Source organism: Puniceibacterium antarcticum, assembly GCF_002760615.1.
Taxonomy (GTDB): domain Bacteria; phylum Pseudomonadota; class Alphaproteobacteria; order Rhodobacterales; family Rhodobacteraceae; genus Puniceibacterium; species Puniceibacterium antarcticum.
Genome location: NZ_AWWI01000181.1, coordinates 1 through 55742 on the forward strand (window position 1 = coordinate 1; position 55742 = coordinate 55742).

A 55742-nucleotide genomic window follows, 5' to 3' on the forward strand; every position below is an offset into this window, starting at 1 on the left:
GGTATTTTCATGGAGTACGCCATAGCCCGATTAGGCCAGCCAGACAATTTGGCAATGCCCCACCGCTTCATCAAGAAGCTGACCCGGTCGATGCAGGGCTTTTAATCTTTCGCTGCTGCGCAGGCGACCCCCGCCGGGATCGAGACCGCGCATATGATCCGAAAGGGTCAGCTTGCCGACAACGGTGGCACCGCCTTTCAACAGTTCGCGGCGCTGGCAGGATAACTGTGTCCAGCAAAACGCTTGCGTTTAGCCTGCGGATAGCCTTGCATCACCCGCTCTCGTTTTCACAAGGGCAAGTGGCTGTTCTCTGCACGGTTTTTGAGACCATTGCGGGACCAAGGATCAAGGCCAGGCGCGACCTCGCGCTTGGCGGCTGCGCAGGAGCGCAGTTTGTCCGTAATGATCCTCTTGGGCATGAAGCCCCAGCGGATCATCAGCTTGACCAAAAGCCGTTTTGCAGCGCGCTTGTCTCGTCTCGATTGAACGATTTTCTCAAGAACAACACCGTTTTGGTCGACAGCCCGCCACAGCCAGAAAGACCGGCCAGTAATCTTCACGAAGACTTCGCCGATATGCCAGACATCGCCGGGGCGCAGCTGCCATCGCCTTAGAATGTGGGCGATCAGGGGGCCGAACTTGACGATCCAGCGTCGGAGCGTCTCGTACTAACGTCCACGCCACGTTACAGCATCAACTCCTCAACCTCGCGCAGGCTCAAGTTGAATCGGACGTAGAGCCAGACAACGTGAGCGATGATCTGGGTGGAAAGCGGTGGCGTTTGCAGATGATTTTCAATGTCTGAGTCGACACCGCCTACGCCCAGATCAATGAACCGACAACCTCAGGCCAGTTAACGTGACAACGCCCTCAAAGTGCGTAACGCTTCTCAAGTTCGTCGAATAGGTCTTTGCGCACCATCCGTTGGCGCTCCATGAAGCTGGCCAGAGGACCGCTTTCATCCATCTTGCCCGTATCCTTGAGCTGACCCAATGCCATCTGCATGCCATAGACCGCCGACTGAAGCGCCACATTGGCATAGAGGATAAGGGAAAAGCCCATCTCGCCCAACTCATCCAAACCCAGGATTGGTGTCTTCCCGCCTACCACCAAATTAACCAGCTGAGGCGTGCCTTTCAGTGTCGCAGGGATGGCGCGCATCTCTTCTTCCGATTGCGGTGCCTCGACAAATGTGATGTCGGCTCCTTCCTCAATGAATGCAGAAGCCCGGTCCATTGCTTCGGTATATCCGTCCGTTGCTCGGGCATCTGTACGCGCGACAATCAGCGTGTTCTCATTCTGCCGCGCATCAACCGCCGCGCGGATGCGCATCCGCGCCTCCGCAATCGGCACAACTTCCTTTCCGGAAAAGTGCCCGCAGCGCTTGGGGATTTTCTGATCTTCGAGCTGAATGGCGCTGGCACCTGCGCGTTCGAGCGTGCGGATGGTGTGACGCACGTTCAGTGAGTTGCCAAAACCGTTATCGGCATCAACGACGATGGGCAATTCGGTAGCGTCGCGGATAGTGGAAGTGTGCTGCGCTATTTCGGACAGGCCGACAAAGCCTAGATCAGGCATGCCCAGATAGGTGTTGGTAAGTCCAGCACCCGAGAGATAGATGGACTCGAACCCTTGATCCTCTATGACACGTGCGGCCAGCGCGTTGGCGGCGCCGGGCATCAAGAGAGGCCCGCCGGTGAGGATGCGTTTTTTGAAGGCACTGTTTATTTCGTGGTTGAGCATGGGATTTTTTCTTTCTTGAAGTCTGATCGCCGGGATTTGAGAGTGCTTTGAAGCGGCGCATAGACATGCCCATCCATGAGGCGGCGCTGGGTGCGAAGGATACGCGCGGCGGATATGCCTCCACCTTCCGCATCGCGGGTCGCCCCGACGGTAATGATGCCGCTGGGTGTGCCGATGCGCAGATTGAGCGGATCAGCATCTGGTGCCAGAACAGTCGCTACCACCGAACCCTTGACTACCGCAGCACAGGCAAGCGCCAGTGCACCAGTGACCGGAACTGCACGATGTGCCTGCCCGGCAGAGATCATGCGGATCTGGAGATCCTGTGCCTGTGGCGCATGACTTTGGCCGGACAGATCTTCATAGTGTGCAGTGGTGCCGACCATGGCGACCTTGGGCGTAGCGATGCGGCGGGCGGCGCTGTCGGCATCCGCGGTAAGGCCTATGACGACTGAGGCCTGTCTACGGATCTCTTCCAGGCGCGTCATAAGCGCGATATCATTGTCGAGTTCTGATGGATGGGCACAGGTGTCCCCATCGACATCTGAGGCCGCAACAAAGACCGACGGCACGGCGGCGTCGATCATGGTGACGTTCACCTCGCGTCCGTCCTGCAGCGTGAAGCAGTCAATCTGCTGACCGCTTGGCAGTAGGCCACGTCCAAATGTGTCAGTAGGGTCGAGGAAATCCAGCACGACGGGTGCGCCGGTGCCGTGGACCCCCGGTATTGTCAGATCTCCCGCAACCAAAGCCCGTCCACTGGCAACCCTAAAGCGCGCCGCAATGATCTTGCCAGAATTCGTGTTGTGAATCCGGACGATGGCCTGTCCGTTCAGCGGTCCATCAACCAACCCCTCGTCATAGGCAAAGGGTCCCATCGCAGAGCTCATGTTTCCGCAATTGCTGCTGAAATCGACGGCGTCATTCACCACTCCGACCTGCGCAAAGGTATAATCTATATCCGCGTCGGGCCGCGTGGATGGTCCGATGACGCAGATCTTGCTAAGCGACGAAATCCCTCCGCCCATTCCATTGAGTTGGCGCATGTTGGGATCTGGGCTGCCAAGGATTGCGGCGAATAGCGTCGGCCACTCGGCCTCGTTACCCGGCAGGTCAGCGCGTTTCAGCACTACGGCCTTGGACGTGCCGCCACGGATAAAGGCTGCTGGCAGACGATGCTGGGTCATTCGGTAGCCTCCTCCGCTTCAGAAAGCTGCGCTTCGAGCGCGGTCCAACTGTTTTGGACATGACGGCGCATAAGCAGTCCCGCTACCTCTGGATCCCCGTCAGAAATTGCAGCGGCGATGCGTTCGTGCTCGCGTAGCGCCGCAGTTCCACGCCCCGTAACATTGCGATGCTTGACCCGAAGCAACGACAACTGCGGATACAATTCCCGGGTGAGGTAGCGTAGAATGATCGGGTTTGCCGCCATTTGCGCAGTCACCATATGGAAATCGCGATCGCCCGGCGCTTGCAGGTATGCACCATCGGGATGAGCCGCCACTTCGCCCGCATGCTGATCCAGCAACTGACTAAATTGGCGCGCCGTATCCGGGCCTGCCTTTGCCGCCGCCAACATTGCGGCCTCTCCCTCAAGGGCAGCACGCACCTCGTACAGGGCGCGCGCATCCTCTCGCCGCATCACCCGTACCCTGGCGCCGCTGTTGGGAACAATTGTCACGATACCGGATTCACTCAGCAAGTTCAGCGCCGCCCGCACTGGTCCGCGGCTCACGTCAAACCTTTCGGCCAACGCAATCTCCCCCAGTCGGGCGCCAGGCTCCAACAGTCCGGAAAGGATGTCCTCACGTAATTCTGTCAGGATCCGGTCCGGGACAGTTCCCCGCGTATCATCCATGTTTGTTGACAATCTGTGCATCCACATTCTGTGACTCCACAAGGAGCATTCTACAATTTCCGTAGAAAAGCCATATAAATAACTTGTTTGTCAATGGACCTTTAACACTTGACAGAAAAACTCCTGCCCCGTTAACACTTGTGACCACACATGATTGTAGTTCAATTATGTGAGATTTGTTTCCAAGGGAGGAACCTTTTCCATGAAGAGACGCCTGTTTACCGCCGCTGTGCTGAGCCTGTCGCTTGCCGCTAGTCTGCAGCCTATGAGGGCAGCAGCGCAGGACGCCTGGCCGCCGCAAAAGATCAACTTTGTCGTAGCGTTGGGGCCCGGAGGCTCGGCTGACCGGACCGCTCGCGCGCTCGCACAGCGCCTCCAGCAAGAGCTGGGCGTGCCGATCAGCGTCATCAATCAGGAAGGCGGCGGCGGACATGTGGGGCACACTTATTTTACGCAAATGCCCACCGATGGCAGCTATTTCCTGGCCACCTCGATCCACCCCTACATCTCGAACGCGATCCTGCGGTTTGATGCGGATTATACGCTCGCCGACTTTGCGTTCATCAACGGGCAATGGAACGATTATGACCTTTTCGCGGTAAACGCGGATACGTCATATCAGACACTGGCAGACTTCATGGAGGCGGCAAAGGCCAACCCCGGAGCGCTCAAGGTTTCGGTCGTGCCGGGTTCGACCGGGGCAATCAATCTTGAGCTGGCGCTCGAGGCATATGGCCTCGACAACAGCGCTGTCAGCATCGTGACCTACGAATCCGGCGGAGCAGCCCGAACTGCCGTCGCCGGGGGACAGGTGGACATGACCGTTCTGGCAGCCGATGGGACGCTGTCCATTCAGGAATATGTGCGCCCACTTGCGGTAGCGGCTGATGCAGCCGATGCCAATTGGGATGCACCGACACTCAACACGGCCCTGACGGAGGCGGGATTGGAGGCAGTTCCAGTTCTGCCGGGTTCTATGCGTGGGCTTGCCGCTCATGCGGCGTTCAAGAAAGAGAACCCTGAAGGATTTCAGAAGATGGTCGAAGCCTACAAGACCGTCCTAGAAGATGAAGAGTTCGTGGCCATGCTTGAAGCCCAAGAAATCGGCGCAGAGTGGCTCGGGCCGGAGCGTACGACCGAAATCATTGAGTCGAATTTCGAAGTCCTCAAACGCTACGAACCCGACCAGTGATGCGGGGCTGCAGGGGCCGCGGCCCCTGCATTTCATGAACACCTAACATCTTTTCGGGGGGACAGACGTGACAGGTAAAATATCCGCGACCCATGCCGCTTTGCTCGGCATCATCATGGCCATCTCTGGCTTCATCACCTGGAGCGCTCTCTCTGCCTCCACCAAGCTCAACAACCTCGTGGTTGTTGCCCCGGTCGCGGCAGCTCTGCTGCTGCTCACCGTGACGATTGTCGTCGGCGCGCTGCGCAAACCAATGTCGGCAGAAACCGAGACGCACAGCGCCGTCTGGGGTGATCTGCTCTTGCTTTCCGGGTTTGCAGCCTTCTGTTTTGCGCTGACCTATATCGGCTTTGATGTCGCTACTTTCCTCTTCGTCTGGGCTGGCGTCGTCATGAGCGGCGGTAAGGGCCTGTGGCAGCCGCCATTGTTCGCCGCGATTTTTACCCTGCTTCTGGTCAAGGGGTTCGGTTCGCTCTTCCCTTATCCGATGCTCACGCTGGTGCTTTGACATGATCGACCAATTTGCCCTGTCTCAGGCCATGGGCCTTCTGTTTACCAGCTTCGATCCGTGGATCTGGGTCATCCCGGGGTTGCTGATCGGGCTGATCTTCGGCTCGATCCCTGGGTTGCAGATTTCCATGGCCATGGCCGTCTTTCTACCGGTGACATTTGGCATGGAGTTTCTTCAGGCCATGCTGTTTCTCACCTCCATCTTCACCGGCGGCGCCTATGGCGGCGGTGTCACAGCTATTCTGATGAATATTCCCGGCTCTTCATCGTCCATCGCCACCGCCTTTGATGGCTATCCCATGGCGCGGCAGGGCAAGCACAACGAGGCACTTGGCCTCGGCCTTGCCGCGTCGGTGGTTGGTGCCTTCTTCGGATATCTGCTCCTGCTTCTCCTCATCGAGCCGCTTGCTGCCTTTGTGCTCAAGATCGGACCGATGGAGATGGTGGTGGTTGTGCTCTGGGGGCTGACGCTGATAGCCACGCTGAACGACAGCAGCTTGTCGAAAGGGCTGATGGCGGGGTTCTTTGGGCTGATCCTCAGCCAGATCGGTATGTCCACCACAGGCATCATGCGCACCACGGTTGGCAACCCGCATCTGCTTGACGGCATTCCGGTGGTACCGGCGATGATCGGCATTTTTGCGGCATCGGAACTGCTGCGCCTGCGCGGCAGCACGTATTTGGTGCAGGACAAGGCGCAGCGCGACATTTCAATTCCGAGGATCCTCAAAGGTGTCGTCGAAACCTTCCGCTATCCTGGCGTTCTGATCCGCGGGAGCCTCATCGGTGCGGTAATTGGGGCAATCCCCGGCGTGGGGTCATCTGTCGCGAACCTCGTTTCTTACGGAGAGGCAAAGCGTACCTCGAAGACTCCCCAAGCCTTTGGTAAAGGCGCGCCAGAGGGCGTGACCGCGGCGGAATCCGCCAATAGCAGCTCGGAAGGCGGGTCAATGACCGCGCTGCTTGCGCTTGGTATCCCCGGTGGCGCTGCCACTGCAGTGCTGCTCGCCGCGTTTTCCTTTCACAACATCATTGGTGGCCCATCCTTTATCCGCAATCAAACCGACATCGTCTACTCAATCATCTTGGGTAATCTGGGGCAGGTGGTGCTTCTGGCAGTGATAGGCCTGCTGATGCTACGCGTGCTTGGCATGGTGGTGCGGGTGCCGCTGTCTTATCTGGTGCCCAGCGTTCTGGCGATGTGTGCCTGGGGTGGCTACGGGATCACTGGCACGATTGCGGGGCCCCTGACGGTTGCGGCCTTCTCCGGGCTTGGCTGGCTGATGCGCCGGAGCGACTATCCGGTCGCGGCCACGGTGATCGGCCTACTGCTCGGGCGGATGATGGAAGGAGAACTCGTGCGCACGTTGCAGATCTCGGGCGGTCACCCGATGAATTATCTGCTGGAACGTCCGATTGCGCTGACGCTTTTTATCATCATGATCCTTGTACTTGTCGGCGCGCCGGTCCTTAAGGCAGTGCGCAAACGCAAACAGGCCTCGGCAGAACACACCTCATGACACTCTCACCTCTCTCCCGCGGCACTGTCACACTGATTGTCGGCGCGGCGGGTGGACTTGCATTTTTTCTGCTGAATCTGCCGCTCCCCTGGGTTTTGGGCAGTCTCGCGGCCTCTGCGCTCGTGACCCAGATTTCAGGCTTTCAGCCGACATTGCCGCCGAGTTGGCGCAGCTATGCGATGGTGGCGATCGGCACGATGCTTGGGACTGGCTTTACGCAGGATGTCGTCGCCCGTTCCGGCACCTGGGTGTTCAGTCTGTTCGCAATGTCCCTGCTGTCCTTGGGGTTCGGTGTCTTTGCCTATGTTATTTTCCGGCGCTGGGGCGGAATGGACCGCAACACGGCGCTCTTTGCGGCGATGCCCGGGGGGCTCTCCGTCGTGTCGATGCTGGCCGAAGAGTACAAGACCGAGGTCAACCGCGTGGTCCTTTGTCATACTGCGCGGCTGGTCGTCCTGCTGGTGTCCGCGCCCATCGTGATCCAGATGATCTCTGGCATAGACCTCGCCGATGCAAACCGTGCCGCCTATACCCATCCCGAGGCGATTGATCCGCTAAACCACAGCATTCTCGCGCTTGCCGCGGTCGCAAGCTGGTTCATTGCAAGCCGGATCAGGTTTCCGTCGGCAATGCTGCTTTTGCCATTGCTGACCTCGGCATTGCTGCACGCGACAGGGCTGCTGACTGTCCATGTGCCGCTCGTGTTGTCAACGCTGGCGCAGATTGTCATTGGGGCAAGCGTTGGCGCCCGTTTCGCCAGCTACACTATGATCCAGATCTTCCGCGACGGCTGGCTTGCGGCCCTCGTGGGCGTCTTTCTGGCCGTCGGCTCGCTGGCGGGCGCAGTTCTTGTGGCACCGCTTGTCGACGGCGAAATTGCCCCCCTGTTTCTGGCATATCTGCCCGGTGGCGCGCCCGAGCTCGGGGTCGTTGCACTGGCACTCATGATCGACCCGGCGATGGTCGCCGCACATCATGTGCTTCGGGTGTTTCTGATCGTTGCGATCCTTCCTGTTCTTGCCAGCTGGGCGGGGGAGCGCAAGACACGCCAATTTTAGGTTTCAGATGACCGGGCCACAGTGGGCCTAGGCAGGCTTTCACTCCGGCTCACTTGTATAGAGCCGCCATGCCTTTGCGGAGCATCCAGTCGTTCACATTTTGCCTCCGTCCTGGCTGTCATACACACCGCCGGTAGCCTCCGCGTATGAGAGACTGATTTGAAACTGAGTGAGTGAGTTCAGCAGGTTGTGCTTCTGCTCGGTTGCGAAGCTGAATGGAAATCCCATGGCCATGCCCGTCGCCAACATGACCGGGCAGGCAAGCGATATGCAAGTGATTTGACCGATGCGGAACGGGCGGTGATCGATGCGGTGCTCCCTGCGCGCAAGACAACCGGCAGGCCGCGCACGACAGGCATGCGCGATGTCGGCGATGGCATTCTCCGCATCGCCAGTACCGGCTGTCAGTGGCGGATGCTACACAAAGCCGATCGCGGGTTTCGCATCGGGTGCTGACCACCGGGCCCACAAGGGCCTCAACGAAAGGATCGAGGGCAGTCACAGGCCGACCCGAAGACGCGAAAAATCATGAGACGGTACAAGTCCCCTAGGCAGGCGCAACGTTTTCTCGCAGCCCACGATCAGATCAACACCGTTTTCAAACCTCGCCGCTATCGCCTCGCCGCCCCGTCCTATCACCACGCTCGGGCAGATGCATTCGAGCCATGGGAAGACTATGTTCTCGAGATCAGGCCATGAGACGGCAACCGTCAGGAGCCACAGCCTTATCCTGACAACTTGGCAATGCCGACCAGTGTGTCAAATGAATTGGTCTACTCTTTTTTCAGGTGATCGATCTTAAGAAGGCCTGCCAGCTCTTCCTGCGTCGGGAAAGCCGCAACTGTCCCGAAACGCGATACGGTGATAGCTGCGGCATTGGCGGCAATCCCAAGGTCACGGGCATCAATCCTGCTCTCCCTCAACAAGGCAGATCCGATGGCGACGCTTTGGAACGTATCGCCCGCGCCAGTGCTGTCCATGACATGACAACTTCGGGCAGGCACGGAAACGAGACCATCCTCTGTACCAAGCAGTGCTCCGCGCGACCCCAGTGTCAGAACGACTGTGCCGATCCCCAACGCCAGAAGTCGCGTGACTGCAGCTTCATCCTGCGTGCCAGTGATCTGCTCGGCCTCGTGCTCATTCAGGAAGAGAATGTCTAGTCCTGGGAGCAATGAGGTTATCATGGCATCGAAGGGCGACGGGTTGAGCACGATGCGCACGCCCTTTCGGCGGGCCTCTTCCATGATCCCGGCAGTCGTGGTCAAGCTCAGATTACCTTGCAGGACCAGCATATCGCCCCGCGTGGCATCGGCGATCATCGGCCTTACATCCGCAGGCTCTAGGCGCCGAGCACAGTCAACAGTCGTGATGTTCGCGTTCCCACCTGCAGCATCCTTAAGGACAATCGTGCTGTCGCTCGCGCAATCAGGAAGTTCCAGCAATCGCCCAATGACCGGTTCGCGTTCAAGCAAGTCTCTCATCTGCCTGCCCTGAACATCCGCGCCGATCCCGGCGACAAGGATCGTCCGGATGCCACATCTGGCCAACACGATTGCCTGGTTTGTTCCCTTGCCGCCCAGATCACTTGAGACTCGGACTCCGAAGATCGAAGCACCTTCGCGGGGCATCTGATCAATGGCGAGGGTCTGATCCATCGCGATATTGCCGACGACAAAAACCTTCATTCTGTTTTCCTTTCCCCAGGCATGCCCAACTTTTGGGCGGAGCATCAGCCCGATCAGAATATTTTTCATGAGCTTGATTGACAGAATCAGAAAAGACAATTGTAAAAGGGTTTAGTAAAGCCATTTACTTGATCGATACTTGACTATGAACACGAAAGCCAGAAAATGAAATTGCGGCACAGTCTCAAGGATGTAGCAACGGAAGCGGGCGTTTCGGCGGCCACGATATCGCGCTATCTGAATGGCTCTCTGGACCTGCCCGAAGCAACCCGTACACGCATAGACGCCGCCGTCGAAAAACTCAGCTACCACCCTAACCCGCATGCACGCCGGCTCAGCCTTGGGCGGTCGGACACAATTGCCCTGATCCTGCCAGATATCGCGAACCCGTTCTTTGCAAAACTCGCCGCAGCGATCGAACTCGCCGCGGCCGCCCACAAATCGATGGTCCTCCTCCATGCGACCTTCAACAAAAGTGAGCGAGAGCTGGCCGCTCTGAAACGTGCCGCCCAGAACCGTGTCGATGGCGTTATCTTTATCACCAACCGCTCCCCCGAGGCTCAGGTCGCCCAAGAGCTCAACGAATTTACCCGCGCCGTGATCCTTGACGAAGATGTGCCTGGCGGTATGGCGCCAAGGCTCTTGTGCGACAACGAGATGGGCGGCGTCCTCGCTGGACGACACCTGCGTGAAGCAGGGCATTCTCATATCGCCTATTTCGGTGGTGGAAGCGATCTGCATAGCACCCAGACACGTCTGGCCGGCCTGCGATTGGGACTGGCGGAAAATAGTGAGACAGGGATAGAACCGACGCTATTCGTCGGTGATCACTCTCCCACGTCAGGTCGCGAACTGGCCAAGCGCTTTCTCGCCCAGGCAGATCAGGAAACGGCGATCTTTTCGGGCTCTGATGAGCTGACCGTCGGAACCATCGAAGTCTTCAATGAACAAGGGGTGCGCATCCCCGAGGACTTTTCTCTCATCAGTTTTGATGATGCCCGGTCGCTTCATCTTTTCGCGCCTCCAATCACTTCGGTCCGCCAGCCGGTCGATCAGCTTGGCGCGCGCGCCGTAGACATCCTTTTCAGCGATACTTGGGATCAACCCGATTTCAGATCCCTCATCGAACGCATGCCAGTGACCCTGATCGAGCGCAGCTCGGTTACGGCACCGGCCAAAAACAAGAACCGGATCTGAGACCGGACGATCAAGAAACTGCCCCCAACCCAACGGAGATGACAATGACACGTTTCAGAAAAACCGCTCTTTTGTCGGCCACCGCAGGCGCATGCCTGATGGCGACATCCGCATTTGCCGAAACCTTCGCGCTGGTGCAAATCAACCAGCAGGCCCTGTTCTTCAACCAGATGAACGCTGGTGCCACAGCCGCGGCAGAGGCCGCAGGTGACGAGCTGGTCATCTTCAACGCCAACAACGATCCAGCCGCACAGAACAGCGCGATCGAGACCTACATTCAGCAAGGTGTCGACGGCATCATCGTTGTCGCGATCGATACCAACGGCATCATGCCCGCCGTTCAGCAGGCGGCTGATGCAGGCATACCCGTCGTCGCCGTCGACGCCGTTCTGCCGGAAGGGCCGCAAGCCGCTCAGGTTGGTGTCAACAACAAGAGTGCTGGAGCCGACATGGGGAAATTCTTCCTCGACTACCTGGCTTCTGACATGGGCGGAACGGCCAAGATCGGTATCGTCGGCGCGTTGAACTCGTCGATCCAGAACATCCGGCAGGCGGGCTTTGTCGAAACCATTTCAGGCGCCGAAGGCGTGAGCGAAGCCGGTGTTGTGGATGGTCAGAATGTTCAGGATCTGGCGCTGTCCGCAGCCGAGAACCTGATCACGGCCAATCCAGACCTGACTGCGATTTACGCCACGGGTGAACCCGCGCTTCTTGGTGCCGTCGCAGCTGTCGAAAGCCAAGGCAAACAGGACAGCATCGAGATCTTTGGCTGGGACCTGACAGCTCAGGCGATCCGTGGCATCGACCAAGGCTATGTCGCGGCCGTAATCCAGCAGGACCCGGCAGGCATGGGCGCCGCAGCGGTTGATGCGCTCAAGACCCTCAGCGGCGGTGGCAGTGTCGAGTCCACAATCGCCGTGCCGGTCACCATCGTTACCGGTGCCAACGTCGATGACTTCCGGAGCATGTTCGAGTGACATCCACGCCAGCACACCACCTGGCCGAACCGTCGGAGGGCTCTGTGCCCTCCGACACCGCGGCCGCCCCCGTCCCGCGCATCTCGCTACGCGGCATCCGCAAGACCTTTGGCTCTATCGAGGCGCTGCGCGGTGTCGATCTGGACGTCGCACCTGGCGAATGCCTCGGGCTTATCGGCGACAATGCGGCGGGCAAATCCACACTCACCAAGATTATCTCGGGGACATACATTCCCGACAGTGGCACCATTTCCATCGATGGAGAGCAGGTGCGCTTTTCCAATCCCGCAGACGCGCGCGCCCGGTCCATCGAGATGGTGTTCCAGGACCTGAGCCTGTGCGACCATATCGACGTGATGGGCAACCTGTTCCTGGGTCGCGAGATGACGAACTGGTCCTTTCTCGACAGTGCCCGGATGCGTGCCAAGGCGCGCGACATGCTTGATGACCTCGACATCCGTATTCCCAAGCTGAACGCCAAGGTAGCCCAGCTGTCCGGTGGCCAGCGGCAGGCCATCGCTATCGCCCGTGCCGCATCCTTCAACCCGCGCGTCCTAATCATGGACGAGCCTACCTCGGCCCTCGCCGTTGCTGAAGTCGAGGCCGTGCTGCGCTTGATCAACCGGGTCAAGGCCCGTGGCGTGTCGGTCATACTGATCACCCACCGCCTGCAGGACCTTTTCCGCGTCTGCGACAAGATCGCCGTCATGTACGAAGGCACCAAGGTCGCTGAACGCGAGATAAGCACCACCAGCCTTGAGGATCTCGTCAAGCTGATCGTCGGCAAGGGAGAAGAGATATGAGTGCAGCCTACACCGAACGCGGACAGGGTTCCACCATCGCGGACTTTCTGAGCGAACATGCGCAGGTGCTGTCCATCGCCTTTTTCTTTGCCGTCTGCGTCCTCTTCTTTTCGCTCGCGACCGACGTGTTCTTCAGCGTTGGCAACATCCTCAACATCCTGCGGCAGGCGGCCCCGATCCTGATCGTCGCGGTGGCCATGACTTTCGTCATCATCACGGCCGGCATCGATCTTTCGGTCGGTTCTCAGGTTGCGCTGATCAATGCCTCTGCGGCGATCATCCTGTCTTTCGGGGTGCCGTGGCCTATCGTGGTTCTTGCCATGCTGGCCTTTGGTGCGCTCATCGGTCTCGCGCAGGGCTGGTTTATCGCCTATCAAGGCATTCCGGCCTTCATCGTCACACTTGCGGGCCTGTCGATCCTGCGCGGCTTTGCCCTTTACATGACGCAAGGCTACTCTATCCCGATCAATGATGTGCCGGGGTTCTTTGCTCTTGGGCGCGGCACTTTGTTGGGCTTTCCGGTACCTGCGGTCATCGCCTTGCTGATCGCGGCTGTCGCAGCCATCGTGATCAGCCGTCAGATGTATGGCCGTCAGGTCGTCGCCGTCGGTTCCAACCCCGAAGCGGCACGGCGGGTCGGCATGCCGTCGAAATGGATCATCGCGTCTGTCTACATGCTGTCAGGCATCGCCTGCGCCGTGGCCGGTTTGCTGATCGCGGCTCGGCTCGGCTCGGGATCGTCCAATGCGGCGGTTGGGTTCGAACTGCAGGTGATCGCAGCTGTGGTTCTGGGGGGCACGTCGCTGTTCGGGGGACGCGGGTCAATCCTCGGCACACTGCTGGGCACCCTGACCATCGCCGTGATCGGAAACGGGCTGATCCTCATGCACATCTCGCCGTTCTTCACGCAGATCGTGACAGGGGCGATCATCCTCATCGCGATCTGGCTCAACACCCGGATCTTCACCGCTAACTTCAAGATCTCGCGCAAGACTTAAACCGCCAGATACCGTTGCTGCGGTCCTTATAAGGAACCGACTGCAACGGCCACGGAACAGGACCAGACATGCAAACCATCTCCGACAATTCCGCAAACGCCATCGAACAGATTTTTGGCCGCCCGAAGGCCCTGATCGGCATGATCCACTGCCCACCATTTCCGGGGGCACCGCGCTATCGCGGTGAAACTCTGGATCAAATCTATGACGCCTGCTTGCGCGATGCAGAGCGGCTGATCGGGAACGGATTGCATGGCCTGATCGTCGAAAACCATGGCGATGTCCCGTTTTCAAAACCTGACGACATCGGCCCCGAAACAGCAGCCTTCATGTCCATCGTGGTCGACCGGATCAAGCGTGAATTCGACGTTCCTGTGGGGATAAACGTGCTGGCAAACGCCCCGATCCCGGCATTTGCCATAGCACGGGCGACCGGCGCGGCTTTCATCCGCGTCAATCAATGGGCCAATGCCTATGTGGCGAACGAAGGATTCATGGAGGGCCGGGCGGCCGAGGCGATGCGCTATCGGTCTGCCTTGCGCGGCGAGAGCATAAAGGTTTTCGCCGACAGCCATGTCAAACACGGCAGTCACTCTATCACCGCTGATCGCAGCGTTGCGGAACTGACCCGTGACCTTGCCTTCTTCGATGTTGACGCCGTCATCGCGACAGGACAGCGTACCGGCAACAGTGCGTCGATGGAGGAAATCTCCGAGGTCGCAGAGGCCACGAACCTTCCGGTTCTTGTCGGTTCGGGTGTCACTGCAGACAACATCGCGGAAATCCTCACCCTTGCCAGTGCCGTGATCGTCGCATCTTCGCTCAAGGAGGGAGGCGTCTGGTGGAATCCCGTTGACCCCGCCCGAGTACGCGATTTTGTCGCCGCAGCCACACCTGCCCTTGGCGCCTGATCCATGCTGCTTTCGGACAAGATACTGTCGGCTAACGAGGCGGTTCTGGATGAGATGCTTGCACATCGCTTCGTCGCGGATATCCATGCGGATCGGCTCGCGGATGTGGTCTTCCACCGCTACCTGGCCTATGAGGGCAAGTTCGTTACAACTGCCATTTCAATCTTTGCCCATGCGGTCACAAGCGCGCCAGACATAAAGGCGCAGCGTTGGCTGATCGGCGTCCTCGACGCGCTTGCAAATGCGCAGGTCCCCTATTTCGAAGACGTCTTCGCGCGCCTTTGCATCGCTCCGCCCGACCAGGTGCCGCAGGAGGTGACCGCCTTTGACGTCAGCATGCTCGACATCGCTCGAACGGGCCGTTTTACGGATATACTCACGGCAATGTTTGCCGCCGAATGGATGTACTGGACATGGTGCAGCTCTGCGGCAGCAAGGCAGATCAGCGATCCTGATCTGCGCGCCTGGGTCGATCTGCATGCCGATAGAGGCTTTGCAGATCAGGCTCTCTGGCTGAAAGAAGCCATCGACACATATGGCGAAGCTTCGGAGACCAATCGTCTCTCCGCCATCTTCGAGCACGTGATGCGGCTCGAAGTTGCCTTTCACTCTGCCGCTTATGACGCGGCTCCGCTACGCGAAGGATCTTCTTGATGAGCGCCCCCTTTGAAGACACCGTGATGACCGTCCTCGGGCCTGTGCCTCTTGACCGCCTTGGTGTCACCTTGATGCACGAGCATATCCTGAACGACTGCAAATGCTGGTGGCGCGGGCACGATCCCGCGTTCAGCTCCCCTATCCGCGACGTGCCGATCACCCCGGACATGCTGTCACAACTGCGCCACGATCCTTTCGCAAACCTCGAAAATTGCGGCTTGGATGACGAGGCGCTCGCCGTAAAGGAGCTGATGCTTTTTGTTGCCGAAGGTGGTGCCACTGTGGTTGATCCCACCTGCAAGGGCATAGGTCGCAATCCCGAAGCGCTGACCCGCATTGCCCGCGAAACCGGCCTGAACATCGTGATGGGCGCAGGATATTACCTGCACTCCTCTCACCCCGACTACCTTGAGGCCATGTCAGAACGTGACATCACCGATGAGCTGATCTCGGAAGCGCGCGACGGTATCGGTGAGCACAATACCAAAATCGGCCTCATTGGGGAAATTGGTGTCAGTTCGGACTTTACCGCGGCCGAACGCAAGGTCCTTGCCGCATCCGCTGCAGCAGCGGCCGAAACCGGCCTGCCGCTGATGATCCATCTTCCCGCATGGTTCCGTCTGGCTCATGATGTCCTTGATCTCGTTGCGCAGAATGGTCAGCAACTCGATCGGGTGATCCTTTGCCACATGAACCCCTCGTTTAAGGATGTGGCCTACCAGCGAAGCCTTGCCGATCGCGGCGCCTTTCTGGAATACGATATGCTTGGCATGGATTTTTGGTACGCTGATCAGGGGGTCCAATGCCCCTCGGACGAAGACTGCGCGACCGCGATTGCAAATCTTTTTTCTCTCGGCTACGGCGAGCAGATCCTTCTGTCGCAGGACGTTTTCATCAAGATGATGCTCTGTGAGTACGGCGGAAACGGCTACGCCCATGTCCAGCGCCACTTTCTGCCACGCCTGCTGCGCCATGGCCTGACACAGGCCGATCTCTCGATGCTTGTCGTCGACAATCCACGCCGCGCACTGGCGCGCAAAATCATTCCGGGACATCACACATGAAAAAAGTACTTCTCGTCGGCGAAAGCTGGGTCAGCTCCTCCACACATTTCAAAGGCTTCGACCAGTTCGGCAGTGTCACCTTCCACACTGGCAACAAACGCTTCATGGAGGGCATGAAAAACGGCGCATACGCGGTCACCCATATGCCTGCCCACGAAGCCGCCGCAGATTTTCCCACGACGATGGAAGGTCTTGCCGAATATGACGTGGTCATCCTCTCCGACATCGGTGCCAACACACTGCTGCTGCACCCCGACGTCTGGCTGCGCGGCGAACGTGTCGCGAACCGCATAAATCTGCTGGCAGACTGGACAAGGCAGGGTGGCGGTCTGATCATGATCGGGGGCTACTTCTCGTTTCAGGGTATCGACGGCAAGGCCCGCTGGCATAACACCAAGGTTGAAACCGCTCTGCCCGTCACTTGCCAGACCTGCGATGACCGCGTCGAAATTCCCGAAGGCTGCACGCCCGTCGTCAACGCGGCGGATCATCCGATCCTTGGCGGCATTTCAGGTGACTGGCCCTATCTGCTTGGCGTCAACGAAGTGACCCTGAAACCAGAGGCTGACGTCCAGCTCATCCTGTCGCTTCCCGAAGATCAGCGCGGGCTGCCGCTTCTTGCCACCGGTACCTACGGAGCAGGCCGTACCGTGGCCTGGACATCCGACATGAGCGAGCACTGGTTGCCGCCCGCTTTCTTGGCTTGGAGCGGTTACAACACCTTGTTCAGCAACATGGTGGCCTGGGCGGCCGACGATCTTTGAAAGCCGCCCGCTGGAGCGCCCAAACCGCGCTCTAATCTAAGTAATAAATAAATTTCACGGGTGCTGTCATTTGTGGGCAGCACTCGTTTTGCAAGATTCTTCTATACCTCTGCTACTTCAAAACCCGAAAGTTCTCGTGGGTTATGACGCGGAAGTTGTCTGAGACCTTGTCGCGGAATTTCGTCCACTCCTGCGGGATGGTTTCACGCATGAATGCAAGGATGGCGTCGGCGAACTGCTTCTGACTTGGGTAGTAGCGATTGTGGGTCACGTATTGGTGCAGGACGGCCCAAAGTCGCTCAATCGGATTGAGATGAGGGCAGTAGGGCGGCAGCTGAATCAGATGGATACGGCAAGCTGCCCTGGCGAGGAAAGCTCTGACATCGGGCCCTTTGTGGTAGGCAGCGTTATCCCAGATGACATGAACGATGCGCTTATCGGGGTTGCGCGCTTCGATCTTGGTCAGCAGTTGCACGGCGCTGACCCCATCAACAGTTGTGGGCTCGACAAAGGGTGCATCGAAGGTTTCGAGGTTACAGCCCCATGAATGTTCACACGACCGCGCCCTGCCGTGCTGAGAACCGCTGGATTTGTTCCAATCTTCACCCAGCCAAATGCAGGCTTGGTCTGGTATTCCGGATGCACCGCATCCATTGCCCGGCAGGCGATTGCTTGCAATCGCTGAGAGGGGGCGAAGTATACGGCTTCATCTGCCGGTAACTCACGCATCAAGCGTTCATAGGCTGCGATGAAAGCTGTCTGCTTTTCCGCCGATGCCACGCGCGGCAGGGGCTTGGGCTTGCGGTATTCAAAGCCCAGTCGGGCCAGAAGTTTGATGCAGCCAGAATGGGAATAGTGCAGACTGCACTCAGCTGCGAGGTGGGCCCTGATCTCGACCGTCGAGCGACAGAAGCGGGCTTCTAGCCAAGCGCATAACGCAACCTCCTGTGCCTGCGTCATACGGGACTGACCACCCTTCCAGCTGTCGTAGGCAAGCGCATCCCAACCATCCCGCAGGAAGGTTTTATGCCAGCCCCGAATGGTATCGTCGTCCAGATACAGGAAATCCGAAATCTCTTTGCAGGATTTGCCGTCGTCGAGCAGCAGGATCGCATTTGCCCGGCGGGCAATACCGTGGTCTTCGCGCTGGCGACGAACGCAAGCCTCAAGCTCGAGGCGGTCTGCTGAGGAAAGAAAACCGGCGCGGATCATAGGCATAGCTGAATCGTTCCACACCCAGCCGTCAAGTAAACAAATTCGGCTTCCGCAGGACTCCGAGTATAACTCACAAAAGATAACCCAGTCGCACCTTGCGTTTTACTACCTCTGCTAGAGCATCAACCGCTTGTCCCTCGTCAGGAAAAAACCGGGTTGTGGTTGATCCTGGGCAACCGAGCTGACCAGACTCAACGACAAGAGCGGCCCCTCCGAAGAGATCGGGTTGGACTGTCACAAGATAGAACCGGCGGACAGCCCCCTCGGGGTCCGTTCGCCGCAAACGCAGAACGGTGGGAAACATCTCGATCTGCTGCTGGTCGGTCATTCTGACGGGCTCCATTTGGCGCTGTCATTCAAGAAGTGTTCGTAGCGCTGCGTGGTGATCTGCATTTCCTGAAACACTCTCAGGCGCTCGGCGTCAAGGCAGGCGGTATAGAGCGATGCGTCAAGAAAATAACGTTCAAACTCAGCCACTTATCCTGACAGTCAAGTTCGAAATGTGCCCTGTCGGTCACTGCCAACATTCGAGCGAGCCGCAGCGAAGGCCCGTGGCGGGCTCAAACTGACCGATGCTGCGCCATGCGTATTTCTACATGAAGGGCGGAGAACGGACCTTCGCTGCGCCCGCAAACTAAAATGGGGAAGCCGCGGCCTTATGTATCAAGCGCACCAACAGGAATACTAGATTTCCAGCCCGTTGTGAATCACTCTACGGCGCATGGGACAATCAATCGTAATCCACGGACTGATCAAGAAGCGCGCTGAGATAGCAGGCCAGCACAGGGCAGCAATCAAAGCCGCTGATGCGATCAAGGACGACCTTGCCGCCATAGATCGCGCTTTGCTCTTGTGCGGCTACAAGGACGACCCGAAGGGCATCGCACCACGTGGCAAGTACAAGCAGCTATTCGGGCGAAATGAGTTGAAGCTGACAATCATCAACGCGCTACGGGTGGCCCCTGCGGATGATGAAACGATAGCGGCGCAGATCATGGCCGCGAAGGGCTGGGGCGATGATATTCACGCCGATGTGTTAAAGCGGGTGCGTGACGCGCTACAGAGGGCGCAGACGGCGGGGCAAGTGGTGCAGGACTTCGGGCCGGATGGGTGTTTGTGGACAATTGCAGAACGCGCGACCCAGCCTGCTGAAACGGGCTCATAACGCCCTTTTAGCTCTTTGGCTACCCTCGGTGCTAAAATGCAGAGATGGGCCTGTAAGGGGCTATTTGGCGCGCCTCATGGCGAATAAGTCTTGCTATGTCGTTGGGATGATTCTAAAAGTAGAAAGCCACGAAGCCCGGCAAGGCTTCGTGGCTAAAATCCAACGCCGTTACGGGGCGAAAGACTGCATTTTGCACGGACGTTATGTCCATATGTTATCTTTCATGTCAAGTCCTGTGACGGCTCCAAATTTGTGGAGTTGCTATGCGAAATGACAACAGACGACCAAGCAAAAAACTAACTGCGGAAGATGCTAAAGTCATCAAGGAACGTTTAAAAAGGGGAGATATGCAGAGTCGTATCGCCGCTGACTTTGACGTTAACCTTGGCCGTATAAGCGAGATCAATACTGGTAAGAAATTTGCCGATGTTAGGATTTAAGGATTAGGGGGCTTCGGCCCCCTTTTCTTATGCCGCCCGCTGCCAGTAGCCCTTCCAGTTGCGGCTGACCGGTGCGCCCATGGCGTTGCTAACCATGATATGCGTCAGTGTGCCGTTGTCGGTACGGCGGTTATCCTCAAGCCATGCCGCATGGTTCGCGTACTGGTGCAGGTACTGCGGCGAAACGTGGTGGTGCTGACCGTCAACCATGCGGCGCAGGCGGGAAAAGTAGCTTTCCGCCATGTTGGTGTGCTTGCCATGGTCGCTGTAGATTTCCGAGTGGTTCACGCGGTCAACGTTCCAGCCCGCATGAAGCGCATCCCAATGGCTTGCCTCATCTGCTGACATGGTGGCTGTGCGGCTGACGATCTCTTGTGCCAGCGCAACGCCTTCACCTTCTGTCATGGTCACGGTGGGCAGGGTGCGGCCTTCACGCTCACGCATGACGATCACAACGCGGCGTTTGCCGGTCTGGTTCTCTTTCAAGCGGCGGTCTTTGCGGTCTGCCTTGGCATTCTCGGGGCGAACATGACCGCCAAAATAGGCACCATCGATTTCAACGTGACCCTCCAGCGCAACGCCGGTCTGAATTTCCTGCGTCATCGCTTCGCGCAGTTTGTGGGAGAGGACAAATGCGGTCTTGTACTGGCAGTCCAGATCGCGGGAAAGCTGCACCATGGACACGCCCTTGGATGCGTTTACGATGATGCAGATTGCCGCCAGCAGATCCACAAAGTCCATCTTGCGGCTGGCAAAGATTGTACCGCTGGTGACGCTGAACTGATGCGCACATGCCTTGCACTTGAACTTGCGGCGGGTGGTGATCTTGTAGGTTTCGAAGCAGCCGCAGCGCGGGCAGATCGCTTCGCCGTCCGTCTTGGGCCAGCGCATCTCGCAGAACACTTTGTAAGCAGCGTCTTCGCCAGCCTTGTAGATCGCGCGAAGGCTGAGGGTGCGGGATGCTGCTGAGAGAAGGAAGTGCTGTGCCATTTTATACCGTATCCGATGATTACATATCGAATATAGTATGCTGACATACTGCCTGCAATAGGTTACATACTAAATAAGATAACTTTTTAACGGAGGCGATATGCCTACACAGACAGAATGGGAAAAGCAGGCTGCAAACCTGCTCAAAGCAGAGTTGAAGCGAAAGGGCGTGACTTACGCGCAGCTTGTTGAAAGGCTGGCGGGCATTGGAATCAGTGAGAAAGAGGTGAACGTTGCCAACAAGCTATCCCGAGGGAAGTTTTCAGCGGCGTTTATGTTGCAATGTCTATCAGCCGTTGGATCATCGCAATTGCATTTGGATTGATCGCCTGCCTAGGGGCGGCTCAGGAACAACCCACTCCCAAAGATCAGCCAGGGCAAAGCGAGAGCGCTACCAATGCCGGTGACGGTGGCCAAGAAAATCAGTACAAGACCATAGAGCTTACGTCCGCGCTCGACCGCATAGAGGCCGCGATCCGCGACCTGATAGCCGAAGAAGACAAGATAGAGCAGGAGCGCGCCAGAGAGCAGGCCTCCCGCGATCTTAATGCCCAAGAGGGCATGGCGTGGTGGGCGGAGTTGATGTTCTACGCAACTGCTGCGACGGTCGCCCTTACCTTCGTTGCGCTTTTTGCAATCATACGAACGCTGTTTCACACTAAACGTGCTGCTGACGCGGCTCATGATATGGTCGATGAGGCGCGAGCGACTACTACCGCTGCCGAAAGGGGCGCTCTGGTCGCCCGCGAGATAGGCGAGGCGCAGGTCAGAGCTTACGTTTCTGTTGATGAAATATCCATTTCCGAGAGCCCCGATGCACAAGGAAGATATGAGGCTCGTGTTACCCTGAAGAATACTGGGCAAAGCCCCGCTTGGGAGGTGCACAACGAATTGCAGGTTGCCTTTGCGGCAACATTTCCCCCAACCATCATAAGAGCGAATAGCATTCCGCTTCCACCTGTCAAGGCTCAAGCAGGAAGCGCTAAAAACGATATACCTGCGGGGAATTTTCTTCATGCAAAATCGCATACTCCGGTCGGTATGTGTAACCAAAATTCCAAAGATTTGATCGCTAAAGGATATGCAGTTTTGTTCGCTAGAGGGTGGGTTGAGTATAAAGACGTGTTCGGAGGGCTTCATCGAACTGAATATACTTGGCACCGCGATAGAGAAACGATTGATGCGGGCTTCAGCATCGCGGCCTCCGAAAATGGCAACAAATCCACATAGAGCTACCGGAAGGATCAATCTAACCATTGACCGCACCTTTGGTGCGTTTGCTACATAAGGCCGGGAAGCCGAACAAAGCGGCCGCTCGGGGCCGCCGCGCAATATTTTTCGGGGTGCATCTGCAGCGAAGGTCGGCAGTGAGCCCACTTTACCACATGCTGCATCTCGGCGAATGTCTGCTATCGCGGATGAGGCAAGCTGTCACGCGCAGAGCCGAAGCCTTTCACACTGAACGCTCCGGTGAGAGGGTACTACATGAGCCAGCCCTTTTCGGGGCGGATCGTAGCCCTTGCGAAGGCAGGCGCGAACACGCAAATCTCGATTCAGCTGGATGAACCTGTGGACACGGTGAAGTTTGAGAGTTTCTCGAACTTGAGGCACCATATCAGAGGTGTAGTCGGCCCTGACGGTCATTCCCCGCGCCAGACGTCAGATGGCACGCCGCATCTCATTATAGATATGCCGAGCGGTTGATCCGAAATGCGTGATCAATTTCAAACTCGTAAAAATGCTATGCAGGGCATTTCAAAAACTCTCATTTTTGAGCACCACACCCTTCCGCTTTGGGAAAGCTGACATTTATGCAGATGGCAGCATCACGCAATATGGGCTCAAGCAGCCTTGCGGGGCAACAGCATCTGCACCGGCCTCAGCCGATCCGCAGCCCCTGCCATGCCAAAATTGTCACCATTGTTCGCATCTAGGTTACATTCAGCACGCGTAAATCGGCCTTCTTCGCTCCGCGCTTACCCATAATGCCGACAAGACGCCTGAACGTTGGGCATTCCAAGTGCGACGGGGCCGGACAGTCAGCAACATGCCGCAATGTATCTCGAAGTGCGCTCAACTCTCGAATCTGCCGGTCCAGATCATCTGCGCGGTCCTGCAACTCCTCGCGGGGCAGATCCGGTTTCCCATCTCTACCGAACATCCCCGAAATTTCCTTGAGCGAGAACCCCGCCGACTTACCCATCGAGATCAAAGCAAGTTGCAGCAAGACGTCCGGTGCGAATTGTCTTCGAAGTCCGTGGCGACCGATCGAGGAGATCAGTCCGATTTCCTCATAATAGCGCAGCGTCGAAGCCGGAATTTTGGCTTTCTGCGACACCTCGCCAATATCGAGTATCTTCATGCTTGACCTCAAGTTGACTTGAATTCGTAGAGTGACGGCGCACAGCGATTCTGACAAGTGGAGGCCAAAATTGACGTACAAGAAATCACCGCAGCCAAGGACCGCAAGAATTGGCGCATTGCTATGCCTGTCTCTCTCCATGCTACTGGCTTCGCTGGGAACCAGCATTGCCAATATAGCTTTGCCAACCCTCGCACTGTCCTTCGATGCGCCATTCCATCGGGTGCAGTGGGTCGTGATCTCTTATCTCGCGGCCCTCACACTCTTCGTTGTGCTTGCCGGCAGACTTGGTGATCAGTTCGGACGGCAACGGATGCTTGTGCTGGGGCTTGTCTTGTTTTCGCTGACATCCGCGCTCTGTGGCCTGGCGTCCAGCCTCTGGATGCTGATCGCAGCACGGGCTCTTCAAGGCGTTGGCGCAGCCTTTCTGATGACGTTGACCATAGCGCTGGTACGCGAAACGGTTGGTGGCGCACGGGTTGGGCGCACCATGGGGCTGCTCGGAACCATGTCTGCGGTCGGAACAGCGCTTGGCCCATCGCTCGGTGGCTTGTTGATCGGACAGTTTGGGTGGCCCTCGGTCTTCCTTGTTCTCGCACCAATCAGCCTGTTGGCGGCTGGCCTAGCACACAGTTCTTTGCCCGCAGGTCCGCCGAGCGTAAAATCACCACGGATCGGACCTTTCGCGCTGCGTGCAAACGACATCATCCCCCACTTAACCGCAAATTTTCTCGCGGCGAACATGATGATGGCAACGTTGCTGCTGGGCCCGTTCTATCTGGGCTTCGCCCTTGGTCTTCCCCCCGCAATGGTCGGTCTGGTCATGTCGATTGGACCCGCGATTTCTATTTGCACCGGGGTGCCGTCGGGGCGGGTCGTGGATACGTGGGGTTCCCCGCGCATTCTTTTGATCGGACTTCTCGCGCTGGCCGCCGGTTCTTTTGCCCTGTCTGCACTGCCTGTGATGTTCGGGGTCGGCGGTTACATCACAGCCATCGTGATTTTGACGCCGGGCTACCAGTTGTTCCAGTCAGCCAACAACACATTGGTCATGGCAGATGTCCCAGAAGATCAGCGTGGAGCGGTGTCAGGTCTGCTTGGCCTATCGCGCAACCTCGGTCTCATCTTCGGGGCGTCCGTGATGGGCAAGGTATTTTCCTTTGGTGCCGGAGCCGACCACATCGAAAACGCGACGTCGGGTTCGATAGCCCATGGCATGCAGCTTACATTCGTGATCGCCGGGACCTCAGTGGTCGCTGCGCTGTGGTATATGCGTCGTTTCCCGCCAAATCGCGTGGAATACTAGCCGAACAGCGTCAGCAAAACGCCATCGCCGTCATTAACTGCGCGGCAAAGCTGACAGAAAGGTCTCAGTGCCGCCTTGCGGCGGCGCTGCACGAAGTCATCGGCCCACCACCGCCTCAGGGTTGGATGCAGCCGACGGCAGCCTTCGCTTTGCTGCCGGTCGAACGCTCTGCAGCAACATCGTGCCCGTAAGCCGCGTTCTGTGCGTCCGCTTCCGGGAAGCTGGCCTCGGGATGTCGCGCCTGCAGCAGAGCGGTTGCTGCGCCTGGCATAATGTCGTGAAAGGGCTGGCTGCCGTCGGCGGCTCCGGGCCTTTTGTGCCATTATTCTGTAGGGCGGCGCTTGGCCGATTTTGAGCATCTACACCCGTGAATGGTTTTTATGCGACTTCACGATGTATCGCTCCGGCCCCTATCATTCCTCGCCGCTTAGCTTAAGGGAGGGTGGGACGCTACGGAGAATGAACGATGACTACGTTACAGGATGTACCGACACTGATTGGGGCCGCCAAGGCCAAGGCAAAGAGGTCCAAAGATAGAATTTCCAAAATTCGGGAACATTTGGAAGGGCAGCCAGGATCCGAATCTCAGGTTGAAGAGCTTCACGCGGCGAATGTCGAGCTTGAATTGGTTGCGGTTGATATCTTCACTCTTTTCGAGGTGCGCATGCAAAACCACTTTAAACGGGGTCCGTTTTCGCGAAAACTAAGATCAGCTCTTTTAGAAACTGGGCACACTGATCTCGTCGATGGAATTCAAAAATGTTATCTGGCAATCAACGTGCTCAAACACGGAAAAGGCGCGAGCTACCGGGAATTGCTCAAAACTCCGACCACACTTTTTCATGTGAAGCCTGCCGAAAGCACCACGTCACAAGATGAAAACGCGCCTTCAGGCCTTATAGATATTGGTGTGCCGGGCTTTTTTGATGGGCTCGCCGCGACACTTCTTCAGGCTCACCAATTTCTTGAAAATCGGTAGTTTTCCGAACTCTATTTACGAGAAAGATTATGCGGTGCATTGCGAATGCGGCGTCACAAAATGAGAAAGTCCACACATCCTATGTCTGAGCCGTGCATGAAACTTGTGTTGGTCACACCCGAAATTCCGTACAATACGGGCGCTATTGGCCGGACCTGCGTTGCGTTGAACCTCGAGCTGATTTTGATTAAACCTTACGGGTTTTCCCTTACTGAGAAAGCCGTGCGGAGGGCCGGAACGGACTACTGGAAGTATGTTCACCTCAGCGAATATGACAGTTGGAAACACTTTCTGGATGATCGCAAGCCACGCCCCGAAAGCCTATTCTTCTTCGAAGAACACGGCGAACAAACTCTTTACGATGCTGACTATCAACCGGATGCTTATTTGGTATTCGGTTGTGAATCAAAAGGCTTGCCATTGGCGATACTCAATGGGATGGAAGATCAGACATTCAGTTTGCCCATGCTCGATTCACGCGTTCGATCGCTCAATCTGGCAAATGTAGCTACAGCAGTTATCTATCAAGCTATGCGCACTCAGCTAGGCGGCTGAAAGCGGCGATTGGCGACATGGTTGACTGTACCTGCAAAGTCCGCAGTGCTGCTGGTTGTCTGTGATTGGATGATGCACTTGCTGCGAACGGTAGCTCCCGAGCGCGGCAGCGCAGCGTAAAAACTCCGCTACGCAAAATCTCCTCGGAAAATTGGGACGCTGTTTTTGCTATTGGTCACTTGCCAAACACAGTTTTCAAAAGAGCGCTTTTGCGGTACGTTATTCTGGTGAAACGGCTCGGTCGGGGGGGAGATGAGTTTTTCAACGGAATAAGCTGACTACGGATCTCGTTGCTGCGTCTGGTTCGAGGGTCTGGGGAGCTACTGTGATCTTCCCTATTCAATGGTGTCTCTCGCTCCGTATACGTGACAAGTTCACTGGACCGAGATTGGCTGAAGCTGGACGTCGGTGTCGAGCTTTAACCCGGCTTATTCATCCAAATCATTTCGTCAAGGTTGCGTGCGCCTGAAAGCGGCGTAGAATCAGGCTGTTGAGACAAAATCCGCAGCAGCCACGGACGAACGCATGGGTGAAACGTTACGACCGGTCGCGACCAGATTCAACCGCTCTCTGACGATCAAAACGCGGGCGGAAATGTTGACCGGCGACCCCGGCGCAGTGCTGCTTCGGGAGGTGCTTGACGCCACCGGTATCGTGCCGTGGATGGCGGCGCGGATGAAGGACGATCGCCGCTAGGCCGATGTAATCCACGATCTACCGTCTCTGGTGCGGACCATGTTGCTTTTGGTGGCGCAGGGTTCCCGCCGAACATGGCGTTCGCTGCGCCAGCGCCATCCAAATTTTTGCAATGGCAGCGAACGGCAGAAAGGTCCGCTCACCGGACCCTGGTGCAGGGCACAGCGAAGGTCCGGTCCGAGCCCTCTTTACCGAATGCCGTCCCGCAGCATTCTGCGAGTGCAGAAAATCCAGCCTGTCGCGAACGGCCCACAGCATGCGTAATTGGGCTGCCCCTATTCAGAGGTCGAGCTCCTGTTAAAATCACAGTCAGACTGTGAACAAGGGAGATGAATGATGGAATATTTTGCCGGTTTGGATGTGTAACTTCGCTCATGTGCCATCTGTGTCGTCGATGCCAAAGGCAAGGTGATGCTCGAAAAGGAACTACCCTGTGAAGTTGGCGATATCGCCGATTGCCTGAACAGCTCCGGTTACCTGACTATTATAGCGGCGAATGTCTGATGGCGCTCAGGTTCAATTAAGCCTGCCAAAGACGTAAAAGATTTTTCCGAGAACTTCTGTCACATCGAGGTTTTAATTCTTACTCATCAGGACACGCAGAAACGACCAAAAAAGACCAAAGCTCCGCCCTCTATGTGAGAAGCTGTGTGAGCGCGGTGGTCAGATCAGCGTCTCTGAACGGCTTGTTAAGTACGATGTGGTCACGAAAGCCCTCCCTCATCTCAGGTCTGTCATTTCCGGTGCAGAAGATGAAGGGGACGCCGCTTTTCAACAGAGCGTCGGCTACGCTGCTGCTGTCGTCTCCACCCAGGTTCATGTCCAGCGTCGCTGCGTCGAAAAATTCAGATTCGATGAGAGAAACTGCCTTTTTGACCGTGGCGGCGCTGGTCACTGACCGGCATCCGAGGTCTTCCAGGATACCCTCGACCATCATCAAGATCAGCATCTCGTCCTCGACGACGAGGATGCGGCGACCGGACAGCAATTCACTCATGGTCGGACACGGGGGCGGGTATTTTCATCGTGCAGACCACCCCTTCAGTACGATAATCGAGTTGCACCGTACCATCCAACTCATGCGCAAGGCCTCGTTCCAGCACATGCGAGCCGAACCCTTTGCGCAACGGCGATGTCACAACCGGTCCTTCCTTTTCCGTCCAGATCAAAACCAGCCGCCGACCCGTTGGTGATGACTCGACCGACCACTCGATCCGGATCGATCCATACTCGTTGGAGAAGGCCCCGTACTTGATGGCATTGGTTGCCAACTCGTTAAAAGCGATGCCAAGTGCCAGCGCCGCTTTTGGTGCGAACCGGATGTTCTCGCCGCTGATCGCGACGCGTCCAGACCGTTCGTCAAGCCCGCCAAACGGCTCCAACGCGTCGCGGAGCACATCCAAAAGACCGGCGCTGTGCCATTTCTCGCGGCTCAGAAGATCGTGTGACCGGGAGAGGGCAAACAGGCGGCTTTCCACGGCTTTCCGCATCTCCTTCGGGTCGGCGTTCGCCCGCGCCGCCTGCGACACGATCGATTGAACGGTCGCCAGGGTGTTCTTCACGCGGTGGCTCAGCTCATCGATAAGCATCCGGGAATGGGCCTGTTCGTTCTTGTAAGAGGTCAGATCGACGAAGGACGCGAAGTACTGGATTATGTCGCCATCATCGTTCCTGACCGGACTGACGAAGAGGGTCGCCCAGAACTTGCTGCCGTCCTTGCGGCGGTAGTGGATTTCGAAATCGACCTCAGACAGCCCTTCGAACGCCTCGCGGATGAGCGCCAGCGCCTCTTCATCGTCAACATGGGCCATGAAGAAGTTGAAGCTCTGGCCTAGAACATCCTCGCGGATATAACCGGTCAACTCGAGAAAGGCGTCGTTGGCAAAGATGATCGGATGATCCGTTTCGCAGGCATCCGCGAACACCATCGCCATCCGCGTCGTCTCGGCTGCGACGACAAACGGCCCGAGGTCGTCCTGAAAGCCCTCGACTTTGCCTTCGGCAGACTTCTGATCTTTGGACTTGCTGTCGTGGTTCGGCACTTGGAGATCCCCCGTGAAAGCTTGGCCGAAACCCGCAAATGCGGAACACCTGTTGACCGTGTCCTTGGTCGAGTAAAACGAAGGTCGACTCAAGTTTTATTGCTTTGATCATTGATTGCCAGCATCAGCGCTTCGCAAATGGAAAGTACGGCCATACCGCAATATTTTCCCTTGTCGGTTGCAGCGAGATCACCCTTCATCCTGGCCTCTTCCATCATTGAATGAACGACAGAAAAAATTGGTACCCTGCCTTTGACTTCCAATGTCATGAACCGGTGTCGGTTGATTTGATCTGGATCAGTGTCGTTGACTTATCAGGTTGGAATTTCTGATGAGTGCCAGCCCCAGATAAGGTAGACCCCCGTCAGCATCACGTAGGCCGCGCCGAAAACGGTACCGCCAACCAGCGTGGGGACGGGGCCAAGTCCGAGGCCGACCGACAGGATGCTGGCCGCCATCAAGCCTAAAAAGGCCCAGTGAACGCGGTCGAGAACAAACTTTCCGACGAGTGTTCCTGCCAAGGCTCCAACAAGCCCACCGACACCGATACAAGTCCAGAGAAGGCCAGTTCCGGTTGTTCCCCAGTCCAGCTGGTTCGCGACGAGCTGGCCGCCGAAGGACCAGAGGGCCGTGCTCGCGGCCCCCATCAGGAGAGATGCCGAGATCAGTCGTAGGACCGGCCCCGTCATCGGGGGCAGACCACCTGAGCGGCCGCTGAAAGCCGCAAGGAACAGGGCCTCGTGTTGGGCATGAACTGCAAGGACAATATGACCCTCCCGCAGGTGGGCGATCTGACCGCCGGGCCGTTTGTATCTGACGGGGCCGAGATCGCCATTTTCGACCAGTACCGCGACAAGCTGTCGATCAAGGCCCCGGGCTGGCGGCAGAAGGTCGGCAACCTTTCGGGCGGCAACCAACAGAAGATCGTGATCGGCAAATGGCTGTCGATGCAGCCCAAGGTTCTGATCGTGGACGAACCCACGCGCGGCATCGATGTTGGGTCTAAATCCGAGATCCACAACCTTATCCGCGACTTGGCTAAACAGGGCTATTGTCCGGACGGAGTTGTTGGCGCTTGATGCAGCGAAGGACCCGTTCGAGCGCGCGCGATCAAGACGGGAGCCCAGATCATCCGCTGTGACGCTGCAACCACTTTCCGTAATCTCTCAGCCCGTCGTGGATACCCTGGGGTAGCTGCACCGGCGTAATTTGAACGACATAGCATCCTATCCCTTTGGGGGAATTGGCCGGAATTTAGGTGTGGCAAATGCAGCGGCTTCAAGTTGAGCGGCTACGAACCTTGTACCAGAACTGGGCTGAAATAGGTTTTGGTCCGCCCGCCAATTGTGATTGGGTCGATCATCCTGACGCAGGTCTGATAATGCTCTGTCTTGCGGTGCTCATCCAGCGCCGCATCGCTTTCAAAGATTTCATAGACGAAAAAGTTGTTATTGTTCTCGGGGTCATGGAGCAGGTCAAACCGGATATTTCCGGGCTCCTTGCGGGTGCCTTCGCAGTTGATAGTGAAGGCTTCGAGGAATGTGTCCCGCGTGCCGTCCTGAACCTGAATGTTCACGAGTTGAATGAGCATGAGCGTATCCTTTCGAGGGAAGAGGTCAAAGAGTGTCAGAGCTGTGTGCCAGGGGCCTGCCACATGGAGGTGGTGACGCCGGAGGCGACCAGTGCGCGTTGCAGGGCATATGCCTTTGCCCATCGGTCACCGGCGTCGTCGTACATATCCTTCAGCGCGGTGTTTGGCGTGAATTCTCTCTCAATCGCAGACCATGCAGCGCCGGCTTCTTGCAGGGTTGCGAACAGACCTGCGCCTGTCGCCGCTGCTGCAGCACAGCCTTGTGCGGTGGCTTCCTTGACACGGGGCGTGGCGACAGTGAGTCCGGTCACATCGGCAAGGATCTGCGCCCAATGCGGTGACCTGGATGCGCCACCGGCAAAGACGATCCGATCCGGTCGCTTGCCCGTCAGGTCAAACACGGCCTGGAGGTTGCGATGCGCCACGATGGCGGCGTTTTCCTGCAGCGCGCGAAAGATCGCGGCAGGGCCAGAGGCCGTGGGGTCAATCGAGAGGTTGAGAAGCGATGGCGCGGCGTGGAACCATTCACCATAGCGCATCACATCGGAAAAGATCGGTATGATGCCATGGGCCCCCGGCGGCACGTCTTTTGATGCGGCCTCAAGCTCGGTATAGCCTTTGCCTTGGCCGAAAGCGTCCCGGAACCAGCGCATCACCGCACCGGTGAAAAAGCTGATGGCTTCGGCCTGATTTAGGTCTGGTACAACATGCGGATTGATCCGCAGATTCATCGTGGGATCGGTGAGCGTCAGCGGCACATTGACCACCTGTTGCCAGAAGGTGCCGCCCAGAACGGCACAGTCCCCGTCCTGCACGACCCCAAGGCCAAGCGCGCCGGTCTGGCAATCGCCGCCGCCCGCGACGACAAGCGTGCCTGGCGCAAGGCCTGTCGCCTCGGCTGCCGCGTCGTGGACATGGCCGATCGGCTCGCCGGTGTGGACCGAGCGGGGAAAGAGATCCATGGGCAGGCCGACGGTTTCAAGCGCATCTGACAGGGGTTTGCGATCCTTCAGGCCGATCAGACCGGTGGTGCCCGCGTTGGATGGCTCGGAGGTCAGTTCGCCAGAGAGGCGATAAAGCACCCAGTCCGACAGCATCGTCAACGCGCGTGCACGGTCCAGCACCTCTGGCATGTGCGTGCGCAGCCAGATCAGGCGGGGCAGGGCGCCAAGGGCATAGGTCTGGCCGGATCTGGCGTAGATATCCTCCTCCAGCCCGGGGTGGCCCGCCTTGAGGGCGCGCACCTCTGCATCCGCGCGCGCGTCCACATTGGCACAGGCCCAGATTTCCGCACCGCTTTCGTCATGGAGCACGAAGGCCTCGCGCATGGCAGTCGCGCTCACCGCCTTGATGTCTTTGGGATCAACGCTGGTCGTTGCAATCACCTCGCGGCAGCAGCGGGCCAAGGCCGCCCAGTTTCCGGCCGTGTCAAAATCCATCGATCCGGGATAGCGCGGGTCGCTGGCATGCCACCATTCCTGCCCCGAGGCGCCGATTTCCGCGCCCGTTTCGTCAAAAAGCACCGCGCGTCCGCTGCCTGTGCCTGCATCAATGGCCATAAAATACTGCATGTTTCAGCCTTCTGCCGCGTCAAGAAGTGCAAGCGCGGTTGGTTCGTCTGTGATCAGAATGTCGAGAATATTGCCGCGCAAGGCCGCAAGGATAGGGGTCGTCTTGGTCGGCCCGCCGGCCGCGCCGATGACTTTGTCCGAGGCGCGCAGTTGTGTCAGATCGACGCCGACCACGCGGTCATGCAGCGGCAGTGCAATGTCCTGACCATTGCGGTCAAAGAACCGGCAGAGGATATCCCCCCGGGCCCCGCCACGCCGCAGCGGGTCGATATCCCCCGGCGAAAGATAGTCCTGTTTGAAGACGGTTGCGCCCTCGCTTACCCCACCGATGCCCACAAGCTTGTATTCAGCCTCAAGCGCCTTTGTCATGAGCGAGGCGACAGAGGGTTCCTGCATCAGGGCCTTGGCGAGTTCCGGGGTCGACACTACAAGAGGGGCGGGAATGATGTTGACGTTCTTGTGCCAGTTCGCCTCGCGCATCCCTTCGACATAGGTTTGCACGCCGCCGGTCAGCGCATAAAGACCGATGCCACGTTCCTTGGCGGTATATCCAAGCATGCGGACGGAATGGGTGATCGTCTCGCCCCAGCCCACGGACAGGCTGTCGCCCGGCGCCAGCTTTTGCATAAGGTATTGCGCCGCGGCCTGACCGATCCGCATGTTGGCATCTTCGACCGTGCTTTCGGGGATGACGCGGCAATCGCTGAGCCCGAACTGCTGCTTCATGCGGCTTTCCAGCGCAAGACAGCCTTGCTGGCGGGAATTGATGCGCAGCTGGATAAAGCCCGAGGTGCGCCCGACATCGAGCAGGCGCGACACCTTGATGCGCGACAGGTTGAGGATCTCGCCCACTTCGCTCTGGGTTAGGCCGTCATTGTAATAGAGCCATGCCACGCGCGCGAGCAGGGCCTCGTCCGTTTCGTCCGGCGCTGTGTCTGCCATGATTTATCCTCCCGCTCGCACAACTGTGCGGATCATTTAAGTAATCACAAATACATTTGAACAAGTCAATATCTGTATTTACCGGACAAATTTCCGATAATGATAGCATGAATCGGTTGACATGAAGGTAGAGTGGTGAACAAATGAACATGTAATATGCATATGAACGCGACACGGGAGGCTGCGGGAAGATGCATGACGAATGACGTTGAGGAGGCGTTATGGACCCTGTGCTTGCCGAGCTGACCTCTGTTTCAAAGAGTTATGGCCCTGTTTCCGTACTCAAGAAGGTGGATTTCTCAGTGCGTGCCGGCGAGGTTCATGCGCTTCTGGGCGGGAACGGGGCGGGCAAATCGACTCTGATGAAGATTCTTGTGGGGCTGGTTCCGGCAACCGACGGACAGGTGCACATCGGCGGTCAGCCCTTGTCGCCCGTCACACCGGCGCAGGCACAGGCGATGGGGCTCTATCTTGTGCCACAAGAGGCACATATCTTTCCCAATCAGTCCGTTCTTGAAAACATCTGTGTCGGGCTGTCGAAACCGGCCGCCGCCTATCGCGCGCGGATCGAGGCATTGATCGCCCAGATCGGCGTTGCGCTTTCTCCCGACACAAAGGCCGCAACCCTCGAGATTGCGGATCGTCAGATCGTTGAGATCCTGCGCGGGCTGGTGCGCGAGGCAAAGGTTCTCATCCTCGATGAACCCACATCAGCCCTGACCCCTCATGAGGTGGACACGCTGTTTTCCCGGATGCGGGCGCTGCGCGAGTCGGGGCACGGGCTGGTGTTCATTTCTCACAAGTTGCACGAATTGCGCGCCGTCTCGGACAGGATCACCGTCTTGCGCGACGGCTATGTCGTGTTCAGCGAAATGATGTCCGACAGCGCCGATGCCGATATTCTGGCCGCGATGAGCCCAGGCGTGACCGCCCTTGATGCGCGCGTTGCAGGCAAGGCGCAATCCAAGGATATCCTCTTGTCCCTCAAAGGGATGAGCGGCGAAGGCTTTGTCGACATCTCGTTTGATATCCACAAGGGCGAGGTTCTTGGCCTGACCGGTGTGGTCGGGGCGGGCCGCACGGAGCTTGCAGAAACGCTGGTCGGCTTGCGGATGCGCAGTCAGGGCAAGGTGACGCTGGACGGAACACCCTTTGTCGCCAAAAGCCCGAGCGAGGCCGTGCGGCAGGGCGTCGTTCATCTGTCGGAAGACCGCCAGCAATACGGCCTGTTTCTGGACGCGCCGCTGTTCTGGAATACATCCTCTTTTGTCTATGACAGGCTGCCTTTTTTCCTGCGCCCGGGCCGGGAACGCGCGCGTTTCGACAGCTATCGCGACATGCTGGGCATCAAATGCGCGAGTCCCGACCAGCCTGTGAGCAGCCTGTCAGGCGGCAACCAGCAAAAGGTGCTGCTGTCCAAATGTCTGGTGGCCAAGCCAAAGCTGCTGATCTTAGATGAACCCACGCGCGGCGTCGATGTTGGTGCCCGCAACGACATCTACCGCATCATCGAAACGCTGGCGGCCGAGGGCACCTCGGTTTTGCTGATCTCGTCAGATTTTGACGAAGTTGTCCGGCTGTCGGACCGGATTGCCGTGATGGCTGGCGGCTATCTTGCAGGCGCGCTGCCGGGCGGTGCCTCGACCGATGAAATTGCTGAATTGGCCTTTGAGGCCGGGGGACTGGCGCATGCTTGAACGGATTGCCCGCGACCGGATCGCGACACTTTTCCTTGTGACCGTTGCCGTGCTGCTGGCCGTGGGATTGGCGGCGCCGGGGTTCCTTGCGCCGCGCACGGCGTCGATCATCTGGTCGAACGGTCTGGTGCTGATGCTGGTGGCGCTGGGGATTTTCCCAGTCATCCTCACCCGCAACATTGACGTCTCTGGCGGGTCCATTCTGGGCCTGTCTGCGGTGACACTTGGCCTGTCCCTGAACGCGGGGATTGCCATGCCGGTCGCCATTTCCATGGCGCTGGGGGCCGGGATCGCGGCGGGCGCGCTGAACGGTTTTCTGGTGGCGGTTCTGGGCGTGCCCTCGATCGTTGCAACCCTTGGCACGCTTGGGCTGTTTCGCGGTGTGATGCTGATCACAACCGGCGGCGAATGGATCGAGGATTTGCCCGAGCCGCTCAAGATGCTGGGTGCGCGGTCTTTTGCAGGACTGTCTGTCGTAGGTATCGTGGCCGCCGTTGCGATCCTCGTCGTCTGGCTCTTTCTGCGTTCGCGACGCGGACGTTGGGTGATGGTGACGGGCGACAACCGCGCCGCGGCGCGCCACCTTGGGCTGCCGGTCAAACGGATCGAGTTTCTGGCCTTTGTCTGGGCCGGGGTTATGGCGTCCGTGGCCGGGATCACCTTTGCGGCGCAGATCGGGTTCGTGCCCAATCAGGCGGGCAGCGGAATCGAACTGCGCGCCATTGCGGCACTGGTTCTGGGGGGCGTGAGCCTGCTCGGCGGCGTCGGGTCTGTGGCAGGTGTCGTGATCGGGGTCATCTTCTTCACTTCAATCGACACAACGCTCGTGTTTCTGAAGATCCCCGCCTACTGGAACGACCTGATCGGCGGCGCCATGCTCTTGGGTGTGCTGCTGATCGACGGACGCCTGCGCATCGCGCTTGAGGCACGGGATCGCGCCGCCCGCTACAGGCGCGGCGATCAGACATCTTCGACAACGCGCAAGCTGGAGGACGCTGCATGAAACGGTATCTGATGCGGTGGGAGGTTCTTCTTCTCGGGTTACTGGTGCTTGAGCTGCTGGTCTTCGGGTTCATAAATCCGCGCTTTCTGCGCCCAAGTTCGATGTTGTTCGGGACCTCCGATTTCGTGCAGGTCGGCATCGTGGCGGTTCCGCTGACCTTCGTGATCATCGCGGGCGGTATTGATGTCAGCTTTGCCTCTACCGTCGGGCTGTGCGCAATCACCTTCGGCATCGCCAACTTCTTTGGCCTGCCTCTGCCCGTAGCACTCTTGGTGGGGTTTGCGACTGGGGCGCTGGCCGGTCTCCTGAACGCCACGATCATCCGTTTGACGGGGCTGCAGCCCTTGGTGGTTACGCTTGGCTCACTCTACATGTTTTCCGGGGCGGCAACGGTGCTGTCCGGTGTTGTCGGCGCGAACGGGTATGAAGGCATCGGCGGCTTTCCGGCAGCCTTCACGGCGCTGGGATATGCGCAGATCTTTGGTCTGCCTATGCCACTTTTTGTGTTTCTGAGCTTTTCGGCGGTGCTGCTGGTGTTGCTGCATCTGACTCGCTTTGGCCGATTGGTGTTCCAGATCGGTCAGAACGAAAACGCGGCACGCCATTCGGGGATGCCCGTGGCCCGCGTGCAGATGCTGACCTATGTCATGACCGGTGTTGCTGCCGCGCTCGCCGGCGTGATGCTGTCGGCCTATTTCGGATCGGCCCGCGTTGATCTGGGCAGTGCCACGCTGTTGCCTGCGATCACGGCGGCGGTCCTGGGCGGCGCGTCGATCTATGGCGGGCAGGGATCGGTTCTGGGCACGATCATCGCCACGTTCATCATCGGATATCTCCAGCAGGGTCTGCAGATGAGCGGTGTTCCAAGTCAGATTTCCAGCGCGCTGTCCGGGGCGCTGCTGGTTCTTGTCGTGGCCTTGCGCCACGGCGCTGCGCTCTTGCGCGATATTATTCCGGTTCGAACGCGTCAGATCGACTGAGGCGGAACAGAGTTCTTTAGGGAGGAACGACTATGCGTAAGACACTGAAATTTGTGGGCACCGTGGCCGCAGGGCTGATGATGGCGAATGTTGCCGTCGCTCAGGACATAGCCTTTATTCCGAAACTTGTCGGCGTGGGCTTTTTCACGTCCGGCGGCAAGGGCGCCGTGGACATGGGCAAGGAACTGGGCGTCAACGTCACCTATGACGGCCCGACCGAACCGAGCGTTTCCGGTCAGGTGCAATTCGTGAACAACTTTGTTAATCAGGGCTACGGCGCGGTGATCCTGTCATCCGTTTCCCCGGACGGTCTGTGCCCGGCGCTGAAACAGGCGATGGCGCGCGGTGTGCTTGTCATGACCTGGGATTCCGACGTGAACCCTGAATGCCGGTCCTACTATGTGAACCAGGGCACGCCGGACCAGCTGGGTGGCCTGCTGGTGGACATGGCGAATGACGGGCTTGAGGGCAAAGAAAAGGCAAAGGTTGCGTTCTTCTATTCCTCGCCGACCGTGACCGACCAGAACGCCTGGGCCGAAGCCGCCAAGGCGAAGATTGCGGCCGAGCATCCGAGCTGGGAAGTCGTGACGACCCAATACGGATACAACGACGCGCAGAAGTCCCTGCAGACCGCCGAAAGCATCCTGTCCGCCTATCCCGACCTCGACGCCATCATTGCGCCCGATGCCAACGCGCTTCCGGCGGCGGCTCAGGCGGCGGAAAACCTTGATCGTGCAGGCAATCTCACCATCGTCGGCTTTTCCACCCCGAACGTGATGCGCTCCTACGTCCAGCGCGGCACGGTCAAACGGTTTGGTCTTTGGGACGTGACACAACAGGGCGCGATCTCGGTAGCTGTGGCGGCGCATGTGCTTGAAAACGGGCCGCTGAATGTCGGCGACAAGATCGACGTTCCGGGCATCGGTGAAGTCGAAGTCTCGCCCAACTCGGTGCAGGGCTATGACTATGAAGCCGAGGGCAACGGCATCGTGCTTTTGCCGGAACGCACCGTGTTCACCGCCGAGAATATCGACAATTTCGATTTCTGACCCCAACACCTCTTCAAAAGCGGGGGCGTTCGCGCCTCCGCCGATCCAACAAGGAGCCTCCTCATGCAATCTCGCTGGAACGACACTGACGCCCAGAGCTTTGTCGACGCCGCCAAGGCGCAGGGTCAGCCCGCTGCGCTGGGTCTGCGGATATACACTTCGCGTCTGATTGGGCAGGATCCAGACCTTGTTCTGCATGGGGGAGGGAATACGTCGGTCAAGGTTCCAGAGGCAGCGGGTGGGGCCGTTATCCACGTCAAAGGCTCTGGCTGGGACCTCAGCGATATCGAGGCGCCCGGACTCCCGGCGATGCGCCTTGAGCCGCTTCTGGCAAGTAAAGACATCCCCCATATGTCTGACGAGGATATGGTGGCCTTTCTGCGGTCCCATCTGCTGGAACCGTCAGCCCCGAACCCATCTACCGAAGCGCTGCTGCATGCCTACATGCCGCATGCGTTCGTCGACCACACACATGCCACGGCCACACTTGTCCTTGCCGACCAGGCGGACATGCGGGGCGTGGTCCAGAGAATCTATGGCGGACGCGTCGGTTTCGTGCCCTACGTCATGCCGGGCTATGCCTTGAGCCACGCCTGCAACGAAGCACTTAATCGTGATCCAAGCGTTCAGGGGCTCTGGCTAGAACAGCACGGTCTGTTCACCTTTGCCGAGACCGGGCGTGCGAGCTATGAGCTGATGATTGAGTTTGTCACGATGGCCGAAGAGTTTCTGTCTTCTCGTGGAGTGGCGGTGCCGGGACCAGAGCAGACTGACCGCGAGGCGCCGGCTTCTCTTAGTCTCGCTCTCGCTGACGCGCTTGGAGCACATGGCGGCCTTGGCACGGCGCCGGTGCTGGATTTTCGCACAACACCCTCCATCCGGGCCTATCTCGACCGGGACAATATGTTCGAGTTGTCTGGACGTGGGACTGTGACACCTGACCATGTGATCCGGATCAAGCCGTTCCCAATGATCCTGTCAGCTAATGATGCCCGGGACGAGGTCGATGCGACCCTCGCCAAATATGCTGCACGCTATCATGCGTATTTTGACCGCAACGCGCTCAATACGGCAGAGCTAAAAGTGATGCTCGACCCGCTTCCACGGGCAGTGCTGGTGCCGGGTGTTGGGCTTTACGGTGTTGGTAATACAGAAAAGTCGGCGCATGTCGCCGGCGATCTGCTTGAACAGACCACACGGATCGTCAACGCTGCAGAGGATTACGGACAATTCACACCGATTTCCGAATTCGATCTTTTTAATATGGAATACTGGTCTCTCGAACAGGCCAAACTAAAAAAATAAGTTAAAATGGGTCTCGTTTGACGTTGCCCCCAACTTTTATCCAGCGTGAGCGAGACTCCGGGTTTGAGTTTTGCCGATTTGGGCGGGTTGGGCAACGGGGTCTGGCGCGGAGCTTTGCGGATTGCGCAGCGTCAGGCCCCGTTGCGGGGCGAAGGTCTTGGCAAACTCGGCTGGGGTCTGCCAGCCGAGGCGGGAGTGGGGGCGTTCGGTGTTATAGTCCTTGCGCCAGGCGGCCAGCGTCACGCGGGCATGGTGCAACGACGGGAACAGGGTCTCGTTCAGCAGCTCATCGCGCACGCGGCCGTTGAAGCTTTCGATGAAGGCATTCTGGGTTGTGTGATCTACTCTTTAATGCTTGGCCAGTAATTGACGCGCTTAATCTGCACCCGGCCCTCGCGTCCGCAGGCGATGCTCTTTCCGGCGCGGTAAGCGGCAGCAGGCGGCGACGCGCTTCACGAACTACGAAGAGATGGTATCTGGCCATGTAACCTACCTGCGCCGCGACCCGCACATCTTCACGGAGCGCTCCGCTGCAGATCAAAGAATACGCTGTTATTTCATGCGAGCTTACAACCAAAAGCTTCCATGAAATGGTCTCAAAAAACATGATGAACATTCGGCGCCCACGGTGAGGTGAATTCGGGAGCGCCGAAGATCTGTGGATCACTTGATTAACATGCTTTCAGCTGGCGTGCCTGCATCGACAGCCTCTTGGAACCAGTTCGGCTTGCGACCACGACCGGTCCAAGTCAGAGCAGGGTTCTCCGGATGCTGGTACTTGGGGGCTGAAACAGTCGCCTTTCCCTTGGCTTTGCTATCACCGGTCAGCTCAGCGATCGTAAAGCCCATCTCACGGGCTTTGGCTTCTACCGCTGCCAAAGCTTCGCTTTTCCGCCGCGCCTCAAAGTTTTTGATTGCCTTGGTAACATCCTTCTCAAGCTGCTTCAGCTCGTCGAGCGATAGTTGGTCTAAGTCTACTCTTGCCATTGGGCTTCTCCTGGCCGTTGTTTATACTGAAGCCGTTGTATCTTAAGAGAGAAGTGGGCGCCAGATCGGTCAAAAGTTAGGCGAAAAACTTTTGAATCTGATAATTTTCATTATGTGATCAAGCGAGTTCAAAGTTGGGCTAGTTTGGCAAGAGTCTATTGGGACATTTCAACAACTCACAGCACTCGTTGGATAGCTTTATCCAAAACTATGAGTCATACCAGCGTGCTCAGAAGTTTGCGTCAGAACCCTGCCACGATCCGGCACTTTATCTTTTTTCTACGCATTCAGACTGGAGGCTTACGGTGCCGCAATTCAAAGGGAGGGACCCCAGGATTGTGTTCCTGGGGTCCCGTACCGTCAGATCAATCAGAACCGGAGGCTGAAGTCTGCCTTGAGGCCGTTACTCGACATGTCGTTAGAGAACTGACCTTGATAGGAGACGCCAAAATCAGTGTTGTCGCTGATCTTTATGTCGACCCCAAAAGAGATCCGGGCTGCATCGCGGCCAATCGGTGCACCTGCGACCAGGAAGCTTCCACCATTGGCAAAAGCCATCTCGCTTTCGGGTGTCGCATCGCCAAACACATGCTGCCAGCTGGCCATTGCGTTCCAGCGCAGCGCGGTCTTGTCCTGATCAAAGTTCCCTGACGCCCTGACACCTGCAGTCGTAAAGGTGGCTTCGGATGTGTTGTCATCGGCCGAAAGTGCTGCCGCTCCACCATTTTCCGAGAAGCTGTCCGTCGAAAGAATGGCATGCGATAGGTTTGCGAAGGGCGACATCTGGATCTGATTGCCGAGCTCCAGAGCATAGCTGGCCTCCCCAAAGAACTGGGTCAGGCCAGAGTCATAATCGGCCTTCAGAGTGTCGGAGAAGCTGCCGATGTTAACAGACCGCTTTGTTTCCAGCTGGTTCAGGCTGTATGCTGCGCCTGCCCTGAGCGAGAGTTTCCCGATCTCGGTGCCGCCATAAACGCCGACATGATAGCTTTCGATGTCGACCGATCCGGTGGTACGATCACTGTCAACTGAGGATTTTCCCCAGCCGGTCAGGACACCAAGACGCAGATCGCCGGATACAAGTCCGTCAGCGCCAAAGAAGACTCCGCCGCCGTTTACGTCATAGGACGCCGCATTGTCATCGCTGTCAAACTTCGTGCGTGCGCCGTAACCAGAGGTCCAGACGCCGTCACCCTGAGAGTTCAGACGTTCCAGAGCCATGTCGCTGACAACGCGGGAATTGCCGAGCAGAGCAGATTGGGCGCTGGCATGCTCTTCCCCGGAGACCTGATCGAAAGCCTTGCTCGCCGTTTCATCATCGCTGAAAAGGAAGCCATTGAACAGAGACAGGCTGCCGGATCCCGCAGTCTGATCGAGCAGGTCAAGCGCTGCGGCGGCAGCGCGCTGGTTGTTTGTCTGCGCCGCAGCGGTAAAGGAGCGGGCACCATTCGTGGTCAGCTGCAAGGTCACGTCGGTCGAGGTGTAGAAGAGCTGTGACCTGATGAACGCAGAGTCGATCTGCAGATCGCTGAACTGCCCGGTCACATTGTCCGCCGTCAGGAAGGTGTAACTTTGTCCATTGCTGTAGCTGACGTTTGAATCAAGGGCGATCGCGTTGACTGTCGCGCCCTCAATGGCCGCAGTGCCGCTGACGAGGGTGCGGTCCGAGCTGCCATTGTTGGAGAATTCAAGATCATAGAATGACCCCGCCGCGAGCGTCAGATCGCCATTGACCGTGACCGTGCCGATCGACTCGCCGGGCGACAGACGGCCGTCCTTTTTCACCAAGGTGCTGGCCACAGTGCCGTTACCCCCCAGGGTGCCCCCGCTTGCAATATCAAGCGCACTTCCCCAGCTGCCGTTGACCGCAAAACGCCCACCATTGACGAAGGTCGTGCCGGTGAACTGCGAACCGTCGCCGGTGTAGACCAGACTGCCCTCGCCGCGCTTTTCAAAGCTGCCCGTGCCGGACACATCGTTGTCGAAGGTGCTGTCGATAAGGGTGTTCACCACCAGCTGACCTGTGGCATCGACCTCAATATCGCCGGTGCCGAAGGCCTTGCCGTGGGTACCGACAAGCATTCCCCCGCCGACAACCGTTCCACCCGCATAGCTGTTGAGGCCGGTGAGCATCAGCGTGCCGGTACCCAATTTTGTCAGCTTGCCCGCGCCGGAAATATCGTTGTTCCACGAATCGAAGGCATTGAAGCCATCAAGGCTCTTGTCCATGGTGACCGTGACATCGTCCCAGAAGGCTCCGTAACCGTCCGCTGCCGCATAGAGGTTCAGACGACCGTAGCCTTCTGCGTCATCCATCACGGGATATCCCGACGCCAGAGCGGTTGTCGCCAGAATGGCGCGGCGCTGATCCGCGGTCAGATAGGGCATGCGGGTTTCAAGCAGCACCTCAGCGCCCTTGGGGACATAAACCGGCTTGTCGGTGGCATTGATCTGCGTAAACCCATAAGTCAGCCGATCTGCCACATAGGCGGCATTTGCCTCGCGGTCCGCAAAACGGTCGACCGAAAGGTCACCTGAATGGGCCGCGACGTAAAGATCGGACGCCGTCGCGGAATCTGTCTCTTTCATCAGCCAGGCTTGGGCCTGAGTGTAGGCGTCTTTCTTGAGGGTCTGCCAGTCAAAGCCGTCGTCGCCATTCTCACGATTGAGGTTGAAGACGACGGATGCGGTCCCGAGCATGCGCCCACCGATGACATCAAGCGGCGAGTGCATGCCGGCAAGAATGCGGCTGTCACCCATCGAGATCGCACGCGTCACAAGCTCCTGAAAACGCTGCGGCACCATATAGGCCAGGGCAAGGGCATCACGCCAGGCTTCTGCGGTATGGCCGCTCGGGAAACCGCCGTCCTTGATTGGCGTCGTGCTCTTGGCGGGCTCAAGCGTCGGTACGACGACAACATCTCCGGACCACCGCCAGGGGCGGGCGTATTTGAAATACCGCTTCGCAGGCTCTGTCGAGGCGCTGTAACCCATTCGGCCGACGAGTTCGACGGCAAGGCCGAGATCCTCGTTACCTTCCCACCAGCCGGCGCCATTGTTGTTGCCACCATCATCGTATTTTACGGTTGTGGCATCCTCTGCGACGTCGAGAATGGTTGTGAACTGTTTTGTGCCCTTCACCCAGGCATCCTGCAGTGACCCCAGTCCGGTCAACACGCTGTAACCCTTGGCACGGCGGTCATCCAGATAGGCTTCCTTCGCTTCCTGTTCTGTGCGGTTGCGGGTGATGTCAACAACATATTGAATATTGTGGTCGTGCACGGCCTGGTTCAGGATCTTGCCATCTGTGGCGCTGCCCGGGATGCCGTCCCAGTCGGTCTTTACCACTGCGGGGAAGTCACCGACCGCCGGAGCGCTTACATCAGCATCGACATAAGGCGTGCGGGGTTCCCAGATTTCCAGAAAGCCACTGAGCAACCTGACGCCCGCATTGGTTTCCTTTGTTGCATAGCGGGCATCGCCCCGCTCGTTCGTGAAACCGGTGTCCATATAGGCCGGAACGTCTTTGTTTAGATAGGCTTCCTGCGCCGTTCCCACGGCAGGGCAGGCGATAAATACAGCTAGTGCAGTGGAAACTTTCAATTTCGATTTCATGTCAGACACTGTGTGATCTTTCGTCTTTTGGGCATCATTCGAAGATGGCGCTCACAAATTTGTGTTTTTGGGGGATCGTCCGGAGGAAGGCCTTAGGTGGCGTGCGTGACGGTCGCGTGACAAAATCACTCGGAAATCTCACCGGGCGGGCCTTTCCGCGAGCAAATCCCGGATGCCGTTGCGTTAGGTTACTAAATTCAAAATGACTTAATTAGATTATTGCGCCGATCTGCCCCGCTTGCGAAGGATCAGTCGTTGCCAATGAGGCTGGAAAGCCTCGCCCTTGAAAGCGGCATGGGGCTGCTTGACGCTGCGGAGTGATGCGTTCAGGGGCGTTACGCTGAGACGGGGCGCTGAGAAATGGCGCGTCGGCCTGATCGCGTCTTCGTTTCTTTGGGGCTGCGCCGCTTCGGTCCACCAATCCAGCCGTTCCAGCGTGCGGCCAAGATATCCGTCCCACTGCTCCGCATCGCCGCACCATGTTCCGTCTCCGGCCAGAACCTCTTGCAGCTTGGGGATATGGACCATGGCCAAAACCGGCAGGCAGCCGAGTTCGGACAGAAAACCCCGCATACCCATTGTGGCCCTCGCACTGCCCAATAGGTCATGATGGCGGACGGTTTGAAGGGACTCTGTTGCACAAAGTCGTTTCTGAACGGACTCCCCCTTTCCCGAGACGCAGTTATCCCACGGTTTCCGTGATGGGTATGCCGAGCGCAGTGTAGCCGTTCATGACTGCGATACGGACCTGGACACCTTGGACAGGATGGCCCACGCCGTCAGTGTCAGATTTCAGACAAGGTGCAGTCGACGTTGAAAATCACGAAATCCATTGTGTGTCTTTCTTGTCGAGCAGGAGTTCGTGCCAGCCCTCTGGGCGGGGCGTAAAAAGGTAGGGTGTGGTGTTGGCAGGTGACGGGCCATCTGCGGACCCGCCGGTCAACTGGCGTACCGCCCGAATGACGCCGGAATGCGCGACACAGACCGGTGTTTTCCCCGCCGAGCGTTTTTGCGCCTCCGTGATGGCATCACAAACGCGGTCAAGCATGTCTGACCATGGTTCGCCCGTACTCGGCGTCTGATCGCGTGGTGGAATCTCGCTGACAGGGCGGCCCTCGAAAAGACCCCAGTCGCGTTCACGCAATCCCTCCAGAAGGATGGATGTGTAGCCCGGAAACGCCAGACGCGCCGTGGCCTGCGCCCGCTGCTGAGGGCTGGAGAACAGCAAAATGTCGTCCGAAGGCCACGCCCAGTCCGATAGCGCGCGGGCCGAATGAAGGCCCAATTCAGTCAATCGTGCCTCTGTCTTGCCAGCGATGCGCTGATCACGATTGGCATCGGTTTGTCCATGGCGGATCATAACAAAAGCGAGGTCGGGCAGCTTCATAATATGCACCTCCCGTTCAGCAAAAGCTCTGCCTGAAAGCGAGGCTCCAGCAAGTAGTCTTCAGGTTGAGAACAGAACAGAGGCGCATAACGGCGTGCCCCAAGGCGGCGCACCATTGCGATCTGATCGGACAGGGGCGGATGCACGTTCCAGCGCAAGAACTGCCCGCCCTCGGCCGCAATGACGCGGGCATGGGCCGTCATGTGCCCAGTGAAGAGAACCATCGCCTCGTGACCCAGTCGATCAGTATCATGCCAGTCCCTTACGAGCTGCGCGGCCGTACCCGCATCTGCATTCGGTGTGTCGCAAATCAGAAAGCGTGCCGTCGGATCAAACCCGCGATCCAGAAGTGGAAAAAGCTGGTCTGCCATGCGGCTCAGACTACCGCTTTGCAGTGCCCGTTTGATGGCCAGCCTGCAGGTGTCATCAACTGTGACCTCTCCGTGGCGCATCAGATGCAGCGCCAGTTCACCAGCGCGCCCGGAGGGCGGCACAGGAAAAAGGATCTGCCGTCCTCCATTTTCAACAAGCATCTGGTCAAGCGCTGCGGCGCGCTGCACCTGCCGGACATCATCCAGATGATATGAGGAATCGATCAGGGCGGTCTGTGCAGGAGGTGGCGGGTCAAAGGCGAACCATGTGCTTTCCTCGGACCAGTCCCCGGAAAAGAACAGTCCGCCCCCCAGATCGAAATGCAGCCAGACCCCGCCCAGAGCGTGACCGTTGCGCCCGGTTGTGACGGTCACGTCGTCGATGACGGTGCGGCCGCTTTCTGGGAGAACGGTGACATCGCTGCCTGGCGGCAGGGCACGAGCGGTCTGTGCAGTGCAATGTATCGTCAGGCCGGCCGTTACCGCATACGCGGCGCCACCGATGTGGTCGATGTGATCATGGGTTATGAACACGCGCTCTGCACCCTCAAGCCAGGCTGGATTGAACGGCGAGGTGGCTTCGGGGCCAATACCGACGTCCAGCACCCACAATGCGCGCCCAGTCCAAAGACGTATGCAGGCCGGTCCCTTTTCGCCAAGCCCAGAGAGAACCTCGATCCAGGCTGTGGTGAGATAGCTGTCGTCACGCATATGCAAGCACCTTTTCCATCAGTACTGTGCCGTCGGGGTCGCGAAACGCCCAGAGATCCTGCAGCTTGATTCCGACAGTTTCGCCGATCGTGGCCCGCTGGCGGGCAAAAGCCACCAGCGTTTCTCCCGCCGCATCCAAAGACAGACGGAAGCGACCTCCAAGATAGGTGCAGCCGGTGACACGTGCGCGCAGAGGTGCATCATCGCTAAGCGTGATCGACTCGGGCCGGATGCTCACATGGCTGGGCTCTGCCGTCGCACTGCGCGACAGAACCTCCTGCCCAAGCACTTTCAGCATCAGCCCGTTTCTGTCGACCTGCCCGGTTGGCCGCACAGATACGACGGCGCCGTCCCCGACAAACCCTGCAACGAAACAATCGACCGGTTCGCGATACAGCACTTCGGGGGCGGCGAATTGCCGGATTTTTCCGGATTCCATCACCGCGACTCGATCGGCCAGCGCCAGCGCCTCACCCTGATCATGGGTGACGTAAAGCATGGTCGCCCCAGTCCGGCGGTGGAACATGGAAAACACCTCGTGCATGGACGCGCGTAGAGCCAGATCAAGATTGGCAAGCGGCTCATCCAGCAGAACGGCACGCGGATCGAACACCAGACAGCGTGCAAGGGCGACGCGCTGGCGCTGGCCACCGGACAGCTGCGCAGGCATGCGCTGTGCAAAATCGCTGAGGCCCGTCAATGACAGCGCTTCGTTCACGCGCGCCTGACGTTCCACACGAGGGACGCGCCGCACCTCCAGCGGGTAGGACACGTTTGCGGACACGCTCTTGTGTGGCCAAAGTGCATAGGATTGGAAAACGATGCCGATCCCGCGCTCCTCGGGGGGTACGAACTGGCCGCCACCGGCAACACTCTGTCCCCCGATCCGGATCTCGCCCGCGCTTGGGTGTTCAAAGCCTGCGGTCAGACGCAACAGTGTTGTCTTGCCGCAACCCGAGGGTCCCAGCAACGCCACGAATTCCCCAGACTTGATCTGCGCGTTGATGCGATCCAGCGCTGGCGCACCGTCGAATTGTTTGGAAAGGTTGGAAAAGATCAGCTCTGCCATGGGATGACACCTTTTGGAAGACGCTTTGCCCCGGCCTGAACCAGCCCCATGAGCAGAACGATGAGAAGCACAATCGACATCGCCAAGGCCGAGGCCATGACGGTTTCGCCACTGTCTTCGAGATTGTAGATCACGACGCCAAGCGTTTCCGTCCCTGATGACCAGAGCAGCGCCGATACGGTAAGTTCGTTGACCGCAGTCAGGAAAACGAGGATCGCACCCGCGGCTGCGGACGGTGCTGCGAGTGGAAGAACAACATCGCGCAGACGCCGCCCCAACCGCGCACCGACGCTGGCAGCGGCCTCTTCCATGGCCGGGTCAAGTTGCGCGATACTGGCCTGGATCGGGCGCAACATGACCACGAAGAACCGGGCCAGGTAAGCCAGCAGGATGATCCATATCGTACCGTAAAGCGTGAGTTCCGTGAACGGCAGGTTCAGGAAAGTCAGGATGCAGGCAATCGACAGCACGACACCCGGCAAGGCATAGGGCAGGTCAATGAGCGCGTCCAGAATGCGGCTCAGCCGGTTGGGCCGGCGTTGTATAAGCCAGGCCAGAGGCAGGCTGATGAGCAGCAGGATGGTAGCGGCAGAGGTCGCAAGCATCAGAGAGTTGCCATAGGCGCGGCGCGTGCCCGGCTGGATGAGCAGCACTTCCTTCCAAGCGTCAAAGGTCGCGGTGTTGAATGTCAGCGGCACGCCATATGCGGGGATAAGGGATGTCGCCAGCAGCGCAAATAAAGGCAGGGCAAGGATAACAAAGATGAATGCCCAGAGGGCCATTTCGACCGCACCCCGTACACGTCCAAGCGAGAGCGCAAGCGGTGTTCCGGACAACCCGACAAGCCCAAAACCTTTGCGTGACAGGACGGATCGGCTGAACAGAACGCCCATGATCGCAATCGCTCCGATCAGAAGCGACAGAACGGCAACTTCCGGCAGGACAGAGGGGCCCATGCCGACAAGACGCTGGTAGATAAGAGTTGGCAGGGTCGCGTAGCCCGCCGGAATGCCAAGCATCGCGGGAATGCCGAAATTCCCCAAAGCCGTAACAAAGGCCATCGCGCCCCCCGCAATCAGCGCTGGCATCGAAAGCGGCAGCACGATTTGCGCCCAGACACGTAAGGAGCCAGCCCCAGACATCCGCGCTGCTTCGACCAGATCGGCCGGTATCATCCGAAGTCCAGCGCGCAGTGTCAGAAAAACCAGAGACGCATGTTGAATGCCAAGGAGCAGAATGATGCCACCGGGAGAATGAAGTGGCTGCGGGCTGCCAAGCGGCGGGGCCAGCCCCAGCAGTTTCAGCAGCGTCGAAGACGGACCCGCCATCTGCATCCACGCCAGCGCGGTGATCTGCGGCGGAATCATCATCGGAACCATGAGGCAAAAGACCAAAGCTCCCTTGCCCCTAATATCCGTAAGCGCGACGAGAAAGGCAAATGTCGCCCCGATCAGCACCGATAATAGGGTTCCGCCACCCGCAGTGACCAGCGAATTCATCAACGCCGTGCCGGTCGACGGGCGCGTAAGGACCTTGGTGAGATGGTCTGTGGTAAATCCATCGCCAAATCCGATCCCCTCAAGCAGAAGCCGTACAACCGGGCCAAGCGCGATCAGCGCAACGGGCAGCAGAATAAGAGGCAGCAGCCGGTCGAGGGACCGGCTGCTGCCTTTGGCGAAGAACGTCTTTGTCATTGAACGCCAAACACCTCGGCGAAACGCGCCTTGTTGGCATCCGTGTCGGCTAGAGCCTGGGCGGCATCGAAATCCATCAGCTTAATCTCATCGCGCGTCGGGAAACCTTCGGGGCTGGCCACGCCGTTGCGCGCAGGGATGTACCCCATATTAACAACAAGGTTCTGGCCCTCTTCGCTCAGGACGAAATCGACGAATTTCTGCGCAGCGCCCATATGCTCGGTACCCGCCATGATGGCGACCGGTTCGGTCACGTAGGATACGCCCTCTTCGGGAAACACGAATGCGATGGGTGATCCGTCCGCCTTGGCCCGCACCGCCATAAAGTCGACAAGCACGCCGTAAGGCTTTTCACCCGAAGCGACGGCTTTGAAGGTCCCGCCATTGCCCCCTTCTGCGCGGGTGTTATTGGCCGCAAGGGCCTTGTAGTAGTCCCAGCCCAGACCATCGGTTCCGGTAAGGGTGGCGAGATGGATCAAGGCGGCGCCAGAATAGAGCGGCGACGGCATCGCGACAAGATTTGCCATTTCCGGCTTGGCAAGGTCGGCCCAAGATGTCGGCACGATCTGCGCACCGGTGTTGTAGACGATGCCCGTAGTGATCAGCTTGGTCGAATGGTAGTACCCATCGGCGCTATAAAGCGACACATCGTATGCCGCATCTTCAGGCGAGCTGTAAGCCGCAAGCTGACCCGCCTGCGCCAAGCCTTCAAGTGTCACTGTATCTGCGATCAGCAAGACATCGGCTTGCGGCTGGCCCGCTTCGATCTCGGCAGCGACGCGAGCCATCAGTTTGGTTGTGCCATCGCGGACCCAATCGACTTCGATTTCAGGATTGGCTGCCATGAAGGCATCCACGGTCTGCTGGGCGTCTGCATTGGGTTGGGACGTATAGAGCGTCAGTGTTTCAGCGGTTGTAAGGGACGGCAGAGCCAGTGCAAGGGTAGCAGCCAAAAGGGAACGGGACATCAGATTCTCCTGATAGAGTTAATTTTCGTTCGAAAGATCAAATCATCGATTCGACGCTCCTATCGGCTTCCTAACTCCTGCACGTGACAGTAATATTACGAACTAAAGATTAGAATAATTGCCAATTTTATTGGCTTTCTAAAAGGGCATCTGTAAGCTTGCCGTGGAGAAATGAGGGTTCGATCGAAAATGCTACCTAGCGAAACAGAGCGGCGCCGGGATCTTATTGTTAACCTGTTGTCGAGCTATGGAGAGCTGTCTGCCTCTGCCTTGGCCGAAATGCTGGACGTGACGGTTCAGACGCTTCGCGCAGACCTGCGCGCCTTGGATGAGCTGCGGATTGTCCGGCGTCGTCATGGCGGTGCAATGCTGGCGGCGGCTAGCGATAATATAGATTATCAACCTCGGCTGGCCGTCTCGCGAGATGAAAAGAACAGGATCGCGGCAGCAGTTGCCAAAATGATACCGAACGGTGCCACCGTTGCCCTAGGAACCGGCACCACGATCGAGGCAGTTGCGCGCGCCCTTGTCGGGCACGAAGGACTGACCGTCGCGACCAATAATATTCATGTGGTCCTTGCTTTGCGAATGGCGGAACATATCACCATTCTCTTGGCCGGAGGAAAAGTGCGCCTGCGGGATCTCGACCTGATCGGCGCCGAAAGCAGCGAGTTTTTCGGCGGCCTTCGGTTCGATCATGCGGTTTTTTCTGTTGGAGGCGTTTCAGAGACAGGCGACCTGCTTGATTTCAATCTCGATGAGATTCGCGCCCGTCAGGCCATTTCGTGTTGTGCCCGCGAGCGCACATTGGTGATTGATCACGCAAAAATTGGTCGCCTCGCCCCGCACTGCTGGGGAAGCATTCAGGGCCTCGATCGCATCATCTGCGGGGGGCCACTTGCTAAGAGCTTGAAAATGGCCGGAAGAGCGAGTGGGTGCGAGCTCATCGAGCTCTAGGCTCCAGCCGGCGAACCGGCTGGAGCCCGCAACGTCCCGGCCCATCCTCCCTGTCCGATTGGCCCGCGCCCTGTCTCTCCGAGCCAGGGCGTGAACCTACGGCCATGGTTGTCTTATTCCGTGCCGATGCGGCCTTGTGAGTAACGTTATCTGGGGCAGGATGATAAATATCTAAGGTCTGGGCCAGCGACGTGACAGGAATGTCAATTTTGATTGAAGTCTGACAGGAGCAGTGATTGAGCGATCAGCGCCGGACGATCAAACGTCAACGCAACGTGACGACGATCTTCTCAGCAGAGACGCCTGCTTTCTGCGTATCGAGCGCTGCCTGTAGCGCGTCGAGGCCGTCACCAACGATGCGCGCCGCCGGAGCAGGTTTGAGATTGCCATCTCTGAGAGCCGCCGGCAAATACTCCTCGTAGATCGCTTTCCCCACCTCGTTATCCCTCAGCGTCAGCCCGAAAATCTGCTTTGCTGTGACGGTCTCCGGCTTATCCTCCGGGATGGGCAGCGTCGAGGTGACGGTGCGGTTCCCTTTAAGGCGGCTGACGGCGTCATAGCACGGTCCGGTCTCGCCGACTGTGAATATGGCCCCGGCAAGATTATAGCCGTCGAACGCGGCAACAACCGCACCGACAACATCGCAGCGGTGATAGTCGATCACCACACGTGCACCCAAGGCCTTCAACGCTTCGGCGTTCTTTGGCGAGGCCGTGGTGACGACATCGTAGCCCGCAGCGACCGCGAGCTGGATCGCGCAAGAGCCGACGCTGGACGCACCGCCCCAGACCAGGACCGCCAAGCCGGTCTTGCCCGCCCCTATGCGCGGGTGGTTCAGTCCAAGCTGGTCGGTCTGGAACAGACCGCAGGCGGCAGTGCCGATACCGAGAGGCAAAACGCAGGCGTCGGTATACGTCATGCCGTCCGGGATCGGAGAAGCCAAGTTAGCGTCCAGAATTGTACGGGTCTGGAAACCGCCTTTCGCCGGAGTATTTGTCCAGCAGCCGACCGCCTGACCCAGCACCCGGTCGCCTACGGCGAACCGCGTGACGCCGGGGCCTATGGCGACAACCTCTCCCGCAACGTCGTTGCCGAGGATCATCGGATATTGCATCCAATCGCCGACAGGCTGCGCCTGAAGAATCCAGTCGGCCGGATTGATGGCAAGTGCGGCATTGCGCACCGCGATCTCGTTCTCGCCGGGTGTTGTCTCGTCGACCGCCTTGACGCTCAGCGGTGCGCCGGGCGCGGGCTGCCAGGCGGCCATCTGAAGTGTATCCGTCATGGTTTGTCTCCTTGAAACCGTTCGCTACTCAAATAGCCCCCAATTTACACAACAGGAGCCGTGATCGTATCCCGGTATGATCCTTACCCCGCTATACGGACAAGCCAGACAGCGATCTGCACCGTGGCAAACGCCGCGAGCACGCCCGCGACGTCGGTGGCCGGGGTCATCGGATAATGCCATTCGAAAGCTTCAGGTAGGTCACGCAAACTGTATTCCTTGCGTGTTCGATGCCTAACACTCGCTGGAAATCATTTGATAAGGCGGTATATTATACCGGTATCAAGAGGAGGCTGCCGACCATGGCGCGTGACGAGAAAAACAGGCTTGGCAGTTATCTCAAGGATCGTCGCAGCAAGCTCGACCCGGCGGCGTTCGGTTTTCCACTGGCGCGCCGGCGCACGCCGGGGCTGCGTCGCGAGGAGGTCGCGCTGCGTGCCAATGTCAGTTCGACTTGGTACACATGGCTCGAACAGGGCCGTGGCGGCGCACCATCGGCCGACGTGCTCGACCGTATTTCGCGCGCCCTCGTCCTGACCCCGGGCGAGCGGGAACATCTTTTCCTGATCGCTCAGGATCGGCCCCCCAAGGCGAAGTATACCGTGCCAGAAGCAATCTCTGAACAGCTCCAGCGCGTTCTCGATTCATTCGTGTCCAGTCCCGCAGTCATTCGCTCCGCGATCTGGGATGTCGTCGCTTGGAACAGGGCCGCAACGCTGATCCTGAGCGACTATTCCGCGATGGAGCCGGGCGAGCGCAACATTCTGCGCATCTTCTTCACCGACCCCCATATCCGTAACGGGATGCTGGACTGGGAGCAGGAAGCCCGCTTCATGGTCGCCGCCTTCCGGGCCGACGTCGCGCGAGCAGGCGCTTCGCAGGCCACCAAGGAGCTGGTGGCACAGCTCTCCGAGGCAAGTCCCGAGTTCGGGGCGATGTGGCAAGACAACGAGGTCGCGTCCTACGGCGAAGGGTACAAGAACATCGTCACGGGTACCCTCGGGCCGCTGACTTTGGAATATTCGTCGTTCACCGTCGACGGCCATCCGGACCTAGGCCTGATGATCTACACGCCTGCATCGCGGGACATGGCTTCGCGGATCGAGCGGCTGGTAGCCGGATCGACGGATTAGGGACTTCCGGGCGGAGGCTGTGAGGGGGCATACCCTGATAAGGTCACGTATTGTTCGAAGCATCTGATGGATGGAAAGACGTCTCCAGACATCAATGAAGATATCGATGACCTGTTTCACATCCAGACCAAGCGCCATGACCGCCATCCTGATCTCGTGTTCCGCATCCACCCTCTCGGCGCAGGAGACCGACATAGGCCCGCGTGATGTTCCTGCCCGCATCATCCCTACACCGGAAGGCCTCAGCAAAGCCGGAAGGGCGTTGATCGCGCAGCCGTTCTGGCTGGCGTTCTGGAACGAACATCCAGCATCGGCTGATGTCTGGAAAGCCTATGAGGCCGGGTCCGTGGAGCAGATAGAGGTGGTGCTGGCTGATCTTCGCGAGAGTCTGGGCGTAACTATGAAGCAGGTCGAAATGGGCGGCGTCAACGCTTACATCCTGACGCCCGAGACAATTCCTGCCGCGCATGAAGGGCAGCTGATCGTGAATGCGCATGGCGGAGCCTACGTCTTCGGAAGCGGCGCATCCGGGACCTTTGAGGCGACACTGATGGCGGCCTATGGAGGATACCGCGTGCTGGCGTTCGACTACAGCATGGCCCCTGAAGCCCCCTACCCTGCGGCGCTGGACGACGATGCCGCCGCATGGGAAGCCGTGCTGGAGCATCATGAACCCGAACAGGTCGCGTTCACCGGCACCTCAGCCGGCGGCGCGCTGATCGTGGCGATGACGCAGCGGCTCGTGGCCGAAGGCCTGCCGGTTCCTGCCGCCGTGGCCGTGAATACCCCATGGGTGGACCTGACCGGAAGCGGCGACAGCCTTTCCGTCAATGAGGGCGTGGACAACGTCCTAGTAAGCTATGATGGGTTTCTATCGGACGCGGCGCGCATCTATGCGGGCGACACCGCACTGACCGTACCGGGCGTCTCACCGATCTATGGCAATTTTGCGGGATTCCCGCCGACGCTGCTCATTACCGGCACGCGCGACTTGCTGCTGTCGGATACTGTGCGGACCCAGCGGGCGCTTCGACAAGCGGGTGTCGAGGCGAACATACAGATCTTCGAGGCCTTCTCCCACGAGCAGTATCTCTTCGATCCTGTGGCGCCTGAAACGCTGGAGATCTTTGCGGAGATCACCGGTTTTCTCGACGCGCATCTCGCACCGTAAGATGATCGCGGATACAGTTTCAATTAAGCCCGTCTCCGACTCTGTCGGACTGTTGCTTCGCGAGGCACTACCCCCCTCAGTGGATTGATATCCGGATGTTTTACGGGGTGTTCCGGCCCTATCCTCCGCAATTATAACGCGACTATCTCGCGCTATTTGCTTAACAGGTTACTGATCTCAGCCGACAGGAAATCGGCTACACGGCGGATGCGGGCATTGCTGCGGACGTCCTCGCTCATCACCAACCACACGGGCAATGCACTCAGTTTGATGCATTCTGCCTGCTCAAGTTGGTCGTTGCGCCTGGCGAGGACGAGCTGACCGACGCCGACGCCGGCACCGGCAAGCAGCAAATTCCAATTCATCATGACGTCATCGGTCCGGATCGAGAACTCTTCACGCGTCAGGTCGATGCCATAGGTCGCGAAGGCCCGAACCAGGAAATCATTGCGATCGAGGCCAATCAGGTCGTGGTGGCGCAGATCGTCCTTCGACGTGATCCGACCGTACCGGTCGAAGTAGCTGCGCGTGGCAAACAGGCCAAGCGGTGTGTCACCAAGTTTGCGGGCGATCAGCGCGTTTTGCGTCGGTTTGGCCATGCGGATGGCGATATCGGCGTCACGACGCAGAAGATTCTGGTTCGTGTCGGAGGCGACGATCTCGATCTGAATGCTCTGTTCAGCTTGCCGCAGCGCCGCGAGCATCGGAGGCAGTATCAGATTGGCGGCGATCACTGACGCGGTGATCCGCACCGTGCCCTGCAATTGCTGCGACCGTCCCTGCGCCTTCAGGTTCAGCGCCTCGGCAGCCGCGCCCATGGTGCGGGCGTCTTCGACGAGGCCCAGTGCCGCATGTGTCGGGTCCAGCCCCTGCGCCGAGCGGGTGAAGAGGATCACGCCGAGCGCTGTCTCCAGCTCGCGGATGTGACGGCTCAAAGTCGGCTGGGTGGAGCCGATGTTTCTGGCTGCGGTCGAAAGCGAGCCTCCCTCGACGACGGCGAGGAACGAACGGAGCAGCGCCCAGTCAAGACTATTCATTTTCGGAATGGCCCTATCGTTTATTGGCCAATTATCATCCAGAAATATGACAGCTACCTTGGTGAGGTCAATAGCAAGATCGCGGCCCAGCACGGCGGTCTACCAATCAGGAGAAACCAATCATGACAATCACCAGCATACAGACCCAGTTCATCACCACCGAGGGCGGCCGTGTCGCGTTCGAGGATACCGGCGACAACGGCCCCGCCATCCTCGCCATTCCCGGCATGGGCGATCTGCGCTCGGAGTACCGGATGCTCCGCCCGGTCCTGCAGCAGGCCGGCTACCGCGTCATCACCATGGATGCCCGTGGCTTCGGTGAAACCTCCGCCACGTGGCGCGACTACTCGGCCCGTGCCGTAGGCCAGGACGCAGTGGCCGTTCTCAAGCACCTCCGTGTCGGACCGGCCACGATCATGGGCAACTCCTTCGCCGCCGGATCGGCGCTCTGGGCTGCGCAGGATGCAGCGGAGAGCGTCAACGGCGTCGTGCTGCTGGGCCCGATCGTGCGCGATCTCGAGGCCTCCTT

General features: G+C 58.4%; 57 protein-coding genes and 7 pseudogenes (1 of these 64 running past the window's edge). 34 read left to right on the forward strand and 30 right to left on the reverse strand.

Features of this window, described 5'->3' with window-relative positions:
- A pseudogene (locus P775_RS29280) lies at positions 1-225 on the forward strand (hypothetical protein); the annotation flags it as partial.
- Positions 226-290: 65 nt separating this feature from the next.
- Here the strand turns inward: P775_RS29280 and P775_RS30040 are convergent.
- The 4 genes and pseudogenes from P775_RS30040 to P775_RS25380 all read right to left on the reverse strand — a co-directional run.
- Positions 291-813 (reverse strand): annotated as a pseudogene (locus P775_RS30040) (IS6 family transposase); the annotation flags it as partial.
- 57 nt (positions 814-870) lie between these two features.
- Positions 871-1743 carry an isocitrate lyase/PEP mutase family protein gene (locus P775_RS25370; protein WP_099913599.1) on the reverse strand — a complete coding sequence of 291 codons (873 nt, stop codon included), beginning with the start codon at positions 1741-1743 and terminating at the stop codon, positions 871-873.
- The gene (locus P775_RS25375; RefSeq protein WP_099913600.1) at positions 1725-2930 is read right to left on the reverse strand and encodes a PrpF domain-containing protein; all 1206 of its coding nucleotides are present in this window, start codon (positions 2928-2930) and stop codon (positions 1725-1727) included. Before P775_RS25375 ends, P775_RS25370 begins: the two co-directional genes overlap by 19 nt.
- Positions 2927-3601 (reverse strand): GntR family transcriptional regulator, encoded by a 675-nt coding sequence (locus tag P775_RS25380; protein ID WP_099913601.1) that lies wholly within the window; start codon positions 3599-3601, stop codon positions 2927-2929. Before P775_RS25380 ends, P775_RS25375 begins: the two co-directional genes overlap by 4 nt.
- A 202-nt stretch (positions 3602-3803) precedes the next feature.
- Between P775_RS25380 and P775_RS25385 the strand changes: the two genes are divergently transcribed.
- From P775_RS25385 to P775_RS25410, 6 genes and pseudogenes are all read left to right on the forward strand, one after another.
- On the forward strand, positions 3804-4793 hold the full coding sequence (locus P775_RS25385; protein WP_218967768.1) for a Bug family tripartite tricarboxylate transporter substrate binding protein: 990 nt from the start codon (positions 3804-3806) through the stop codon (positions 4791-4793).
- Positions 4794-4893: 100 nt separating this feature from the next.
- A complete protein-coding gene (locus P775_RS25390; RefSeq protein ID WP_245875861.1) occupies positions 4894-5301 on the forward strand; it encodes a hypothetical protein in 408 nt (135 codons plus the stop codon).
- A gap of 1 nt (position 5302) precedes the next feature.
- Positions 5303-6823: a tripartite tricarboxylate transporter permease gene (locus tag P775_RS25395; protein WP_099913602.1), complete on the forward strand. Its 1521-nt coding sequence runs from the start codon at positions 5303-5305 to the stop codon at positions 6821-6823.
- The gene (locus P775_RS25400; RefSeq protein ID WP_099913603.1) at positions 6820-7881 is read left to right on the forward strand and encodes an AbrB family transcriptional regulator; all 1062 of its coding nucleotides are present in this window, start codon (positions 6820-6822) and stop codon (positions 7879-7881) included. Before P775_RS25395 ends, P775_RS25400 begins: the two co-directional genes overlap by 4 nt.
- A gap of 195 nt (positions 7882-8076) precedes the next feature.
- Positions 8077-8301 (forward strand): annotated as a pseudogene (locus P775_RS29290) (transposase); the annotation flags it as partial.
- Positions 8300-8580, forward strand: a pseudogene (locus tag P775_RS25410) (DDE-type integrase/transposase/recombinase); the annotation flags it as partial. The pseudogenes P775_RS29290 and P775_RS25410, both read left to right, overlap by 2 nt.
- A gap of 74 nt (positions 8581-8654) precedes the next feature.
- Here the strand turns inward: P775_RS25410 and P775_RS25415 are convergent.
- Positions 8655-9569 (reverse strand): ribokinase, encoded by a 915-nt coding sequence (locus P775_RS25415; protein ID WP_180287582.1) that lies wholly within the window; start codon positions 9567-9569, stop codon positions 8655-8657.
- Between the two features lie 165 nt (positions 9570-9734).
- Between P775_RS25415 and P775_RS25420 the strand changes: the two genes are divergently transcribed.
- The 8 genes from P775_RS25420 (at position 9735) to P775_RS25455 (ending at position 16940) form a co-directional block, all read left to right on the forward strand.
- A complete protein-coding gene (locus tag P775_RS25420; protein ID WP_099913606.1) occupies positions 9735-10766 on the forward strand; it encodes a LacI family DNA-binding transcriptional regulator in 1032 nt (343 codons plus the stop codon).
- A gap of 44 nt (positions 10767-10810) precedes the next feature.
- Positions 10811-11743, forward strand: a complete 933-nt coding sequence (locus P775_RS25425; protein WP_099913607.1) for a substrate-binding domain-containing protein — start codon at positions 10811-10813, stop codon at positions 11741-11743.
- A gap of 44 nt (positions 11744-11787) precedes the next feature.
- A complete protein-coding gene (locus P775_RS25430) occupies positions 11788-12546 on the forward strand; it encodes an ATP-binding cassette domain-containing protein (RefSeq protein ID WP_245875862.1) in 759 nt (252 codons plus the stop codon).
- The gene (locus P775_RS25435) at positions 12543-13544 is read left to right on the forward strand and encodes an ABC transporter permease (RefSeq protein ID WP_099913609.1); all 1002 of its coding nucleotides are present in this window, start codon (positions 12543-12545) and stop codon (positions 13542-13544) included. The genes P775_RS25430 and P775_RS25435 overlap by 4 nt, the downstream gene beginning before the upstream one ends.
- 68 nt (positions 13545-13612) lie before the next feature.
- Positions 13613-14455, forward strand: coding sequence for a BtpA/SgcQ family protein (locus tag P775_RS25440; RefSeq protein ID WP_099913610.1), 843 nt, complete (start codon positions 13613-13615; stop codon positions 14453-14455).
- Between the two features lie 3 nt (positions 14456-14458).
- Positions 14459-15109, forward strand: a complete 651-nt coding sequence (locus tag P775_RS25445; RefSeq protein WP_099913611.1) for a TenA family protein — start codon at positions 14459-14461, stop codon at positions 15107-15109.
- Positions 15109-16176, forward strand: a complete 1068-nt coding sequence (locus P775_RS25450) for a phosphotriesterase family protein (RefSeq protein WP_099913612.1) — start codon at positions 15109-15111, stop codon at positions 16174-16176. The genes P775_RS25445 and P775_RS25450 overlap by 1 nt, the downstream gene beginning before the upstream one ends.
- Positions 16173-16940 (forward strand): glutamine amidotransferase, encoded by a 768-nt coding sequence (locus P775_RS25455; RefSeq protein WP_099913613.1) that lies wholly within the window; start codon positions 16173-16175, stop codon positions 16938-16940. The genes P775_RS25450 and P775_RS25455 overlap by 4 nt, the downstream gene beginning before the upstream one ends.
- Positions 16941-17052: 112 nt before the next feature.
- On the opposite strand, the gene P775_RS29295 is transcribed toward P775_RS25455, so the two are convergent.
- The 4 genes and pseudogenes from P775_RS29295 to P775_RS28295 form a co-directional block, all read right to left on the reverse strand.
- Positions 17053-17640, reverse strand: a complete 588-nt coding sequence (locus tag P775_RS29295) for a transposase (RefSeq protein ID WP_342749691.1) — start codon at positions 17638-17640, stop codon at positions 17053-17055.
- Between the two features lie 101 nt (positions 17641-17741).
- Positions 17742-18158 (reverse strand): annotated as a pseudogene (locus P775_RS29300) (helix-turn-helix domain-containing protein); the annotation flags it as partial.
- 67 nt (positions 18159-18225) lie between these two features.
- Complete coding sequence (locus P775_RS25465; protein WP_099913652.1) at positions 18226-18483, reverse strand: WGR domain-containing protein; 258 nt, start codon at positions 18481-18483, stop codon at positions 18226-18228.
- Positions 18480-18632 (reverse strand): hypothetical protein, encoded by a 153-nt coding sequence (locus P775_RS28295; protein ID WP_180287584.1) that lies wholly within the window; start codon positions 18630-18632, stop codon positions 18480-18482. Before P775_RS28295 ends, P775_RS25465 begins: the two co-directional genes overlap by 4 nt.
- A gap of 244 nt (positions 18633-18876) precedes the next feature.
- Between P775_RS28295 and P775_RS25470 the strand changes: the two genes are divergently transcribed.
- A complete protein-coding gene (locus P775_RS25470; protein WP_099913614.1) occupies positions 18877-19320 on the forward strand; it encodes a hypothetical protein in 444 nt (147 codons plus the stop codon).
- 263 nt (positions 19321-19583) lie between these two features.
- Positions 19584-19760 carry a hypothetical protein gene (locus tag P775_RS28300; protein ID WP_180287585.1) on the forward strand — a complete coding sequence of 59 codons (177 nt, stop codon included), beginning with the start codon at positions 19584-19586 and terminating at the stop codon, positions 19758-19760.
- A 27-nt stretch (positions 19761-19787) separates the two neighbouring features.
- Here the strand turns inward: P775_RS28300 and P775_RS25475 are convergent, their stop codons facing one another.
- Complete coding sequence (locus P775_RS25475) at positions 19788-20750, reverse strand: IS1595 family transposase (protein WP_099913615.1); 963 nt, start codon at positions 20748-20750, stop codon at positions 19788-19790.
- A gap of 100 nt (positions 20751-20850) precedes the next feature.
- Here P775_RS25475 and P775_RS25480 point away from each other — a divergent pair, with 100 nt between their 5' ends.
- From P775_RS25480 to P775_RS30045, 3 genes are all read left to right on the forward strand, one after another.
- Positions 20851-21075: a DUF6471 domain-containing protein gene (locus P775_RS25480; RefSeq protein WP_099913616.1), complete on the forward strand. Its 225-nt coding sequence runs from the start codon at positions 20851-20853 to the stop codon at positions 21073-21075.
- On the forward strand, positions 21033-21980 hold the full coding sequence (locus tag P775_RS25485; RefSeq protein WP_143521006.1) for a hypothetical protein: 948 nt from the start codon (positions 21033-21035) through the stop codon (positions 21978-21980). The genes P775_RS25480 and P775_RS25485 overlap by 43 nt, the downstream gene beginning before the upstream one ends.
- A 198-nt stretch (positions 21981-22178) precedes the next feature.
- A complete protein-coding gene (locus P775_RS30045; protein WP_425439936.1) occupies positions 22179-22454 on the forward strand; it encodes a glyoxalase superfamily protein in 276 nt (91 codons plus the stop codon).
- Positions 22455-22680: 226 nt separating this feature from the next.
- On the opposite strand, the gene P775_RS25495 is transcribed toward P775_RS30045, so the two are convergent.
- Positions 22681-23112 (reverse strand): helix-turn-helix domain-containing protein, encoded by a 432-nt coding sequence (locus tag P775_RS25495; protein WP_099913653.1) that lies wholly within the window; start codon positions 23110-23112, stop codon positions 22681-22683.
- Positions 23113-23143: 31 nt separating this feature from the next.
- On the opposite strand from P775_RS25495, the gene P775_RS25500 reads away from it, so the two are divergent.
- From P775_RS25500 to P775_RS28305, 4 genes are all read left to right on the forward strand, one after another.
- Positions 23144-24418: an MFS transporter gene (locus P775_RS25500; RefSeq protein WP_218967769.1), complete on the forward strand. Its 1275-nt coding sequence runs from the start codon at positions 23144-23146 to the stop codon at positions 24416-24418.
- A 466-nt stretch (positions 24419-24884) separates the two neighbouring features.
- Positions 24885-25397, forward strand: coding sequence for a hypothetical protein (locus tag P775_RS25505; RefSeq protein ID WP_099913620.1), 513 nt, complete (start codon positions 24885-24887; stop codon positions 25395-25397).
- A 96-nt stretch (positions 25398-25493) separates the two neighbouring features.
- Positions 25494-25952: a tRNA (cytidine(34)-2'-O)-methyltransferase gene (locus tag P775_RS25510; RefSeq protein WP_342749690.1), complete on the forward strand. Its 459-nt coding sequence runs from the start codon at positions 25494-25496 to the stop codon at positions 25950-25952.
- Positions 25953-26477: 525 nt separating this feature from the next.
- Entirely contained in the window at positions 26478-26648 is a 171-nt protein-coding gene (locus P775_RS28305) for a hypothetical protein (RefSeq protein ID WP_180287586.1), read from the forward strand.
- A 634-nt stretch (positions 26649-27282) separates the two neighbouring features.
- Here the strand turns inward: P775_RS28305 and P775_RS25520 are convergent.
- The 4 genes from P775_RS25520 to P775_RS25530 all read right to left on the reverse strand — a co-directional run bounded on the left by P775_RS25520 (position 27283) and on the right by P775_RS25530 (position 29379).
- A complete protein-coding gene (locus P775_RS25520; protein WP_099913622.1) occupies positions 27283-27645 on the reverse strand; it encodes a response regulator in 363 nt (120 codons plus the stop codon).
- Entirely contained in the window at positions 27638-28690 is a 1053-nt protein-coding gene (locus P775_RS25525; RefSeq protein ID WP_099913623.1) for an HWE histidine kinase domain-containing protein, read from the reverse strand. The genes P775_RS25520 and P775_RS25525 overlap by 8 nt, the downstream gene beginning before the upstream one ends.
- Positions 28691-28779: 89 nt before the next feature.
- Positions 28780-28959 (reverse strand): hypothetical protein, encoded by a 180-nt coding sequence (locus P775_RS27790; RefSeq protein WP_143521007.1) that lies wholly within the window; start codon positions 28957-28959, stop codon positions 28780-28782.
- A 45-nt stretch (positions 28960-29004) separates the two neighbouring features.
- Positions 29005-29379 (reverse strand): hypothetical protein, encoded by a 375-nt coding sequence (locus tag P775_RS25530; protein WP_245875863.1) that lies wholly within the window; start codon positions 29377-29379, stop codon positions 29005-29007.
- Positions 29380-29406: 27 nt separating this feature from the next.
- Here P775_RS25530 and P775_RS25535 point away from each other — a divergent pair.
- Positions 29407-29742, forward strand: a pseudogene (locus P775_RS25535) (ATP-binding cassette domain-containing protein); the annotation flags it as partial.
- A gap of 239 nt (positions 29743-29981) precedes the next feature.
- Here P775_RS25535 and P775_RS25540 read toward each other — a convergent pair.
- Genes P775_RS25540 through P775_RS25550 form a run of 3 tightly spaced genes read right to left on the reverse strand, consistent with a single transcriptional unit; the run spans position 29982 to position 32794 of the window.
- The gene (locus tag P775_RS25540; RefSeq protein WP_099913624.1) at positions 29982-30281 is read right to left on the reverse strand and encodes an antibiotic biosynthesis monooxygenase; all 300 of its coding nucleotides are present in this window, start codon (positions 30279-30281) and stop codon (positions 29982-29984) included.
- 35 nt (positions 30282-30316) lie between these two features.
- Positions 30317-31852 carry an autoinducer-2 kinase gene (gene lsrK, locus P775_RS25545; protein ID WP_099913625.1) on the reverse strand — a complete coding sequence of 512 codons (1536 nt, stop codon included), beginning with the start codon at positions 31850-31852 and terminating at the stop codon, positions 30317-30319.
- Positions 31853-31855: 3 nt separating this feature from the next.
- Entirely contained in the window at positions 31856-32794 is a 939-nt protein-coding gene (locus P775_RS25550; RefSeq protein ID WP_099913626.1) for a sugar-binding transcriptional regulator, read from the reverse strand.
- A gap of 221 nt (positions 32795-33015) precedes the next feature.
- On the opposite strand from P775_RS25550, the gene lsrA reads away from it, so the two are divergent.
- The 5 genes from lsrA (at position 33016) to P775_RS25575 (ending at position 38828) form a co-directional block, all read left to right on the forward strand.
- Entirely contained in the window at positions 33016-34491 is a 1476-nt protein-coding gene (lsrA, locus tag P775_RS25555) for an autoinducer 2 ABC transporter ATP-binding protein LsrA (protein WP_099913627.1), read from the forward strand.
- Positions 34484-35494: an ABC transporter permease subunit gene (locus P775_RS25560; protein WP_099913628.1), complete on the forward strand. Its 1011-nt coding sequence runs from the start codon at positions 34484-34486 to the stop codon at positions 35492-35494. The genes lsrA and P775_RS25560 overlap by 8 nt, the downstream gene beginning before the upstream one ends.
- The gene (locus P775_RS25565) at positions 35491-36474 is read left to right on the forward strand and encodes an ABC transporter permease subunit (protein ID WP_099913629.1); all 984 of its coding nucleotides are present in this window, start codon (positions 35491-35493) and stop codon (positions 36472-36474) included. The genes P775_RS25560 and P775_RS25565 overlap by 4 nt, the downstream gene beginning before the upstream one ends.
- A 32-nt stretch (positions 36475-36506) precedes the next feature.
- Positions 36507-37523 (forward strand): autoinducer 2 ABC transporter substrate-binding protein LsrB, encoded by a 1017-nt coding sequence (lsrB, locus tag P775_RS25570; RefSeq protein ID WP_099913630.1) that lies wholly within the window; start codon positions 36507-36509, stop codon positions 37521-37523.
- 63 nt (positions 37524-37586) lie between these two features.
- Entirely contained in the window at positions 37587-38828 is a 1242-nt protein-coding gene (locus P775_RS25575) for a class II aldolase/adducin family protein (protein ID WP_099913631.1), read from the forward strand.
- A gap of 36 nt (positions 38829-38864) precedes the next feature.
- Here the strand turns inward: P775_RS25575 and P775_RS29305 are convergent.
- The 9 genes and pseudogenes from P775_RS29305 to P775_RS25620 all read right to left on the reverse strand — a co-directional run.
- Positions 38865-39158, reverse strand: a pseudogene (locus P775_RS29305) (integrase core domain-containing protein); the annotation flags it as partial.
- A 333-nt stretch (positions 39159-39491) separates the two neighbouring features.
- Entirely contained in the window at positions 39492-39815 is a 324-nt protein-coding gene (locus P775_RS25585) for an H-NS histone family protein (protein WP_099913632.1), read from the reverse strand.
- A 369-nt stretch (positions 39816-40184) separates the two neighbouring features.
- Entirely contained in the window at positions 40185-43430 is a 3246-nt protein-coding gene (locus tag P775_RS25590) for an autotransporter domain-containing protein (RefSeq protein WP_099913633.1), read from the reverse strand.
- 216 nt (positions 43431-43646) lie between these two features.
- On the reverse strand, positions 43647-44003 hold the full coding sequence (locus tag P775_RS25595; RefSeq protein WP_180287587.1) for a hypothetical protein: 357 nt from the start codon (positions 44001-44003) through the stop codon (positions 43647-43649).
- 247 nt (positions 44004-44250) lie between these two features.
- Positions 44251-44817: a histidine phosphatase family protein gene (locus P775_RS25600; RefSeq protein WP_099913634.1), complete on the reverse strand. Its 567-nt coding sequence runs from the start codon at positions 44815-44817 to the stop codon at positions 44251-44253.
- Positions 44814-45899: an MBL fold metallo-hydrolase gene (locus P775_RS25605; RefSeq protein ID WP_180287588.1), complete on the reverse strand. Its 1086-nt coding sequence runs from the start codon at positions 45897-45899 to the stop codon at positions 44814-44816. The genes P775_RS25600 and P775_RS25605 overlap by 4 nt, the downstream gene beginning before the upstream one ends.
- Positions 45892-46968 carry an ABC transporter ATP-binding protein gene (locus P775_RS25610; RefSeq protein WP_099913635.1) on the reverse strand — a complete coding sequence of 359 codons (1077 nt, stop codon included), beginning with the start codon at positions 46966-46968 and terminating at the stop codon, positions 45892-45894. Before P775_RS25610 ends, P775_RS25605 begins: the two co-directional genes overlap by 8 nt.
- Complete coding sequence (locus P775_RS25615) at positions 46956-48662, reverse strand: ABC transporter permease (RefSeq protein ID WP_099913636.1); 1707 nt, start codon at positions 48660-48662, stop codon at positions 46956-46958. The genes P775_RS25610 and P775_RS25615 overlap by 13 nt, the downstream gene beginning before the upstream one ends.
- Positions 48659-49630, reverse strand: a complete 972-nt coding sequence (locus P775_RS25620) for an ABC transporter substrate-binding protein (RefSeq protein WP_099913637.1) — start codon at positions 49628-49630, stop codon at positions 48659-48661. The genes P775_RS25615 and P775_RS25620 overlap by 4 nt, the downstream gene beginning before the upstream one ends.
- A gap of 189 nt (positions 49631-49819) precedes the next feature.
- Between P775_RS25620 and P775_RS25625 the strand changes: the two genes are divergently transcribed.
- Positions 49820-50587 (forward strand): DeoR/GlpR family DNA-binding transcription regulator, encoded by a 768-nt coding sequence (locus P775_RS25625; protein WP_099913638.1) that lies wholly within the window; start codon positions 49820-49822, stop codon positions 50585-50587.
- 265 nt (positions 50588-50852) lie between these two features.
- Here the strand turns inward: P775_RS25625 and P775_RS25630 are convergent, their stop codons facing one another.
- Together P775_RS25630 and P775_RS29525 are read right to left on the reverse strand one after the other, a co-directional pair.
- Positions 50853-51872 (reverse strand): zinc-binding alcohol dehydrogenase family protein, encoded by a 1020-nt coding sequence (locus P775_RS25630; protein ID WP_099913639.1) that lies wholly within the window; start codon positions 51870-51872, stop codon positions 50853-50855.
- An 83-nt stretch (positions 51873-51955) separates the two neighbouring features.
- A complete protein-coding gene (locus P775_RS29525; protein ID WP_281256129.1) occupies positions 51956-52081 on the reverse strand; it encodes a hypothetical protein in 126 nt (41 codons plus the stop codon).
- Positions 52082-52174: 93 nt separating this feature from the next.
- Between P775_RS29525 and P775_RS25635 the strand changes: the two genes are divergently transcribed.
- Both P775_RS25635 and P775_RS25640 read left to right on the forward strand, forming a co-directional pair.
- Entirely contained in the window at positions 52175-53005 is an 831-nt protein-coding gene (locus P775_RS25635; protein WP_099913640.1) for a helix-turn-helix transcriptional regulator, read from the forward strand.
- A gap of 106 nt (positions 53006-53111) precedes the next feature.
- Positions 53112-54176, forward strand: coding sequence for an alpha/beta hydrolase fold domain-containing protein (locus tag P775_RS25640; protein WP_180287589.1), 1065 nt, complete (start codon positions 53112-53114; stop codon positions 54174-54176).
- Between the two features lie 152 nt (positions 54177-54328).
- On the opposite strand, the gene P775_RS25645 is transcribed toward P775_RS25640, so the two are convergent.
- On the reverse strand, positions 54329-55213 hold the full coding sequence (locus P775_RS25645; protein WP_099913642.1) for a LysR family transcriptional regulator: 885 nt from the start codon (positions 55211-55213) through the stop codon (positions 54329-54331).
- A 122-nt stretch (positions 55214-55335) separates the two neighbouring features.
- Between P775_RS25645 and P775_RS25650 the strand changes: the two genes are divergently transcribed.
- Positions 55336-55742 carry the start of an alpha/beta fold hydrolase gene (locus P775_RS25650; protein ID WP_099913643.1) on the forward strand. It continues 448 nt past the right edge of the window, so only the first 407 of its 855 coding nucleotides appear in the window; the start codon lies at positions 55336-55338; the stop codon falls past the right edge of the window.

Bases quoted from the DNA above. Each gene is read 5' to 3' on its own strand.
- P775_RS25470 (WP_099913614.1), top strand. From the start codon at position 18,877: ATGGGACAATCAATCGTAATCCACGGACTGATCAAGAAGCGCGCTGAG.
- P775_RS25565 (WP_099913629.1), top strand. From the start codon at position 35,491: ATGAAACGGTATCTGATGCGGTGGGAGGTTCTTCTTCTCGGGTTACTG.
- P775_RS25395 (WP_099913602.1), top strand. From the start codon at position 5,303: ATGATCGACCAATTTGCCCTGTCTCAGGCCATGGGCCTTCTGTTTACC.
- P775_RS25575 (WP_099913631.1), top strand. From the start codon at position 37,587: ATGCAATCTCGCTGGAACGACACTGACGCCCAGAGCTTTGTCGACGCC.
- P775_RS25415 (WP_180287582.1), bottom strand. From the start codon at position 9,569: ATGAAGGTTTTTGTCGTCGGCAATATCGCGATGGATCAGACCCTCGCC.
- P775_RS25605 (WP_180287588.1), bottom strand. From the start codon at position 45,899: ATGCGTGACGACAGCTATCTCACCACAGCCTGGATCGAGGTTCTCTCT.
- P775_RS25610 (WP_099913635.1), bottom strand. From the start codon at position 46,968: ATGGCAGAGCTGATCTTTTCCAACCTTTCCAAACAATTCGACGGTGCG.
- P775_RS25370 (WP_099913599.1), bottom strand. From the start codon at position 1,743: ATGCTCAACCACGAAATAAACAGTGCCTTCAAAAAACGCATCCTCACC.
- P775_RS25600 (WP_099913634.1), bottom strand. From the start codon at position 44,817: ATGAAGCTGCCCGACCTCGCTTTTGTTATGATCCGCCATGGACAAACC.
- P775_RS28305 (WP_180287586.1), top strand. From the start codon at position 26,478: ATGGGTGAAACGTTACGACCGGTCGCGACCAGATTCAACCGCTCTCTG.
- P775_RS25420 (WP_099913606.1), top strand. From the start codon at position 9,735: ATGAAATTGCGGCACAGTCTCAAGGATGTAGCAACGGAAGCGGGCGTT.
- P775_RS25480 (WP_099913616.1), top strand. From the start codon at position 20,851: ATGCCTACACAGACAGAATGGGAAAAGCAGGCTGCAAACCTGCTCAAA.
- P775_RS25620 (WP_099913637.1), bottom strand. From the start codon at position 49,630: ATGTCCCGTTCCCTTTTGGCTGCTACCCTTGCACTGGCTCTGCCGTCC.
- P775_RS25630 (WP_099913639.1), bottom strand. From the start codon at position 51,872: ATGACGGATACACTTCAGATGGCCGCCTGGCAGCCCGCGCCCGGCGCA.
- P775_RS25530 (WP_245875863.1), bottom strand. From the start codon at position 29,379: ATGACGGGGCCGGTCCTACGACTGATCTCGGCATCTCTCCTGATGGGG.
- P775_RS25590 (WP_099913633.1), bottom strand. From the start codon at position 43,430: ATGAAATCGAAATTGAAAGTTTCCACTGCACTAGCTGTATTTATCGCC.
- P775_RS25375 (WP_099913600.1), bottom strand. From the start codon at position 2,930: ATGACCCAGCATCGTCTGCCAGCAGCCTTTATCCGTGGCGGCACGTCC.
- P775_RS25440 (WP_099913610.1), top strand. From the start codon at position 13,613: ATGCAAACCATCTCCGACAATTCCGCAAACGCCATCGAACAGATTTTT.
- lsrB (WP_099913630.1), top strand. From the start codon at position 36,507: ATGCGTAAGACACTGAAATTTGTGGGCACCGTGGCCGCAGGGCTGATG.
- P775_RS25445 (WP_099913611.1), top strand. From the start codon at position 14,459: ATGCTGCTTTCGGACAAGATACTGTCGGCTAACGAGGCGGTTCTGGAT.
- P775_RS25595 (WP_180287587.1), bottom strand. From the start codon at position 44,003: ATGCGGGGTTTTCTGTCCGAACTCGGCTGCCTGCCGGTTTTGGCCATG.
- P775_RS25400 (WP_099913603.1), top strand. From the start codon at position 6,820: ATGACACTCTCACCTCTCTCCCGCGGCACTGTCACACTGATTGTCGGC.
- P775_RS25615 (WP_099913636.1), bottom strand. From the start codon at position 48,662: ATGACAAAGACGTTCTTCGCCAAAGGCAGCAGCCGGTCCCTCGACCGG.
- P775_RS27790 (WP_143521007.1), bottom strand. From the start codon at position 28,959: ATGACATTGGAAGTCAAAGGCAGGGTACCAATTTTTTCTGTCGTTCAT.
- P775_RS25645 (WP_099913642.1), bottom strand. From the start codon at position 55,213: ATGAATAGTCTTGACTGGGCGCTGCTCCGTTCGTTCCTCGCCGTCGTC.
- P775_RS25560 (WP_099913628.1), top strand. From the start codon at position 34,484: ATGCTTGAACGGATTGCCCGCGACCGGATCGCGACACTTTTCCTTGTG.
- P775_RS25520 (WP_099913622.1), bottom strand. From the start codon at position 27,645: ATGAGTGAATTGCTGTCCGGTCGCCGCATCCTCGTCGTCGAGGACGAG.
- P775_RS25640 (WP_180287589.1), top strand. From the start codon at position 53,112: ATGACCTGTTTCACATCCAGACCAAGCGCCATGACCGCCATCCTGATC.
- P775_RS25625 (WP_099913638.1), top strand. From the start codon at position 49,820: ATGCTACCTAGCGAAACAGAGCGGCGCCGGGATCTTATTGTTAACCTG.
- P775_RS25550 (WP_099913626.1), bottom strand. From the start codon at position 32,794: ATGGCAGACACAGCGCCGGACGAAACGGACGAGGCCCTGCTCGCGCGC.
- P775_RS28300 (WP_180287585.1), top strand. From the start codon at position 19,584: ATGCGAAATGACAACAGACGACCAAGCAAAAAACTAACTGCGGAAGAT.
- P775_RS25455 (WP_099913613.1), top strand. From the start codon at position 16,173: ATGAAAAAAGTACTTCTCGTCGGCGAAAGCTGGGTCAGCTCCTCCACA.
- P775_RS25380 (WP_099913601.1), bottom strand. From the start codon at position 3,601: ATGGATGATACGCGGGGAACTGTCCCGGACCGGATCCTGACAGAATTA.
- P775_RS25540 (WP_099913624.1), bottom strand. From the start codon at position 30,281: ATGCTCATTCAACTCGTGAACATTCAGGTTCAGGACGGCACGCGGGAC.
- P775_RS25510 (WP_342749690.1), top strand. From the start codon at position 25,494: ATGAAACTTGTGTTGGTCACACCCGAAATTCCGTACAATACGGGCGCT.
- P775_RS25505 (WP_099913620.1), top strand. From the start codon at position 24,885: ATGACTACGTTACAGGATGTACCGACACTGATTGGGGCCGCCAAGGCC.
- P775_RS25385 (WP_218967768.1), top strand. From the start codon at position 3,804: ATGAAGAGACGCCTGTTTACCGCCGCTGTGCTGAGCCTGTCGCTTGCC.
- lsrA (WP_099913627.1), top strand. From the start codon at position 33,016: ATGGACCCTGTGCTTGCCGAGCTGACCTCTGTTTCAAAGAGTTATGGC.
- P775_RS25465 (WP_099913652.1), bottom strand. From the start codon at position 18,483: ATGACCGACCAGCAGCAGATCGAGATGTTTCCCACCGTTCTGCGTTTG.
- P775_RS25495 (WP_099913653.1), bottom strand. From the start codon at position 23,112: ATGAAGATACTCGATATTGGCGAGGTGTCGCAGAAAGCCAAAATTCCG.
- P775_RS25485 (WP_143521006.1), top strand. From the start codon at position 21,033: ATGTCTATCAGCCGTTGGATCATCGCAATTGCATTTGGATTGATCGCC.
- P775_RS25425 (WP_099913607.1), top strand. From the start codon at position 10,811: ATGACACGTTTCAGAAAAACCGCTCTTTTGTCGGCCACCGCAGGCGCA.
- P775_RS25585 (WP_099913632.1), bottom strand. From the start codon at position 39,815: ATGGCAAGAGTAGACTTAGACCAACTATCGCTCGACGAGCTGAAGCAG.
- P775_RS25475 (WP_099913615.1), bottom strand. From the start codon at position 20,750: ATGGCACAGCACTTCCTTCTCTCAGCAGCATCCCGCACCCTCAGCCTT.
- P775_RS25635 (WP_099913640.1), top strand. From the start codon at position 52,175: ATGGCGCGTGACGAGAAAAACAGGCTTGGCAGTTATCTCAAGGATCGT.
- lsrK (WP_099913625.1), bottom strand. From the start codon at position 31,852: ATGCAGTATTTTATGGCCATTGATGCAGGCACAGGCAGCGGACGCGCG.
- P775_RS25450 (WP_099913612.1), top strand. From the start codon at position 15,109: ATGAGCGCCCCCTTTGAAGACACCGTGATGACCGTCCTCGGGCCTGTG.
- P775_RS25435 (WP_099913609.1), top strand. From the start codon at position 12,543: ATGAGTGCAGCCTACACCGAACGCGGACAGGGTTCCACCATCGCGGAC.